The sequence below is a fragment of the Flagellimonas okinawensis genome (assembly GCF_029194005.1).
GTDB lineage: Bacteria > Bacteroidota > Bacteroidia > Flavobacteriales > Flavobacteriaceae > Flagellimonas > Flagellimonas okinawensis.
Genome location: NZ_JARFVA010000005.1, coordinates 115,343 through 173,013, shown reverse-complemented (window position 1 = coordinate 173,013; position 57,671 = coordinate 115,343). Strand labels below are relative to the sequence as shown.

Annotated in this window: 59 protein-coding genes and 1 tRNA gene (2 of these 60 running past the window's edge); 33 read left to right on the top strand and 27 right to left on the bottom strand. The window is 40.2% G+C overall.

Translation table 11 applies throughout. From position 1 onward, the window contains the following. Positions 1–598, top strand: the 3' portion of a protein-coding gene (locus PY091_RS14350) for a pirin family protein (protein WP_275650346.1). Its footprint begins 404 nt before the window's first position; the window shows 598 of its 1,002 coding nt (coding positions 405–1,002); the start codon falls outside the window, past its left edge; its stop codon occupies positions 596–598. 3 nt (positions 599–601) lie between these two features. On the opposite strand, the gene murA is transcribed toward PY091_RS14350, so the two are convergent. From murA to PY091_RS14335, 3 genes are all read right to left on the bottom strand, one after another. Beyond that, positions 602–1,909, bottom strand: coding sequence for a UDP-N-acetylglucosamine 1-carboxyvinyltransferase (murA, locus tag PY091_RS14345; RefSeq protein WP_275650345.1), 1,308 nt, complete (start codon positions 1,907–1,909; stop codon positions 602–604). A 15-nt stretch (positions 1,910–1,924) separates the two neighbouring features. Beyond that, entirely contained in the window at positions 1,925–2,569 is a 645-nt protein-coding gene (locus PY091_RS14340) for a DUF4290 domain-containing protein (RefSeq protein ID WP_275650344.1), read from the bottom strand. Between the two features lie 82 nt (positions 2,570–2,651). After that, a complete protein-coding gene (locus tag PY091_RS14335) occupies positions 2,652–2,939 on the bottom strand; it encodes a DUF493 family protein (protein ID WP_275650343.1) in 288 nt (95 codons plus the stop codon). An 88-nt stretch (positions 2,940–3,027) separates the two neighbouring features. On the opposite strand from PY091_RS14335, the gene PY091_RS14330 reads away from it, so the two are divergent. The 5 genes from PY091_RS14330 to PY091_RS14310 all read left to right on the top strand — a co-directional run bounded on the left by PY091_RS14330 (position 3,028) and on the right by PY091_RS14310 (position 7,557). Beyond that, positions 3,028–3,591 (top strand): AAA family ATPase, encoded by a 564-nt coding sequence (locus tag PY091_RS14330; RefSeq protein WP_275650342.1) that lies wholly within the window; start codon positions 3,028–3,030, stop codon positions 3,589–3,591. After that, positions 3,591–5,483, top strand: coding sequence for a RecQ family ATP-dependent DNA helicase (locus tag PY091_RS14325; protein WP_275650341.1), 1,893 nt, complete (start codon positions 3,591–3,593; stop codon positions 5,481–5,483). Before PY091_RS14330 ends, PY091_RS14325 begins: the two co-directional genes overlap by 1 nt. Continuing rightward, positions 5,464–6,426: a methionyl-tRNA formyltransferase gene (gene fmt / locus PY091_RS14320; protein WP_275650340.1), complete on the top strand. Its 963-nt coding sequence runs from the start codon at positions 5,464–5,466 to the stop codon at positions 6,424–6,426. The genes PY091_RS14325 and fmt overlap by 20 nt, the downstream gene beginning before the upstream one ends. Before the next feature lie 176 nt (positions 6,427–6,602). Next, positions 6,603–6,875 carry an HU family DNA-binding protein gene (locus PY091_RS14315; protein WP_014034238.1) on the top strand — a complete coding sequence of 91 codons (273 nt, stop codon included), beginning with the start codon at positions 6,603–6,605 and terminating at the stop codon, positions 6,873–6,875. A 121-nt stretch (positions 6,876–6,996) separates the two neighbouring features. Beyond that, positions 6,997–7,557, top strand: a complete 561-nt coding sequence (locus PY091_RS14310; protein ID WP_275650339.1) for a YqgE/AlgH family protein — start codon at positions 6,997–6,999, stop codon at positions 7,555–7,557. On the opposite strand, the gene PY091_RS14305 is transcribed toward PY091_RS14310, so the two are convergent. Further along, positions 7,554–8,399 carry an aminotransferase class IV gene (locus PY091_RS14305; RefSeq protein WP_275650338.1) on the bottom strand — a complete coding sequence of 282 codons (846 nt, stop codon included), beginning with the start codon at positions 8,397–8,399 and terminating at the stop codon, positions 7,554–7,556. The two genes, PY091_RS14310 and PY091_RS14305, sit on opposite strands and share 4 nt — an antisense overlap. Positions 8,400–8,453: 54 nt before the next feature. Beyond that, a complete protein-coding gene (locus tag PY091_RS14300) occupies positions 8,454–8,837 on the bottom strand; it encodes an START-like domain-containing protein (protein WP_275650337.1) in 384 nt (127 codons plus the stop codon). Positions 8,838–8,977: 140 nt separating this feature from the next. Here PY091_RS14300 and PY091_RS14295 point away from each other — a divergent pair. The 6 genes from PY091_RS14295 to PY091_RS14270 all read left to right on the top strand — a co-directional run bounded on the left by PY091_RS14295 (position 8,978) and on the right by PY091_RS14270 (position 14,406). Beyond that, a tRNA-Met gene (locus tag PY091_RS14295) sits at positions 8,978–9,051 on the top strand. 198 nt (positions 9,052–9,249) lie between these two features. Continuing rightward, positions 9,250–9,636: a hypothetical protein gene (locus tag PY091_RS14290; protein WP_275650336.1), complete on the top strand. Its 387-nt coding sequence runs from the start codon at positions 9,250–9,252 to the stop codon at positions 9,634–9,636. A gap of 131 nt (positions 9,637–9,767) precedes the next feature. Beyond that, a complete protein-coding gene (locus PY091_RS14285) occupies positions 9,768–9,956 on the top strand; it encodes a hypothetical protein (protein ID WP_275650335.1) in 189 nt (62 codons plus the stop codon). Between the two features lie 347 nt (positions 9,957–10,303). Continuing rightward, positions 10,304–11,731 (top strand): amidohydrolase, encoded by a 1,428-nt coding sequence (locus PY091_RS14280; RefSeq protein WP_275650334.1) that lies wholly within the window; start codon positions 10,304–10,306, stop codon positions 11,729–11,731. Positions 11,732–11,836: 105 nt separating this feature from the next. Further along, positions 11,837–13,756 (top strand): DUF294 nucleotidyltransferase-like domain-containing protein, encoded by a 1,920-nt coding sequence (locus PY091_RS14275; protein WP_275650333.1) that lies wholly within the window; start codon positions 11,837–11,839, stop codon positions 13,754–13,756. Between the two features lie 26 nt (positions 13,757–13,782). Beyond that, on the top strand, positions 13,783–14,406 hold the full coding sequence (locus tag PY091_RS14270; RefSeq protein ID WP_313790390.1) for a 3'-5' exonuclease: 624 nt from the start codon (positions 13,783–13,785) through the stop codon (positions 14,404–14,406). Positions 14,407–14,441: 35 nt separating this feature from the next. On the opposite strand, the gene acs is transcribed toward PY091_RS14270, so the two are convergent. The 7 genes from acs to PY091_RS14235 form a co-directional block, all read right to left on the bottom strand. After that, entirely contained in the window at positions 14,442–16,349 is a 1,908-nt protein-coding gene (gene acs, locus PY091_RS14265) for an acetate--CoA ligase (protein ID WP_275650331.1), read from the bottom strand. Positions 16,350–16,409: 60 nt separating this feature from the next. Beyond that, entirely contained in the window at positions 16,410–16,772 is a 363-nt protein-coding gene (locus PY091_RS14260) for a response regulator transcription factor (RefSeq protein ID WP_275650330.1), read from the bottom strand. 2 nt (positions 16,773–16,774) lie between these two features. Beyond that, positions 16,775–19,462: an ATP-binding protein gene (locus tag PY091_RS14255; protein ID WP_275650329.1), complete on the bottom strand. Its 2,688-nt coding sequence runs from the start codon at positions 19,460–19,462 to the stop codon at positions 16,775–16,777. Positions 19,463–19,733: 271 nt separating this feature from the next. Continuing rightward, positions 19,734–21,449 carry a sodium:solute symporter family protein gene (locus PY091_RS14250; RefSeq protein WP_275650328.1) on the bottom strand — a complete coding sequence of 572 codons (1,716 nt, stop codon included), beginning with the start codon at positions 21,447–21,449 and terminating at the stop codon, positions 19,734–19,736. Positions 21,450–21,471: 22 nt separating this feature from the next. After that, the gene (locus tag PY091_RS14245) at positions 21,472–21,735 is read right to left on the bottom strand and encodes a DUF4212 domain-containing protein (RefSeq protein ID WP_275650327.1); all 264 of its coding nucleotides are present in this window, start codon (positions 21,733–21,735) and stop codon (positions 21,472–21,474) included. Positions 21,736–21,754: 19 nt separating this feature from the next. Beyond that, complete coding sequence (locus tag PY091_RS14240; RefSeq protein ID WP_275650326.1) at positions 21,755–22,981, bottom strand: hypothetical protein; 1,227 nt, start codon at positions 22,979–22,981, stop codon at positions 21,755–21,757. A 96-nt stretch (positions 22,982–23,077) separates the two neighbouring features. Beyond that, positions 23,078–23,491 (bottom strand): IS1/IS1595 family N-terminal zinc-binding domain-containing protein, encoded by a 414-nt coding sequence (locus tag PY091_RS14235; RefSeq protein WP_275650325.1) that lies wholly within the window; start codon positions 23,489–23,491, stop codon positions 23,078–23,080. Between the two features lie 213 nt (positions 23,492–23,704). On the opposite strand from PY091_RS14235, the gene PY091_RS14230 reads away from it, so the two are divergent. Both PY091_RS14230 and PY091_RS14225 read left to right on the top strand, forming a co-directional pair. Beyond that, positions 23,705–24,106 carry a hypothetical protein gene (locus tag PY091_RS14230; protein WP_275650324.1) on the top strand — a complete coding sequence of 134 codons (402 nt, stop codon included), beginning with the start codon at positions 23,705–23,707 and terminating at the stop codon, positions 24,104–24,106. Positions 24,107–24,152: 46 nt separating this feature from the next. After that, positions 24,153–24,752, top strand: coding sequence for a sensor histidine kinase (locus tag PY091_RS14225; RefSeq protein WP_313790391.1), 600 nt, complete (start codon positions 24,153–24,155; stop codon positions 24,750–24,752). 3 nt (positions 24,753–24,755) lie between these two features. On the opposite strand, the gene PY091_RS14220 is transcribed toward PY091_RS14225, so the two are convergent. Together PY091_RS14220 and PY091_RS14215 are read right to left on the bottom strand one after the other, a co-directional pair. Continuing rightward, positions 24,756–25,703, bottom strand: coding sequence for a phosphoribosylaminoimidazolesuccinocarboxamide synthase (locus PY091_RS14220; protein ID WP_275650323.1), 948 nt, complete (start codon positions 25,701–25,703; stop codon positions 24,756–24,758). Between the two features lie 12 nt (positions 25,704–25,715). Continuing rightward, positions 25,716–26,675, bottom strand: a complete 960-nt coding sequence (locus PY091_RS14215) for a PhoH family protein (protein ID WP_275650322.1) — start codon at positions 26,673–26,675, stop codon at positions 25,716–25,718. Positions 26,676–26,795: 120 nt separating this feature from the next. On the opposite strand from PY091_RS14215, the gene PY091_RS14210 reads away from it, so the two are divergent. The 5 genes from PY091_RS14210 (at position 26,796) to dnaN (ending at position 31,563) form a co-directional block, all read left to right on the top strand. Then, positions 26,796–27,626 carry an SAM hydrolase/SAM-dependent halogenase family protein gene (locus PY091_RS14210; protein ID WP_275650321.1) on the top strand — a complete coding sequence of 277 codons (831 nt, stop codon included), beginning with the start codon at positions 26,796–26,798 and terminating at the stop codon, positions 27,624–27,626. Beyond that, entirely contained in the window at positions 27,627–27,929 is a 303-nt protein-coding gene (locus PY091_RS14205) for a putative quinol monooxygenase (RefSeq protein WP_275650320.1), read from the top strand. After that, positions 27,929–28,660, top strand: coding sequence for a gliding motility-associated ABC transporter permease subunit GldF (gene gldF, locus PY091_RS14200; protein ID WP_275650319.1), 732 nt, complete (start codon positions 27,929–27,931; stop codon positions 28,658–28,660). The genes PY091_RS14205 and gldF overlap by 1 nt, the downstream gene beginning before the upstream one ends. After that, entirely contained in the window at positions 28,660–30,324 is a 1,665-nt protein-coding gene (gene gldG, locus PY091_RS14195) for a gliding motility-associated ABC transporter substrate-binding protein GldG (protein WP_275650318.1), read from the top strand. Before gldF ends, gldG begins: the two co-directional genes overlap by 1 nt. 120 nt (positions 30,325–30,444) lie before the next feature. Then, the gene (dnaN, locus tag PY091_RS14190) at positions 30,445–31,563 is read left to right on the top strand and encodes a DNA polymerase III subunit beta (protein ID WP_275650317.1); all 1,119 of its coding nucleotides are present in this window, start codon (positions 30,445–30,447) and stop codon (positions 31,561–31,563) included. A gap of 56 nt (positions 31,564–31,619) precedes the next feature. On the opposite strand, the gene PY091_RS14185 is transcribed toward dnaN, so the two are convergent. Beyond that, a complete protein-coding gene (locus PY091_RS14185) occupies positions 31,620–31,982 on the bottom strand; it encodes a DUF4870 domain-containing protein (RefSeq protein ID WP_275650316.1) in 363 nt (120 codons plus the stop codon). An 85-nt stretch (positions 31,983–32,067) separates the two neighbouring features. Between PY091_RS14185 and mnmE the strand changes: the two genes are divergently transcribed. From mnmE to PY091_RS14150, 7 genes are all read left to right on the top strand, one after another. Next, positions 32,068–33,438 (top strand): tRNA uridine-5-carboxymethylaminomethyl(34) synthesis GTPase MnmE, encoded by a 1,371-nt coding sequence (gene mnmE, locus PY091_RS14180; protein WP_275650315.1) that lies wholly within the window; start codon positions 32,068–32,070, stop codon positions 33,436–33,438. Between the two features lie 173 nt (positions 33,439–33,611). Further along, on the top strand, positions 33,612–34,769 hold the full coding sequence (locus PY091_RS14175; RefSeq protein WP_275650439.1) for a tyrosine-type recombinase/integrase: 1,158 nt from the start codon (positions 33,612–33,614) through the stop codon (positions 34,767–34,769). Positions 34,770–35,088: 319 nt separating this feature from the next. Further along, a complete protein-coding gene (locus PY091_RS14170; protein WP_127138909.1) occupies positions 35,089–35,370 on the top strand; it encodes a helix-turn-helix transcriptional regulator in 282 nt (93 codons plus the stop codon). Positions 35,371–35,432: 62 nt separating this feature from the next. Continuing rightward, positions 35,433–36,638, top strand: a complete 1,206-nt coding sequence (locus tag PY091_RS14165) for a primase-helicase family protein (RefSeq protein WP_275650314.1) — start codon at positions 35,433–35,435, stop codon at positions 36,636–36,638. A gap of 205 nt (positions 36,639–36,843) precedes the next feature. Beyond that, on the top strand, positions 36,844–37,701 hold the full coding sequence (locus PY091_RS14160) for a toprim domain-containing protein (protein ID WP_275650313.1): 858 nt from the start codon (positions 36,844–36,846) through the stop codon (positions 37,699–37,701). A 222-nt stretch (positions 37,702–37,923) separates the two neighbouring features. Continuing rightward, positions 37,924–38,439 carry a type II RES/Xre toxin-antitoxin system antitoxin gene (gene parS / locus PY091_RS14155; RefSeq protein WP_275650312.1) on the top strand — a complete coding sequence of 172 codons (516 nt, stop codon included), beginning with the start codon at positions 37,924–37,926 and terminating at the stop codon, positions 38,437–38,439. After that, positions 38,439–38,897: an RES family NAD+ phosphorylase gene (locus PY091_RS14150; RefSeq protein ID WP_275650311.1), complete on the top strand. Its 459-nt coding sequence runs from the start codon at positions 38,439–38,441 to the stop codon at positions 38,895–38,897. The genes parS and PY091_RS14150 overlap by 1 nt, the downstream gene beginning before the upstream one ends. A gap of 180 nt (positions 38,898–39,077) precedes the next feature. Here the strand turns inward: PY091_RS14150 and PY091_RS14145 are convergent, their stop codons facing one another. From PY091_RS14145 to PY091_RS14130, 4 genes are all read right to left on the bottom strand, one after another. Continuing rightward, entirely contained in the window at positions 39,078–39,656 is a 579-nt protein-coding gene (locus PY091_RS14145) for a BfmA/BtgA family mobilization protein (protein ID WP_275650310.1), read from the bottom strand. 396 nt (positions 39,657–40,052) lie between these two features. Continuing rightward, the gene (locus PY091_RS14140) at positions 40,053–40,502 is read right to left on the bottom strand and encodes a JAB domain-containing protein (RefSeq protein WP_275650309.1); all 450 of its coding nucleotides are present in this window, start codon (positions 40,500–40,502) and stop codon (positions 40,053–40,055) included. A gap of 60 nt (positions 40,503–40,562) precedes the next feature. Beyond that, on the bottom strand, positions 40,563–40,907 hold the full coding sequence (locus PY091_RS14135) for a single-stranded DNA-binding protein (RefSeq protein WP_275650308.1): 345 nt from the start codon (positions 40,905–40,907) through the stop codon (positions 40,563–40,565). Between the two features lie 427 nt (positions 40,908–41,334). Continuing rightward, complete coding sequence (locus PY091_RS14130; protein ID WP_275650307.1) at positions 41,335–42,882, bottom strand: Fic family protein; 1,548 nt, start codon at positions 42,880–42,882, stop codon at positions 41,335–41,337. A gap of 708 nt (positions 42,883–43,590) precedes the next feature. Here PY091_RS14130 and PY091_RS14125 point away from each other — a divergent pair. From PY091_RS14125 to PY091_RS14100, 6 genes are all read left to right on the top strand, one after another. After that, positions 43,591–43,785, top strand: coding sequence for a small ribosomal subunit protein bS21 (locus tag PY091_RS14125; protein ID WP_275650306.1), 195 nt, complete (start codon positions 43,591–43,593; stop codon positions 43,783–43,785). Between the two features lie 4 nt (positions 43,786–43,789). Next, on the top strand, positions 43,790–44,524 hold the full coding sequence (locus PY091_RS14120; protein ID WP_275650305.1) for an NYN domain-containing protein: 735 nt from the start codon (positions 43,790–43,792) through the stop codon (positions 44,522–44,524). A 15-nt stretch (positions 44,525–44,539) separates the two neighbouring features. Next, positions 44,540–45,406 (top strand): sigma-70 family RNA polymerase sigma factor, encoded by an 867-nt coding sequence (locus PY091_RS14115; protein ID WP_275650304.1) that lies wholly within the window; start codon positions 44,540–44,542, stop codon positions 45,404–45,406. Between the two features lie 224 nt (positions 45,407–45,630). Continuing rightward, positions 45,631–45,867 (top strand): thioredoxin family protein, encoded by a 237-nt coding sequence (locus tag PY091_RS14110; protein ID WP_275650303.1) that lies wholly within the window; start codon positions 45,631–45,633, stop codon positions 45,865–45,867. A 15-nt stretch (positions 45,868–45,882) separates the two neighbouring features. Further along, a complete protein-coding gene (locus tag PY091_RS14105) occupies positions 45,883–46,860 on the top strand; it encodes a permease (protein ID WP_275650302.1) in 978 nt (325 codons plus the stop codon). A gap of 8 nt (positions 46,861–46,868) precedes the next feature. After that, positions 46,869–47,576, top strand: coding sequence for an acetolactate decarboxylase (locus tag PY091_RS14100; protein ID WP_275650301.1), 708 nt, complete (start codon positions 46,869–46,871; stop codon positions 47,574–47,576). Between the two features lie 6 nt (positions 47,577–47,582). Here the strand turns inward: PY091_RS14100 and PY091_RS14095 are convergent, their stop codons facing one another. The 7 genes from PY091_RS14095 to PY091_RS14065 all read right to left on the bottom strand — a co-directional run bounded on the left by PY091_RS14095 (position 47,583) and on the right by PY091_RS14065 (position 55,161). Then, on the bottom strand, positions 47,583–48,491 hold the full coding sequence (locus PY091_RS14095; RefSeq protein WP_275650300.1) for a hypothetical protein: 909 nt from the start codon (positions 48,489–48,491) through the stop codon (positions 47,583–47,585). Positions 48,492–48,561: 70 nt separating this feature from the next. After that, positions 48,562–49,245, bottom strand: a complete 684-nt coding sequence (locus PY091_RS14090) for a DUF6799 domain-containing protein (protein WP_275650299.1) — start codon at positions 49,243–49,245, stop codon at positions 48,562–48,564. A gap of 146 nt (positions 49,246–49,391) precedes the next feature. Next, positions 49,392–51,947, bottom strand: coding sequence for a M1 family metallopeptidase (locus tag PY091_RS14085; RefSeq protein WP_275650298.1), 2,556 nt, complete (start codon positions 51,945–51,947; stop codon positions 49,392–49,394). A gap of 91 nt (positions 51,948–52,038) precedes the next feature. Next, positions 52,039–52,803 carry a hypothetical protein gene (locus PY091_RS14080; protein WP_275650297.1) on the bottom strand — a complete coding sequence of 255 codons (765 nt, stop codon included), beginning with the start codon at positions 52,801–52,803 and terminating at the stop codon, positions 52,039–52,041. A gap of 85 nt (positions 52,804–52,888) precedes the next feature. Further along, positions 52,889–53,041: a hypothetical protein gene (locus PY091_RS14075; protein WP_275650296.1), complete on the bottom strand. Its 153-nt coding sequence runs from the start codon at positions 53,039–53,041 to the stop codon at positions 52,889–52,891. A gap of 151 nt (positions 53,042–53,192) precedes the next feature. Next, a complete protein-coding gene (locus PY091_RS14070) occupies positions 53,193–53,882 on the bottom strand; it encodes a response regulator transcription factor (RefSeq protein WP_313790389.1) in 690 nt (229 codons plus the stop codon). A 1-nt stretch (position 53,883) separates the two neighbouring features. Continuing rightward, positions 53,884–55,161 carry a sensor histidine kinase gene (locus tag PY091_RS14065; protein ID WP_275650294.1) on the bottom strand — a complete coding sequence of 426 codons (1,278 nt, stop codon included), beginning with the start codon at positions 55,159–55,161 and terminating at the stop codon, positions 53,884–53,886. 274 nt (positions 55,162–55,435) lie between these two features. Between PY091_RS14065 and PY091_RS14060 the strand changes: the two genes are divergently transcribed. Next, positions 55,436–56,179, top strand: a complete 744-nt coding sequence (locus PY091_RS14060) for a tyrosine-protein phosphatase (RefSeq protein WP_275650293.1) — start codon at positions 55,436–55,438, stop codon at positions 56,177–56,179. Here the strand turns inward: PY091_RS14060 and PY091_RS14055 are convergent, their stop codons facing one another. Continuing rightward, a protein-coding gene (locus PY091_RS14055; RefSeq protein WP_275650292.1) for a GumC family protein crosses the window boundary here: on the bottom strand, positions 56,180–57,671 show its 3' portion. Its footprint extends 878 nt past the window's final position; the window shows 1,492 of its 2,370 coding nt (coding positions 879–2,370); the start codon falls outside the window, past its right edge; the stop codon is at positions 56,180–56,182.

Genomic DNA, 57,671 nt, shown 5'->3' with positions numbered 1-57,671 from the left:
ATTTCAAATTTGGTTGAACCTCCCCAAAGTAGGGAAATTTGTAGATCCTCATTTTAAAATGCTCTGGAACGAAGACATTCCCGTTCTTAAAGAAGAAAACGCTACGGTCAAAGTTGTAGCGGGCGCCTATAAAAATACAACACCTATTGCCCCTGCACCGGATTCTTGGGCAGCCAATCCAGAGAACGAAGTAGCCATTTGGAACATCCATGTAGATGCAAACTCGGAATATGTGCTACCGAAAGCCAACAGCTCGGTAAACCGCGTGCTTTACTTTTATGACGGTGACGAAATACATATTGCTGACAAAAAAATCAATCCCAATTTTGGTATTGTACTAGACCCTTCTGAAGAGGTACATATAAAATCAGGAGGTCAAAAAGCACATTTTATGTTGTTACAGGGAAAACCAATCGGAGAACCCGTTGCCAAATACGGACCTTTTGTAATGAATACCCAAGAGGAAATCCAAAAGGCAATGGAAGAATACCGACTTACTCAATTTGGAGGGTGGCCTTGGCCACATCCGGACAATGTGCATGAAAAGGATAGAGGTCGATTTGCACTTTATCCTGATGGTAAATTAATCGAAAAATAAGGCTTAAACCCTTACGATTTTTGCCCCAATAGCCCTCAAGCGCTCATCAATATTTTCGTAACCACGATCTATCTGTTCAATATTGTGGATGGTAGAAGTACCCTTGGCAGAAAGTGCTGCAATTAAAAGAGATACCCCTGCCCTAATATCTGGGGACACCATGGTGGTAGCCTTTAAAGTGGATTTAAAATCGTGACCGATTACTGTGGCACGGTGTGGGTCACAAAGAATAATTTTCGCCCCCATATCAATAAGCTTGTCCACAAAGAACAGTCGGCTTTCAAACATTTTTTGATGGATCAGCACTTCTCCTTTGGCTTGGGTTGCCACAACCAAAATAATGCTCAATAAATCCGGGGTCAATCCTGGCCACGGTGCATCAGCTATGGTTAGGATGGAGCCATCTATAAAATTCTGGATTTCGTAACCCCCTTCGTGTTTTGGAATAAAAATATCATCGTCCTTACGTTTCAGCGAAATTCCGAGTTTTCTGAATACCGTAGGAATCTGGCCCAAATCGTCCCAACTTACATTTTTGATGGTAAGTTCGCTCTGGGTCATAGCGGCAAGACCAATCCAGCTACCTATTTCGATCATATCGGGCAACATGGTATGCTCTGTTCCTCCCAAAGAATTAACTCCTTCAATAGTCAACAAATTGGAACCAATTCCGGATATATTGGCCCCCATACGGTTCAACATCTTGCACAATTGCTGTAAATAAGGCTCGCAAGCGGCATTATAAATGGTTGTGGTACCTTCTGCCAAGACGGCTGCCATAACTATATTGGCAGTTCCAGTAACCGATGCTTCATCCAAAAGCATATAGGTTCCCTTTAGTTTTTCGGCCTCAACACCATAAAAATGCTCTTCCTTGTTATAACGGAATTGTGCTCCTAGCTTAATAAAGCCTTCAAAATGGGTGTCCAGTCTTCTTCTTCCGATTTTGTCTCCCCCAGGTTTTGGGATATACCCTTTTCCAAATCTGGCCAATAATGGTCCAACCAGCATTATAGATCCTCGAAGGCCTCTTCCATCTTCTTTGAACTTTGCAGATTGCAAATAATCCAAATTCACATCATCCGCCTTAAAGGTGTAAGAACCCTTTCCTTTCTTTTGGATTTTTACTCCCAAATCCTCCAGAAGGGCTATTAATTTATTGACATCTACAATGTCGGGAATGTTATTTATGGTAATTTTTTCTTCTGATAGTAAAACGGCACAAAGAATCTGTAGTGCTTCGTTCTTTGCTCCTTGGGGGGTAATTTCACCATGCAACTGGTGTCCACCCTCTATTCGAAATGTACCCATGTATTCCTTTGGAATTTAATATCTTTTCTTCCTGCTTCTCTGACCCTTTTTACCTCTATTATTGTTGTTAGACCTGCTTGGTCTGTTCTTGAGGAATTGTCCACTTTCTGTCAAACTTTCGTCGCTTTTGGCCAAATCTATTTGTCCATCGCTAAGTTCCTTCAAATGGTTAAAAATTACAGAGTCTTCAACAGTATCCTTGTTCCAGGTCAAATAACACTTTTTCATGTGGTTGGCAATGGCATACTCCAAACCAGACCTCATATCTCCCTTTTCCCATTCTACGGCCACATCTATCATTCTTTTGATGTTATTTCCGTAAAAACGGTATTTTGGGTGGTTTTGCGGATAATCCAATGGTTCGGGCCTCTGCTGTAACATCTCTTTGGATGTAATGGGGAAAGGCGAATCCACATCCAATTTAAAATCGGACATGATAAACAATTGATCCCAAAGTTTATGTTGAAAATCGGGAACATCCCTTAAATGAGGCTGCAAGTTGCCCATAACACTTATAATGGACTTTGCCACTCGGTTGCGCTCATCGCGGTCTTCAATGGTGACCGCATGGTCCACCATCTTTTGAAAATGACGACCATACTCTGGGATAAAAAGCTTAGGGCGCTCTGTATTATATTCTAGGTTAAATACTTCGTTCAAACTAATGTGTTTAGAAATTTGATATTTGGAAAGACTATCCGATAACGCCTGCAAATTACTAAAATTATGGCAAACATTGCTATTATAAGGAAATAACGCCCTCTACAACGGAAACTTCCTTGTATTTGAGAATTACTTCATCGGGGTCTTTTAAATGCACCGTAATGGAAAGACTGGTATATGTTCCCTTTTTAGATTTTTTGGATTCGATCACAGCTCCTGTATTATCAAAAATATCGTGTATCTGTGAAATGCGCTCCTCGTCTGTGGGCACTATGAATTTATAGAGATAATTGGAAGGCCAATCGGTGGTATCCAATAGTTTTTCCCTAAGCTTAGCATAGAACTCATCTGTATCTTTCTTATCCATACCTCATTTTTATACAAATATATGGCTTACCCATCAATTTTTTTTCCTTAGGGCGTTTTCATTAATTTGCATAATCAATTCAAGGTCTTTGGGAAAGAATAAAGTAGTTATTACGGGCGCGCCCGGTACAGGTAAAACATCCATAGTAAATGGACTGGAACGCAAAGGATTTCATTGCTTTCATGAAATTATTCGCGATATGACCTCTAAAGCAAAAGAAGAGGGACAATCTGAAGAATATATTTCCAATCCATTGGTGTTTGTGGATGATGCACTGCAGTTTAATAAAGACTTGCTGGAGGGTAGAACATCCCATTACAGGGAATCCTTGAATCTTGATACTTCCATAAGTTTTTTTGACAGAGGTATTCCGGATGTATTGGCCTACATGGACTTTTTTGGTCAGGAGTACGACAATTTTTTTATTTCTCACTGCGAAAACCACAGATACGATTCGGTTTTTATTGTTCCTCCTTGGCAAGAAATTTATGTTTCGGATAATGAGCGAATGGAAACCTTTGAAGAAGCAGAGAGCATTCATCATTCCTTGATGAAAATATATACCCAATTTGGCTATAACCCCATCGAAGTGCCAAAAGATGAAGTCCCTATGCGGATAGATTTTATTTTGGAAACACTTAAAAAAACATAGTGCACAAGGACACCACAAGTATTTTACAACAATATTGGGGGTATGATGATTTCAGGGGATCCCAAAAACAAATCATCAACACAATTCTTTCAGGGCAAGATGTGCTGGCCTTAATGCCCACTGGTGGAGGCAAATCTGTTTGCTATCAAGTACCATCGCTGGCCGTGGAGGGCATATGTATTGTGGTTTCACCTTTGGTGGCGCTTATCCAAGACCAAGTGGCCCAATTAAAAAAACGAGGCGTTAAAGCCATTGCATTGACCGGGGGCATACCACCTTCAGAATTGAACGACCTATTGGATAATTGCCTTTTTGGCAACTATAAATTCTTGTACCTATCCCCGGAACGTTTGCAACAACCCATTGTTAGGGAGCGCATTCAACAAATGAACGTGAACCTGATTGCTATTGATGAGGCACATTGCATATCTCAATGGGGAAACGATTTTAGACCGGCCTATCTCGAGTGTTCCATTCTAAAGGAACTTGCTCCAGACACCCCAATGATGGCCTTAACAGCAACGGCAACTCCAAGGGTTGTTGAAGATATTATTGAAAATTTGGAGCTTGATGACGTTCAGGTGTTCAAGGATTCTTTCTCCCGTTCCAATATAAATTTTAAGGTAAAACGTTCAGAGGACAAACTGTACCAGCTCAAAAAATATATGGAGCGAATCCCAGGCAGCGCCATTGTTTATGTACGTTCAAGGAAAATGTCCATTTCGCTGGCCAACTTTTTAATCAAGAATGGGATTTCAGCCACTTTTTTTCACGGAGGTATTCCAAAATCCGATAAGGAGGAAAAACTCAACCTTTGGTTAAACGGAAAAGTAAGGGTTATGGTGGCTACCAATGCTTTTGGGATGGGTGTGGACAAACCCGATGTTCGATTGGTGATACATTACCAGATACCCGATAGTTTGGAAAGTTATTTTCAAGAAGCGGGAAGAGCTGGCCGTGATGGAAAACCATCTACAGCTATAATTATAACTTCCAAAGAAGACGAGGATAAGGCCAAGCAACAGTTTTTATCCACATTGCCCGATGTAGGGTTTGTAAAACAGGTTTATTCCAAATTAAACAACTACTTCCAGATATCGTACGGTGAACTTATTTCCGACCCCTTGGCTTTTAAGTTCAATGAATTCTGCAAGCGTTATGAGTTCAACCCGAACATGACGTTCAATGCCATTCGTATTCTCGATCAGAACTCTGTGCTGTCCCTTGCAGAGAATTTTAAGGAAAAAACCACACTTCAATTTGTGGCGACCAAAACGGAAATATTCAATTATCTAGACAAAAACAGGGTGACAGCACCTGTAATCCAGACTATTTTAAGAACCTACGGAGGTATAACAGAGTACGATACAAAAATAAACCTGTACATGCTCTCCCAAAAAACAGGGACTAGTGAGCAACGGTTAAAACAAATACTGCAACAACTAGCGGATGATAACATTGCGGAATACCATAACAATACATCTGACCTGGAAATTACTTTTTTGGTGCCCCGGGAAGATGACCACACGATAAATCTGTTCGTAAAAAAAATCAAGGACTTTAATTTGGTCAAACAAAACAATATGGCAGCTATGCTGGGCTATATTTCCAACAAAAAGGTTTGTCGTAGTGTTTACCTTTTAAAATATTTCGGGGAAAAAACTGCGGAAAAGTGCGGGACATGCGATATTTGCACAAAGAAAACTGTAGTGGCCTCTCCACATGATCTGGAGCAAAGGGTCTTGGAACTTTTGGATATTCGTCCACATACCTCAAGGCAGTTGGAAAAGGCTATTGGAGCCAATGAAAAAGAACTATTAAAAATCTTGGAAAGACTACTGGAGGATGAGTTGGTCTCCCTAAACTTTAAGAATGAATACACCAAAAAATAATTCGTTACGTATTGTATTTATGGGCACCCCAGATTTTGCGGTGGGCAGCCTAAAACAACTTTTAGAGGCCGGTTTTAAAGTGGTCGGCGTAATAACCGCACCGGACAGGCCTGCAGGACGCGGACGAAAAGTGCAGGAATCGGCCGTGAAACAATTTGCGGTAAAGCATGACTTAAAGGTATTGCAACCCACCAATTTAAAGGATGAAGCATTTTTGGATGAACTCAAAAGTCTCAATGCCAATTTACAAGTGGTTGTCGCCTTTAGAATGTTGCCCAAAGCTGTTTGGCAAATGCCCGAATATGGCACCTTTAATCTTCACGCCTCTCTCCTCCCTCAATATCGTGGAGCGGCACCCATCAATTGGGCCATTATCAATGGTGAAACGGAAACGGGAGTTACCACGTTTTTTATTGATGAAAAAATTGATACGGGGAGTATCATCCTTCAAAGAACAGAAAAAATACATTCCGACGATAGTGCAGGTACTTTACACGATAGATTAATGGAACTTGGTTCGCATTTAGTCGTTGAGACTTGCAAACAGATTGAGGCCGGAACAGTTGAGCGTAAATCGCAAGATGAAAGTATGGAGCTTAAGCCCGCACCAAAAATTCACAAGGAAACCTGTAGAATTGATTGGAACGCTACAATGCCCAACATTTATAACCACATTAGGGGTTTAAGTCCCTACCCTGGTGCTTGGTCCGAATTGGTGAATGATGGCAATGCAGCCTCCATGAAGATTTTCAAGACCGAAATGGAAATTGCCGAGCACAACTATAACGTTGGAAAGCTAGTGGTAGAGAAAAAATCGTTGAAGGTAGCGGTTAAAGATGGGTACATTTCACTATTGGAATTACAGCTGCCCGGCAAGCGAAGAATGCAGGTAAACGAGGTTTTAAACGGACTAAATCTAGAAAATGACGCCCATCTTCTGTAAAGCCTTGCTATGATTGGGCTGCGAAAACTTGTCGTTTTTTTCCCACTTTATCAACAAACGTTTCAAGTTATCAACAAAAACCCCGATTTCCCTTGGTTTTACTTGCGTGAGTTGCAAATCCATATAAATTTGTTCAGCATTAAAATTATATTAACAACAATTAATTTAATTCCATTATGAACAAAACAGAATTAATCGATGCTATGGCAGCTGATGCTGGCATCACTAAAGCAGCAGCAAAAAAAGCATTGGAATCTTTCTTGGGAAATGTAGAAGGAACGCTTAAAAAAGGAGACAGAGTTTCCTTGGTAGGTTTTGGTTCTTGGTCAGTTTCTAAAAGAAGCGCTAGAGAAGGTAGAAATCCACAAACTGGAGCTACTATTAAGATTGCCGCTAAGAACGTTGTAAAGTTCAAAGCAGGTGCTGAATTGAGCGGTGCAGTAAACTAATCAATTATTTATTTTATATACGAAAGCACTCCTTTTAGGGGTGCTTTTTTAGTTTATATGGTGTTTGTTTTTTTGTATATGTTAAATAATATGTTAAATTTAAATACAAGAAAACATGTAAATGGTAAGTCAAAAGCCTAAAAAGGGAAATTTACTTGTAGCGGAACCTTCACTTACCGGTGACGTTTCTTTTAATAGGTCCGTTGTGCTCATTGCCGAACACAATCAAGAAGGTTCGGTGGGATTTATTTTGAACAAACCCCTGGATTACACCATTTGCGATCTTGTCTCCGATATCACTATTCCTTTTCAAGTTTTTAACGGTGGGCCTGTGGAGCAGGACAATCTTTACTTTATCCATAAAGTGCCGGAACTCATTGAAAACAGTATTGAAATTTCCGATGGAATATTTTGGGGCGGTAATTTTGAGATGACAGTAGAACTAATTAACAACGGAACCATTTCTGAACAGGATATCCGATTTTTCTTGGGCTATTCCGGTTGGGGCACCAGTCAGCTCGACCAGGAGCTTTCTTCCAGATCTTGGGTAGTTGTCCCTAACGAATATGAAAGTGGTATCTTGGAAAAATCTTCGATTGCTTTCTGGAAAGAAAAAATGGTGGAACTTGGTGGTGATTACCTTTTATGGTCCAATGCACCTGAGAATCCATCGCTCAACTAACCAATACGAGCTTTTGCGTTTAATTTGCCCACTAAACTTTTTGCTACTTTGGCAACATAGTCCTTTTTCCTATATTTTGTTATTGGTTGTATGCCTACTATGGAATTGGTAATAAATAGCTCGTCCACCTTTTGAAGCTCAAACGGAGATATGGAATCCTCCACTAAATCGTACTCTTCCGAACCTGCGATGATTTTCATAAGATTTTTTCGGACTATACCATCCAAACAACCATCACTCAAGGGAGGTGTTTTAATTATGTTGCCCTTCACCAAAAATAAATTCCCGTTAATGGCCTCGACCACTTTTTTATCGGTATTCACCAATAAACAATTGGCATAACCATTTTCTTCTGCATATACCCCTGCTACCACATTTAAAATCTTATTGGTGGACTTTAAATTGGAAAGCATATCCTTGTTTACGTAGAAATCCTTGAAAAGTTCCACTTCATAATCTTTATCATCGATTACAAAAAATGGGGAATCCATGGCACTGGTCTCAATGAGGTAGGAAACATCGTTGCTTTTGGGAGTATACAAGCCTCCCTCATTTCTAAAAACGGTCAAACGAACTCTTACTGCTCCGTTCTCCAAATTATTGGATGCAATTGTTTTTTTGATGGTCTCCTCTAAGAATTCCAAAGTAAACTCCATTGGTATTTCCATACGAAGAATTCGCATGGATGCCATTAATCTAAAATAATGGTCCTCCCAAAAAAATAAGGTGCCGTTAACATAGCGAACCGTTTCAAAAAGGGCATCCCCATATTTGAAACCCCTGTTGTTATGGGTAAAAATCGCTTTATCCTGTGCTAAAAGTTCTCCGTTACAATTGACCATAAAAAAGTCCCGATTTTAATCGGGACCAAATATACGGTTTACTTGAGAATCCGACTAGGTAGATCCTAAAACCTGTTTAAGATCGGAAACCTGGTTTTCCCATAACATTTTTGCCTCTTCCACCTCATCGTCCTCGGCAAAATCCGTTATAAAAAGAGAAACATCTTTTGTAATTTCATCTACTATAATTCGCATTTCAAAAAAGGAACCATCCTCATTTTCTTCCCATGCGAGTTTCACAAATTCCTCACTTTTCCGCTTGAGCAATTTGGCCCTTTCTTCGGAACCATCCCAAATAAAAGTAAAAATTTCCCCACGGGAATTAACATTGTCGGCATACCATTCAGATAGTCCCGAAGGAGTAGAAATATATTGGTAAAGCAACTGAGGCGAAGCATGGATGACAAACTCCAGTTCAAATTTAACCTTATCACTCATTATCGTGTTCTTTAAATCGTTTTTTCAACTTTAGTATAGTTTGGGAAGATATAAAAATAAATATCAAATAATAAATTAATCATGAATTTTGATTCAGCGAAAATTTAAACATATATTTGCACCCGCTTAGCCAAAAACATGGCGAGGTAGCTCAGCTGGTTAGAGCGTCGGATTCATAACCCGGAGGCCGGGGGTTCAAGTCCCCCTCTCGCTACAAAAATCAAAAGTCATTTAGCTGTTTATCAGTTGAATGACTTTCTTTTTTTACCGTTATTCAGAAAGCACCTTCCCACCTGTCGAAAATCCCAACCTACAACCCCTTAATTCATACGTTTTTAAGTTTAAAAAAAGTAAGCACAGGGATTAGGGTTTTCATAGTTTTGATTGTTTCTCTATTAGAATCTCAACTGACATGAAAAAATTCTTGCTATTACTACTTGCCCCTCTGTTAATGTCAACTCAATGTGAATCTGACGATGAACCTATATTCAATACGGAATTCCTGATCCAGAATAACTCTGATCAAGACATTATCTATCTTACCTTCGAGGACAATGAAGTTTTGATTAAAAGTCAATCCCATCAATTTATAGCCGTTTCCTCCAATACCGTTTCCTTTGTAAAACCAACGGAAAACATAGCTTTTGATGAAGTTCAACTATATAGCAAAAATGGTTCAGGCAGTTTGACCCTAATCTATGAACAAAACCCAATTGTAGATAGCTTGTGGACTTTTAGTAAGCTCTCAACTTATGAAGCAAACTTTAAATTGATCATAAACAATCAATTATTGGATTAAATGATCTTATGGCCAAACTCTCAAACCAAGATGTGCCAAGAATCGAAATATTAATTCGACAGCGTTCCTGATTTAGTTATCGCGTATTCTCTAAGATTTTTCCTAACTTCAAGTTTTAAACCAACCTTCGAATGAATTATTTCAAAAAATTAGGCGCCGCTAATTTAATGATGCTAATACTTTGTGCATTGATCATATTGGTGGCAGAATACCTCTTTCTTAATGGCAGCCCGGAACATGGCCTTTTTGTTGGCCTATGGGCACCAACTCTTTTGGGTGTAATGATATACTTAAAACTCGTGGACAATGACAGCAAATGATATTGTTCTAGGGTTCTCCATTGTTGTTATCGTGCTTGTTGCCATTTGGGCCATCCTCATGATTCGTGCCTATAACAAGGCAAGCAATAGAAAATAAATTCTTTAAAGGATATTACCACTTAGTTTTCCAAAGATTTGTATACCTATTTCTTGAAATCATTCTTATGCGTATTTGCGTCATTGGCATCAAAAACAAAAAAACAGTTTGAGCCATCTGTTTTCAATGACTTTTTATAATTCCTATACTTTTTTACGAATCCGATAAAAGGTGTATAAATCACAGTTCAAAACTTTTCGTTTTAAGGTACATCCAATATTTTAGCTGCCTAACTAACTCAAAACCTTATATGATCAAATCAACCCCCACCCTACTCTTTTTATTCATTTGCCTGTTTGGTCTCAATGCACAAAAAAGCAAAAAGGATGTATTAAAAAAAATGGATGAACAAAGTGAGGTCTACGGCGAAATTTCACAAGAAATCTGGGAACTGGCCGAAGTAGGCTACCAAGAAGAAAAAAGTTCGGCCTTGTTGCAGAAAACTCTAAAGGATGCCGGATTTACCATCAATGCCGGAATTGCTGGAATACCCACGGCCTTTGTAGCCGAGTATGGAACAGACGGACCCATATTGGCCGTTCTTGGAGAATTTGATGCTCTTCCGGGACTCTCCCAACAAGCTGTCCCTGAAAAGAAAAGTGCTGGAGGAATTGCTGGCCATGCATGTGGCCATAACTTATTTGGTACTGCCTCCGTTGCCGCTGCCATTGCTATAAAAGATTGGCTCAATGCCACCAATACCAAAGGAAGAATCCGTTTTTATGGTACACCGGCCGAAGAAGGCGGGTCTGGAAAAGTATATATGGTGCGCGAAGGTGTTTTTGATGATGTGGACGTGGCTTTGCACTGGCACCCAGGTGATGAAAACAATGCCAATCCTTTTACCTCAATGGCCAATAAATCTGCCAAATTTAGATTCTCCGGAGTATCAGCCCATGCTGCTGGTGCTCCCGAGCGAGGACGCTCTGCATTGGATGGAGTGGAATCCATGAACCTTATGGTAAACATGATGCGCGAACACATCCCTCAAGATGCAAGAATACACTATGTGATAACTAATGGAGGAAAAGCCCCCAACGTTGTTCCTGATTATGCCGAAGTTTATTACTACGCCAGACACTTTAACCGAAATGTGGTGATTGATGTTTTTGACAGAATCGTGAAAGCAGCAGAAGGTGCGGCCATGGGTACTGGAACCACTATGGAATATGAAATGATCGGAGGCACCTACGAATTGCTTCCAAACCTTACACTTCAAAAAGTGATGTATGATAACCTTGTTGAAGTGGGTGGAATCGAATATACCAATGAGGAGAACATATTTGGTGAGCAAATTGTAAAAAGTCTAGGTATGGATGCCATTGATGATTCAAAGGCCGAGACCATTCAACCGTATAAAACAGGCACCAAGATCAATGGTTCTACGGATATTGGTGATGTAAGCTTTGTAGTTCCTACCATAGGTATGATAGCCTCCACTTTTGTACCAGGAACTCCCGGACATAGTTGGCAAGCTGTTGCAGCCGGTGGTACATCAATTGGTAAAAAAGGTATGATGGTAGCAGCAAAAACAATCGCACTTACTGCCATTGATATTTATAAAGATCAAAAACTCATAGAAAAAGCCAAAGCAGAGTTTATAGAAAAACGCGGGAAAGATTTCACATATATTCCGCTTTTAGGCAACAGACCACCTGCATTGGACTATAGAAAGTAACTAAATTTAAGCGCTACTGTGTTTAAAGATCAGGCCACTATATTAGTGGCCTTTTTTTATGTAAAGCATCCAGATTTTTAGATTTTACCCGTACTTTTAAGTACCATGAAAAACACTATTTCCGAACGCATTGCAGATTTCTTAAAAAACTACCCTCCATTCAATGCAATGGAGACCAAGCAATTGGAACAATTGTCCCTTGAGGTAGTGATTATTCATAAAGAAACCAATAGCATTGTATTTTCACAGAATGAAAATCCTCACGATAACTTTTATGTTGTCAACAAAGGCGCCATTGCATTGTCCAAAGCGGGTTCAAGTCAAATACTGGATATTTGCGATGAGGGTGATGTTTTTGGACTCCGTCCACTATTGGCACATGAAAAATATAAGTTGGAGGCCAAGGCATATGAGGAAACCATACTTTATGCCATTCCTATTAAGGAGTTTAAACCGTTGGCACTTGAAAACAAGCGTATCGGAAACTTTTTGATTGAAAGCTTTGCTTCCAATACGGGTAATCCTTATTCCATAAAACACCGGGGCAAACTATATGGTGTTAACGAGGAAGCGGAAAGATATTCCACCAATAAAATTCTAGATCTACAGCCCATAAAATATTCAACGGACCTTATTACCTGTAAAGAAGGAACTAAAATAAAGACCATCGCCGATAAAATGACCAAATACAACGTAAGCTGTATTCTGGTTGAAAAAGATGACCTTCCGGCAGGTATCATTACCGATAAAGACCTTCGTAAAAAAGTGGCCACTGGCCTGTTCCCGATATCTGCAACGGCCAAAACCATTATGTCCTCGCCAATTATAACCTATCCCAAGGAACTTACTTTGGCACAATCACAAATGGCGATGATGAAAAGCAACATCAGCCATTTGGTTTTGACAGAAGATGGCACTACCGAAACAAAAGCGGTAGGAATCCTATCCAAACACGATATTATGGTAGCGGTAGGCAATAATCCGGCCGTATTGCTACGAGCAATCAAACGTGCAACAGATGCCAAGAGGTTACGTGGTATTCGGCATGGTATCATGAATTTATTACAGGGTTACCTTGATCAAAATATTCCCTTGGGATTGGTATCCAAGATTATTTCCGAATTAAATGATGCTTCTACCAAACAGGTGATTCAAATCGCTTTGTCCAAAATGGAAGAAGAACCTCCGGTTAAGTTCACTTGGTTGAGTATGGGCAGTCAAGGGCGCGCAGAACAATTATTGAACACCGATCAGGATAATGCCATTATTTTTGAAGATGTTTCGGAAGACCGTTTGGAAACGACCAGGAACTACTTTATAAAACTGGGAGAAAGCATTTCCAAAATGCTGAATACCATCGGGTTTGAATATTGTCCTGCAGAAATGATGGCTTCAAATCGTTCTTGGTGCCATAGCCTCACAGAATGGAAAAATGTCACCGCTCATTGGATCCACAATCCTGGACCAGAAGAGATTCTTTTATCCTCCATATTTTTTGATTACAACGTTGCTTTTGGCGAGAAAGCCCTCGCCGACGAACTTTCGAAAAGCATTTTCGATCATGCCCATCAATATCCACAATTTTTCACCCATTTGGCCAGTGGAGCACTACAGAATCCTTCCCCATCTGGATTTTTCAGGGACTTTTTAGTAGAACAAGATGGTGAACATAAGGACTTTTTTGATCTTAAGCTTCGTGTGCTCATGCCCATTATCGATGCCGCAAGGGTACTCATACTCTCGCACTCCATAAAGTCCATTAACAATACTGCGGAACGCTATGAAAAATTGGCCGAATTGGAACCCAACAACAAGGAGCTGTATTTAGCCTGCTCCTACGCCAGCAAAGCCTTGTTAAAATTTAGGACGAGGCAAGGGTTATTGCACAATGACTCGGGACGATATATTGCCCTTGACCAATTGAACAAAGAGGAAAAAATCAAATTAAAAAGAACCTTTAAAACCGTTAAGGAAATACAATCTTTAATCGAGGTAAGGTTTCAAGTAAAGAATCTGTTGAGATAATGTGGCCGTTCTCGAAAAAAAAACAATTGGAACTTCCCGATTTCTGGTGGGAATACGATGAGCATTTTAAGGAAAAACTTCCCGATGATGTCAAAGAGAACACCTTTGTAGTATTGGATACGGAAACTACTGGGTTTAGCCTAACCAAAGACCGAATGCTGTGTATTGGCGCCCTTAAATTGAAGGGCGACAGTATTGTGGTTAAGGAAACTTTTGAAGTATATATTCAACAGGAGCATTATAATAAGGAAAGTGCAGAAATTCACGGGATTCTGAAGAAGAGCAGAAAGAACAGTATTTCCGAACTGGATGCTTTGAAACTTTTTCTTGATTACGCCAAAAACCATGTCTTGGTAGGACATCATGTAATGTTCGACATCAATATGATCAATGCAGCGCTAAAAAGAAACGGCCTGCCAAAACTGAAAAACAAAACATTGGATACGGAGAAGCTCTATATCCGAACACTGTTGATTTCATCGGTGGTTGAACAAAAAGAAAGATACACGCTGGACGACCTTGCTAAAAAGTTCAGTATATCCCGTAAAGACCGGCATACTGCTCTTGGGGATGCTTTTATTACCGCAATTGCCTTTCTGCGCACCATTGAAAAACTAAAGCCCCAAAAAATAAAAGACCTCCTCAGATGAGAAGGTCCTTTGTTAAGCTACAATCAGAATGCCTACTACAGACTTTCTTTCATGATTTTCTCTACTATTTCTGGATTCAACAAAGTTGAAGTATCTCCCAGATTACTGGTGTCCTTTGAGGCAATCTTTCTTAAAATTCTCCTCATAATCTTACCACTTCTCGTTTTGGGCAAGCCTTCAGTAAACTGAATTTTATCCAGCTTGGCAATTGGACCAATATGCTCTGTGATCAATTGGTTGATTTCCTTTTTCAGGTTATCGCGATTACGATCTTCACCTGTTTCTTTCAAGATAATATAGCCATAAAGAGCATTCCCTTTAATATCGTGAGGGAATCCTACAATAGCTGATTCTGCTACCGCTGGATGCTCGTTGATGGCATCTTCTATCGGTGCTGTACCCAAATTATGGCCGGAAACAATAATTACATCATCTACCCTACCGGTTATACGATAGTAGCCAACCTCATCCCTAAGTGCTCCATCACCCGTAAAATATTTTCCTTCAAATGCTGAGAAATAGGTATCCTTATATCGCTGATGATTGCCCCAAATAGTTCTGGCAATAGAAGGCCATGGGTATTTAATGCACAACCTACCATCAACTTGGTTCCCTTTGATCTCTTCGCCATTTTCATCCATTAGAGCAGGTTGGATACCTGGCATGGGCAATGTTGCGTATGTTGGTTTTGTTGGTGTAGAGAACGGAATTGGAGAGATAAGGATTCCACCTGTCTCTGTTTGCCACCAAGTATCCACAATAGGACATTTCTTTTCCCCAACATGATCGTTATACCAGTGCCAAGCCTCTTCGTTAATAGGCTCTCCTACCGTTCCCAGTACCTTTAAACTAGAAAGGTCGTATTCGGTCACAAAATCCAAATTTTCTTTGGCAAGTGCCCTAATAGCCGTAGGTGCAGTATAAAACTGAGTTACTTTGTGTTTTTGTACCACTTCCCAGAACCTTCCGAAATCTGGATAAGAGGGTACACCCTCGAACATTACTGTTGTTGCCCCGTTGGCCAAAGGACCATACACAATATAAGAGTGTCCTGTAATCCAACCAATATCTGCGGTACACCAATAAACATCCTCTTCCCTATATTGAAAAACATTTTTAAAAGTGTAGGCAGTGTAGACCATGTAGCCTCCTGTGGTATGCACCATTCCTTTGGGACGACCGGTGGAACCAGATGTGTATAAAATGAACAACGGATCTTCCGCATCCATAATTTCGGGTACACAATCTGAATATGCTTTATCTAAAAGAGGCTGAATCCAAACATCCCTGCCTTCTTTCATGGTAACTTCGCCTCCTGTACGTTTGGTCACCAAAACAGTTTCCACATCCGGACAGCTCTCGAGCGCTTCATCCACAATGCATTTAAGGTCTATTACTTTTTTGCCACGGTAGGAGCCATCGGAGGTCAATACCATTTTTGCCCCACAATCGTTAATTCTTGTGGCCAGAGCAGTAGAGGAAAATCCTGCAAAAACTACAGAATGAATCGCTCCAATACGGGCACATGCCAATAACGCAACGGCCAAATCGGGAATCATGGGCAAATAAATCACTACTCTATCGCCTTTCTGAACACCTTTATCCTTAAGTACATTGGCATACTTACAAACGCGTTCGTGAAGTTGGGTATACGTTATATGTTCTGCTTCTTCCTTTGGGTCGTTGGGCTCAAAAAGAATGGCAGTTTTATCACCGCGAATTCTTAAGTGGCGATCTATACAGTTTTCTGTAATATTAAGTTTAGCTCCCTTGAACCAACTGATTTCTGGTTTGCTAAAATCCCATTCCAAAACGGAATCCCATTTTTTACGCCAGTGAAAGTGCTCTTCTGCTACTTCTTCCCAAAATCCCTCGGGGTTTCTAACGGATTTTCGATACACCTGAAAATACTCTTCCAAATGCTTGATATGATAATTACTCATCTAACGTTAAGTTTAGTTAATATGTAAATTACTTGTTCAGTTTATTATTTTGGTTTTGTTCTATGCCAACAGTTCCTCTATATCGGAAATCACTTTTTTTATCGAAAATGGCTTGGTCATATAACTGTCCGCTCCCATTTTCAATCCTTTTTCTACGTCCTTTTCTTTACTCTTGGCCGATAGAAAAACTACTTTGGCATGCTTAAGATCCTTGTTTTCCCTAATTCTTTTTAAGGTCTCATATCCATCCATTTCTGGCATCATGATATCCAAAAGAACGAGATCTGGTTTTTCCTTTTCGGCAATCTCCAAGGCTTCTGTACCATCTCTGGCAATAAAAACCTCAAAATCCTTTTTTTTAAATGCATACTCCAACGACATTACAATGTTGGGCTCATCGTCCACAATTAATATTTTTTTCAACTTCATTGTTTTTTCGGTATTGTAAATATCATCCGGGTCCCATTGGTAAAATCCTTGTGTACTACAATGGTTCCCTTATGGCTTTCAACTATTTTTTTACATATAGCAAGCCCCAGTCCACTTCCCTGTGGTTTTTTTACATTTTGATTTTTTGATTGATAGAATTTTTCAAAGATGTACTCTTTGTCCTCATCGGGTATACCCCTACCATTATCTTCAACGGCTATCAGCACCTCTTTTTTGAGGTCTTCCAAAAGAATTTTAATTCTTCCTTTATGAGGTTCTGTAAATTTAAGGGAATTCGATAGCAAATTGGTCAATACTTGTAAAATTCGGTCCTCATCATAAGCTGCCAACACCTTATCCTTAGTGGAAAACTTGATTTTCACCTGTTTCTTCGAAGCAATTTGTTCTACTCCTTTGATGGCCTTTTGAATTGTCTTGGACATGTTGTGTTCTTCAATGTCCAGATCAGTTCTATTGCTCGATAGTTTTTCAAGGTCTAAAATATTATGAATCAGTGTATCTAGTCTGTCGGTATCCCTACTTATATTTTCCAAGAATTTATTCCTCAGTTCAGGTGGCATACCTTCATCCTCCAGCACTTCTGAAGCAGCTTTAATGGAGGTTATGGGCGTTTTGAGCTCATGGGCCACCGTATCGAGGAATTCGTCCTTTAATTTATCCTGAATACGTAACTCATCATTCGCCTGTTTTAATTGCTGTGCCATGGCCGAAAGTTCATTGGATTTTTCAATAAGCAGTTTATTATTGGCCTTGGTCTCTTTACTTTCTTCCAATATATTTAGGACTTCCACCAAACTAATGGGTGTTTCTTTAGAAACGGAAGCCAATAATATTTTGGCCGAAGCACTTCCGATACTTCCCGTTAAGAGTTTTTCCGAAAAGTTGATGAGTCTGGCATCCGCCTTTTCTTCGGTTTCTGAGATATTATATTTCCGGTTAAAGATACGAAGCGCCCTATTGGTTCGCTGCTCACCCAAAAATCTGCTCAATAAGCGTTTTATGTCAGCTACATAGGCTTCTCCTTTCCAAATAAAACCGCCTTCCTGAAGGTTACCGTAATTTTCATGGTTCACGAACATTTCAGCATAATTCCGCTCGCGATAATTACCTTTTGTACGTAAGGAGAAAGCAACAAATGACAGGGTGTTAAGCGATATACTCCATAAAAATGCATTGCTTTCCGGCGTTAAATAATCCACACCGAACAATTGTGCCGGCTTTAACCAAGAGTACCCGAACAAACCTTCCTCAACAAAAGTAACATTGGGCATGATCGCATGGCTAATAATTGGCAACAGCAAAGTGTAAAAAACAACTGCCAAACCTACAAAAATGCCTATTTCGGCACCTCTGGCCGTACCGCGACGCCAAGTGAGCCCCAAAAAGAACGATGGTGCCAATTGCGCTATGATCACAAAAGATATCAAGCCTATGGAGTATAATGACAGTTGAGCGGAAAACTTCACATAAAAGAAGTAGGCAATAATGATCAAAAAGAATATGGCCACTCGCCTAATGTTCTTTATCCGTTTGGTGTTTTCTTCAGGATTACCTTCCACCAGTGTTTTAATAAAACCATACGGAATCACCACATTATTACTTACCATGGTGGATAGTGCCAAGGTAGATACCACAATCATGGAAATTACCGTAGTAAAGCCTCCTATAAAAACCATAAGTGCCAGGCCGTAATTATTTTGCTGCAAAGGCAGGAGAAGTGAATAATAATCATGGTTTACGATATCTGACAGGCTAATATTCCCGGCCCATGCAATAAAAATCACAAATACATTGAAAAGCAAAAGGTACAATGGAAATATCCAAATGGCCTTTCGGAGGTAGCTCTCGTTATCGTTCTCAACCACGGCTACATGGAATTGCCTTGGTAGAAGAAAAATAGCAAAAAAGGATAGACAAATGGTAAAAAGCCAATTAAAGCCATTCTCCACACCACCAAAAGATGTGAGCTGTTCAAAGTTTTCCTGTAAGCGGGCTTGATTGAAGATATCCGTAGTTCCATCAAACAGAAAGAAAGTGACATAAATACCAATGGCAAGGAAAAATGATAGCTTTAAAATGGATTCCAAAGCCACGGTTGCTATAATTCCCTTTTTATGTTTGGAAGTATCTGTAGATAGCGTTCCATAAAAAGCAACAAACACAGCCAACAACAGTGCTATATAAAAAGTGGAATCATCAAAAAAACCGGTAGAAACATAACTATCCTTTGCCGAAATCAAAGAAAAGGTTTCGGAAACCGCTTTCAACTGAAGCGAAATATATGGGATTATGGCAAACAAACAGGTGAATGTAACCAAAGCTCCCAACAATCTATTGTTTCCATATCTCATCGAAATAAAATCAGCAATACTGGATATTTTGTGTTGTTTGGAAATACGTATCACCTTACGCATGATCACAATCCAAAGCGGAAGGGCAATTACGGGCCCAAGATAGATGGCCAAAAAACTTATTCCAGAACTTGATGCTATCCCAACACTCCCGTAATAGGTCCATGCCGTGCAGTACACAGCCAAGGAAAGCGCATATACATAAGGGTTGCTGATCCATTTTCCCTTTGGATTTTTTTCAGCAAAATAGGCCAGTACAAAAAGCATGGCCAAATACAGAACAATAACAAGTCCTACAGCATAATTACTCATAGAACCGTTTTAGAATAATGAAGGCCAGAATAATTGCCACCAACCAGCTTAAAAAAATGAAGACGTAAAATACAGGAAAGCCAAAAAGATGTGTATCACCATCGAAAATGGTAACAAAAGGGACATTCCATAAAAAAAACAGAACTATGGAAATAAGTATCAATTTCTGCTGATGCCTTTTCTTCATTTTTATTTGCACGGTACCCAATTTAAAATTACAAAAAACGGTGCAGTAAAACTATACCACACCGCTTTTTCACAACCAACTAAATTAATGTGATGCTGCTTCTCCCGCACCACTAGGTATTCTTATGTGCTCCACAATTTCTTGCACATGTTCTGGAGGCTCAGGAGTAAATTGGTTTACTACTATGGCCACTATAAAGTTCACGATCATCGCAATGGTTCCAAATCCTTCTGGCGATACGCCAAACCACCAACTTTCTTGAAGACCTGCGACTGCTTCTTTTCCTCCGTCAAATATTCCAAATTTGAATTTTAACATATAGAAAAGCATCAAACATAGACCGACGATCATACCGGAAACGGCCCCTTTGCTGTTCATCTTTTTATAGAAAATTCCTAAGATGATAGCCGGGAAGAACGATGCTGCTGCGAGACCAAAGGCCAAAGCAACTACCGCTGCCACAAATCCAGGCGGATTAATTCCGAAATAACCTGCAATAACTACTGCCACAGCAGCAGAAAGTCTAGCTGCCCAAAGCTCACCTTTTTCAGAAAGGTCTGGCTTAAGAACATTTTTGATCAAGTCATGGGAAACAGAGGAAGAAATCACTAAAAGTAGACCTGCTGCAGTTGACAAAGCTGCTGCTAGACCACCCGCGGCTATTAAACCGATTACCCAAGCAGGAAGATCTGCAATTTCTGGGTTGGCCAATACCATAATATCACGATCTACGGTCAACTCGTTAATTTCAGGAGCCGCTACGTATTGGATGATACCATCGCCGTTTTTATCCTCGTGCCCTATCAAACCTGTTTTTTCCCATCTATTGAACCATTCCGGCATGCTATCGTACTCTTTTCCACTAACTGTTTCGATAAGGTTTGTTCTGGCAAATACAGCAACCGCAGGAGCAGTTGTATAAAGTATTGCGATGAACAATAATGCCAAACCTGCAGATTTTCGAGCATCTCTAACACGCTTTACAGTAAAGAAACGAACGATTACGTGTGGTAACCCTGCAGTACCTACCATTAAGGCTAGCGTAATGGCAAAAACATCTATCATACTTTTAGAGCCATCTGTGTACTCCGCAAACCCTAGTTCTGTAGAAAGACCATCCAGTTTATCCAAAAGATAAGTGCCTGAACCATCGGACAAGGTACTTCCAAAACCAAGTTGTGGAACTGGGTTACCTGTCATTTGTATGGAGATGAAAATCGCGGGTACCATAAAGGCAAAAATCAATACACAATATTGTGCAACCTGGGTATAGGTAATCCCCTTCATTCCACCAAGAACCGCATAGAACAGTACTATTACCATTCCTATAACCACTCCTGTATTAATGTCCACCTCAAGGTATCTGGAGAACACAATCCCCACTCCCCTCATTTGTCCTGCCACGTATGTAAAAGAAACAATAAGGGCACAGATTACAGCAACCACACGCGCCGTTTTGGAATAATAGCGCTCTCCGATAAAATCGGGCACGGTAAACTTTCCGAATTTTCTTAGGTAAGGTGCCAAAAGTAAGGCCAATAGTACATAGCCTCCTGTCCAACCCATTAGGTAAACTGCTCCATCATATCCTGCGAAAGAGATGATACCTGCCATGGAGATAAAAGAAGCTGCCGACATCCAGTCTGCCGCCGTAGCCATTCCATTGGCCAATGGGGAAACCCCTCCACCAGCTACATAAAACTCTTTGGTGGAACCTGCACGCGACCAAATCGCTATTCCGATGTATAGTCCAAATGACAATGCGACCAAGACGTAGGTCCATATTTGTTCATTACTCATAATTGTAAATTTTGTTGGTTAGTTAATCTTCGTTGTATCCGTATTTTTTGTCCAATTTGTTCATTAGGCGTACGTACACAAAAATGAGAATGACAAATACATAAATAGAACCTTGCTGTGCGAACCAAAATCCAAGTTTAAATCCGCCCATTCTAATATTGTTCAAAGCATCTTTGAAGAGAATGCCTGCTCCATAGGAGACCAAGAACCATATAGCCAATAATATGACCAAATATCTCAAGTTCTCTTTCCAGTAGGCCGTGGCCTTTTTCTGTTTTTCTGACATAATTTGTTGGTTTGTTTAGTTATAAGTAAATCTGTGCTTGCAATGTAACAACCCCATTACTGTCACCAGCTCCTACCTTTGAGTTGGCATATTCCAATGTTAATTTGGAATGATGACCAGTCATAAATAGGTTGATTCCTAGTCCCAGCCTATTGGCATTATCATCTATTGCATCTATTGTTCTAGTTTGGTAAGATAAATAAGGTTGTACCCTTGACTTATCTGCAGGACCCGGGATTAAGTAGCCCACATGTCCGTATACCATATTTCCGGTACCATAAGGTCCCAGGTTGAAGTTACGACCATAATCGTTATTTTGAAATACTGCATAAGCTGTTATTGCAGAACCGTCTTCCCCTAGTGGAGCATCGTAAAAGGCATCAACGGCAAGAATATTCACATTCTCCCCCTCAATATTTCCCGCGCCATCCATAACAACAACACCATTACTATGGGTTAAGAAGCCTGCGCCAATATTAAAGACCTTTTTACTGCCTAAATAAGTCCCTACCTTATACGGAAGAAAGTTGGATTCTTCATCCAAAAATTGATAATCGAAATATCCCTGGATTACCTTTCCCGCATCGGCGGAGCCTAACAACTCTCTACCACGATACACCGCTCTACCATTGGGTGTTGGGTCGTTGCTTGAGTCCAAAGTACTTGTAATGGCCTCATTAAAAGAAACTCGATATTGTAATCGGCCTACCCTACCTTTTATGTAAACTCCCAAGTGACGCGCAAATTGATCGCTCAAACCAAGTACCGCCCAAGATTGACGGTTGTTATCCAAGGTCATAAAATTTAAAGTACTGCTATTGTTCAAACGGGAAATACCATTCCAATAATGAAGTCCGGTACCTGCATAAAAATTCTCTGCAACCTTCCATTCGCCCCAAAAAGCGTGATAAAACAACTGGGATGACTCTCCTTTGCCCACTGGACTAAGGTTGCTACCGTTTAAACTGTTCAATCCAAAGTGTGAAAGCAGCAAGAACTTTTTGTTCAACTGGGTAAAGCTCAACAACCTGGCTCGTCTAACACTAAAGTTGGTGGTGCTTACATCTTCTGGAACATTATCATTGTATTGGGCCCAAAATTGACCCCAAGCGATCATACGAAGATACTTAGAGCCATCTTCGTTAAAATTGATTTTGAAACCTCCGGTATATTCGGTGTTTCCCTGTGAAAATGATTTTGGAACGAACAGCAGACAAAACGCCATTCCAATTAGGATTTTTTTCATTTCAGTTTGGATGTTAGATTGTTATGTGCCCTACGAACATCTAAAAAAAAAGGTCTGAAATAAAAAACAGTATATATTTTCGCTAAATAATTATATTTAATCTTTGAAACGGTCCCATTTTATAAGCATAAACTTATCCCCTAACTCTGTTACTAGTTGACCTGCACCTTTCAGGTTTTCAGGGTTTTGGAAATACTTTTGAAGCTCTGTATGGTTTAAAATCTTATAGGTAGGATGGTATTTGGAATTATAGGGCCTCTTAATATTGTATTTCCTTACCCAATTCATTACAGAGACATGTGAAACACCCAAAATACGTTCTATCTCCCTATACGTAAGCCCTTCTAAATACAACTGTAGCGCTTTGTTTACAAAGTAATCATCAATTTGTTTACCTAGTTTGGGAACGGTAAAATAATAACCACAGGATTTACATTTGTAGCGTTGTCTATTCTTAATTATTCCTGCTTTGGTAAACTCTGTAGATGAGCAATTTGGACAGCTCTCCATGCTTTATATATTTAATTAGCATAAATATATCAATTTAGCTTTAAATATTTTATTATTTATCCATCAAAAATACAACGATTTGATAAAATACCTGTATCATTTTTATAAATGACTCAATATCCAAGCGGGTTTCATTGCTGTTATAAGAATGATTTGGTGGCGAAAAGCTTTACTTATGCTGATGGATAATTAATTTGTCTATCTTTAGAAATAATGAAGATTGCCAGAGTCTTACATTTAATTTTACTTGTTTCTTATTTAGGTTTTGCTCAGAATACAGAGGAAAGGGACTATTACGATGTGCCTTTTTTATTGTTCAAGACAGACTTGGATACAGTATCGTACGAACAATTGGATAGCGTCGATTTCAAATCCAAACGTTATTTTACAAAGACCTCCCCTACCGATGTTTATTGGGCCAAGCTGGATTATTCTAAATATAACTCCCTAATTTCCGCAAATAAATGGGCTCTGCAAATAGGGTGTCTCAACAAGGCGGAAATATATTTTCAAGGCCCTAATGGTGTTGACTCCAAAACAATGGGATCATTTGAACTCAATAAAGTTTTTACTGGTGAATTCTATTTTAATAAGGATCAACTGATAGATGGATAGTATCCATTTCTAAAGTTTTCAATACTCGGTAATCGTATAAGCCTAGATTAGAAGGACTTTTATTTTTAATCCCTTGAATTCCATACAATATCCAATCAACTCGAACAATCGGTTATCCGCAATAAAGTATTTAGGGAAATTCATTAAGTTGTCAAGACAGACTTTGGAAAGCTCCTATGAGAATGGTTTTGCACTTTCCGAAGAAATACAGTTCCAGAACACCTATTTGGAACTGGAATCTTTAAGGTTCAATAAATCTTTTGATTATAACATCTCCGTTGACGAAAGCTTGGATACCCAAGACATACAAGTACCACAATTATTGATACAGCCCTTCGTGGAAAATGCAATCATACACGGTTTGTTGAATAAGGATGGTGACAACAAATTAGTACAAATTCACTTTAAGAAAGAGGCTGTATTTTTACCTTGCACCATAGAAGACAATGGTATTGGACGCCAAGCATCACATCAATTTAAAGGAATGGACATCCAAAAGAAATCAAGAGTTATGGAAGTGACCCAAAAGCGTATCAATACCCTCTTTTCTCATGCCGTTCAGCAGCAGCTCTTGGTTATTTTTGACAAAACCGATAAAAATGGTGCTCCCAATGGGACCAAAGTAGTTCTTAAAATACCTTTATAATTTCTATTTGTCCAAATATTGAAGAATCTTTTCCTCTATACGTTTATTGATGTTGGAAATATCACTTTTAACGAATTGTTCACCCGTAATGTTTTCATAAAGCTCAATGTACCTGTTGGAAACAGATTCGATGTATTCATCGGACATTTCCGGAACTGACTGTCCTTCCAACCCTTGGAAACCATTGGAAATTAGCCATTGTCTCACAAATTCCTTTGATAATTGCTTTTGAGCCTCGCCCTTTTCTTGACGCTCTTGGTAGCCATCAGCATAAAAATAGCGAGATGAATCCGGAGTGTGAATTTCATCTATCAACACGATCTCGCCATCTTTGGTCTTACCAAATTCATATTTGGTGTCAACCAAAATAAGGCCTCTTTTGGCAGCAATTTCGGTTCCTCTTTGAAATAGAGCCTTAGTATATTTTTCTAATACTTCGTAATCTTCTTTGGAAACAATACCACGTTTTAAAATATCTTCTTTGGAAATATCCTCGTCATGATCTCCTTTTTCCGCCTTTGTTGCTGGAGTGATGATGGGTTCCGGGAATTTATCGTTCTCCTGCATTCCTTCGGGCATGGGCACCCCACACAGCAATCTTTTGCCAGCTTTGTACTCGCGTGCCGCATGGCCAGACATATAACCCCTGATTACCATTTCCACTTTAAATGGTTCACAGGCCTTACCAACAGCCACGTTTGGGTCCGGGGTAGCCATCAACCAATTGGGAACAATATCCTCGGTGTCCTTCATCATTTTAGTAGCAATCTGGTTTAGGATTTGCCCTTTGTATGGAATCCCCTTGGGCATAACCACATCAAAAGCAGAAAGACGATCTGTGGCCACCATCACCAAAACATCGTTCCCCAAGGTGTAGACCTCTCTTACTTTTCCTTTATAAACAGATTTTTGCCCAGGAAAATTAAAATCCGTGGACATAAGCGTATTCATTCCCATAATTTTCTAGAATTGATTCTGATGCTCTATGTTCTGATAGGCATCAATCACTTTTTTCACCAATTTGTGGCGGATCACATCCTTATCATCCAAATAAATAATGCTGATACCGTCCACATTCTTTAAAATAAGCAAAGCCTCCTTGAGTCCCGAAATTACCCTGCGTGGCAAATCAATCTGGCCAGGGTCGCCCGTCAACAAAAACTTGGCATTCTTACCCATACGGGTCAGAAACATTTTCATTTGGGCATGGGTAGTGTTCTGGGCCTCATCTAAAATTACAAAGGCGTTGTCCAAAGTACGTCCGCGCATAAAAGCCATTGGTGCTATCTGAATGGTCCCATCCTCAATATATTTCTCCAACTTTTCAGAAGGTATCATATCCCGAAGCGCATCGTACAGGGGTTGCATATAGGGATCCAGTTTCTCTTTTAGGTCACCTGGTAAAAAGCCAAGGTTCTCCCCTGCCTCAACAGCAGGACGTGTTAGAATAATTCGTCTTACCTGTTTTTCTTTAAGTGCTTTTACGGCCAATGCAACACCGGTATAGGTTTTACCTGTTCCAGCCGGACCAATAGCAAAGACCATATCGTCCTTTTTACAGGCATCTACCAGACGCCTTTGATTAGCGGTCTGGGCCTTTATAAGTCTGCCACTTACACCGTGCACGAGCACATCTCCACTGCTGGAAGATGAAGTGTAATCCTCTTTGCTTGTACTGGTAAGTACGCGCTCGATCATATTCTCATCCAGCTTATTGTATTTGGCAAATTGGCCTGTAAGTTCATCAAAACGCTTGTCGAACTCTTCCAAAAGCTCTTCGTCACCAAATACCTTTATCTTGTTGCCCCGCGCCACAATTTTTAGTTTTGGGAAATACTTCTTGAGCAACTCAATATTAGAGTTTTGCTGCCCAAAAAATTCCTGGGGACTTATTTCCGTAAGTTCAATTATTAGTTCGTTCAAAAAAAGTGAGGTGTTACAGTTGTTTTAAAAGAATTTTATTCTTTCTTTTTTGACTAATTTTACCAAACAAACTTAACTAAAAATCAATTTGAACGCGGAAAAACATATCAACAGTATTGCATGTCAATCATAACCTTAACTACCGATTTTGGATACAAAGACCACTTTGTTGGTGCTGTAAAAGGGGCAATACTGAGCAACCTTCCCGATATACCGGTTGTTGATATTTCGCATGCCATTAGTCCATTCAACATTCAAGAATGTGCCTATATCCTTAGAAATGCCTATCGTTCGTTCCCAAAGGGAACGGTTCATATTGTAGGTGTGGATTCGGAAATCTCGCCCGAAAACGAACATATTGTTGTGCAGGTAGATGGACACTATTTTGTGAGCGCCAACAACGGGGTGATTTCTTTAATAACTTCTGAGGTACATCCAGAAAAAGTGGTAGAAATTAATCTGCCCAATACAGAAACCACGGCCTTTCCTGTACTCCATATTTTTGTTCAAGTTGCGTGCCATATTGCCCGTGGAGGTAAACTGGAAGTTATAGGCAGACCATTGCAGGGTTTAAAGGAATTACGTGATTTTGAACCAAGGATAACCAACGAGGGTAAAACCATTACGGGCAATGTAATTTACATAGACAATTACGGCAATGTGGTCACCAATATCCAAAAAAGCTTATTCGAAGCCTATCGTAGTGGTCGAGATTTTGAAATCCTTGCGCGGACAACCAAAATAAGACATGTACATCAAAGTTATAATGGCATCATCAATTATAACTTGGAACGGAATCAGCGCAAAGGACCCGGTGACGCCTTGGCCTTGTTCAATTCCGCAGGCTACATAGAACTTGCCATTTTTAAAAGTGACCTGAATTCTGTTGGGGGGGCGTCCTCTCTTCTAGGACTGAATTACAGGGACACGGTAACCATAAATTTCTTGTAAATGTTGATACGCATTGTAAAACTGACTTTTAAACCCGAAAATATTGCTAGTTTTGAGCGAATCTTTGAAGAAAGTAAAAATAGTATTTTGGCTTTTGAAGGCTGTAATATGGTAGAATTGTATCAGGACATCAATAATTCCAACATATTTTTCACCTACAGTTTTTGGGATACGGAATCGCACCTGAACATTTATAGGAATTCCGATTTCTTCAAAGGGGTTTGGGGCAACACCAAAAAATTGTTTGCCGACAAACCAGAGGCTTGGAGTGTTCATAAAATACAATCATCAAACCCATCTTAATGTTCGCAATTTTTAAGAGAGAGGTACGGTCCTTTTTTACATCGCCCATAGGTTACTTGATCGTGGGTTCGTTTTTACTGCTCAACGGGCTATTTCTTTGGGTGTTCAAAGGAGAATACAACATTTTTGATTACGGCTTTGCCGATTTGAGCAACTTCTTTTTATTGGCTCCTTGGATTTTCATCTTTTTGGTACCCGCAATCACAATGAAAAGCTTTTCCGAAGAAAGAAAAATGGGAACGCTCGAATTATTATTGATAAAACCCATCTCCATTTGGAAATTGGTCCTCGGTAAATTTTGGGGCGCATTTCTATTGTGTGTCATTGCCGTGATTCCGACAATTATATATGTATTTGCCATATCTGGATTGGGCATGGTTGAGGGCAATTACGATTTAGGAGTTGTTTTAGGGTCTTATTTTGGACTGCTGTTTTTAATGGCGTGTTACACATCCATCGGAATATTTGCTTCTACCCTTTCGGATAATCAAATCATAGCATTTTTAGTGGGTATTTTGGTCTGTTTTCTGATTTTTAATGGGTTTGATGCCGCTTCTTCGCTGTTTACGAATGGAGAAACACAACAAACCATACAATCGCTCGGAGCAAAAGCACATTTTGACAGCATCGCCAGAGGTGTAATTGATACCCAGGATTTGGTCTACTTTATCTCTTTGACCTTATTATTCCTATACCTCACTTTTCAACGTTTAAAACAATTGCCTAGATAATGGGAAAGTTTTTTGTAACCATATTAAAAGTAATTGTAGCCATAGTGGCCATCAACTTATTGGCCAGTTTTGTATACACCCGTTTTGATCTTACAGAGGATAAACGATATACGCTGTCGGAACCTGCCGTAGCGGTAGTACAAAAATTTGAAACTCCGGTGATTGTTGATGTACTCTTAGATGGCAACATTCCAGCAGAATTCTCTAAATTAAAAACAGAGACAATTCAACTGTTGGAATCATTCGAAGCCAAAAACAGTAACATCAAATATAATTTGGTGGACCCTATGGAGGATAGTGAAAATCCACAAGAAACGGTCGCTCAATTACAAAGCTTAGGGTTACAACCAGCTAATGTCACTGTAGAGGAAAATGGAAAGGTATCCAACGAATTGGTATTTCCTTGGGCCATGGTCAATTACAACGACCAAACGGTGAAAGTGCCTCTACTAAAGAATAAATTAGGCTCCACAGCTGAAGAACGCATCAACAATTCGGTACAGCAATTGGAGTATGCCTTTGCCGATGCTTTTACCAAGTTGAGCATTGAAGAAAAAAAGAGTATCGCCGTTATCAAAGGAAATGGCGAACTAGAGGATATTTTTATTGCCGATTACCTTACCACCATTCGGGATTACTATAACATTGGCGCCATAACCTTGGATTCCGTAGCTTCCAATCCACAAAATGTTTTAGATCAATTAAAGAGCTTTGACCTCGCCCTGATTGCAAAACCAACAGAAGCATTTACCGACCAAGAAAAATATGTAATGGACCAATATATGGTTCAGGGTGGCAAATCCATATGGATGATAGATCAGGTCAACATGGAAATGGACAGTATTTATGCCGGTGGCGGAGAGGCCATCGCCATTCCAAAAGACCTTAATTTGAAAGACTTTTTCTTTAAATATGGGGTGCGAATTAATCCAGTTTTAGTGAACGATCTCTATTTTACCCAAATTGTTTTGGCCACAGGAGAAGGGAATGATTCACAATACAATCCCCTACCTTGGTTTTATTACCCAATGGTGTTTTCACAGAACAATCACCCTATAAACACCAATATTGAAGCTGTCCGATTACAGTTTACCAGTCCAATGGATGTATTGGAAAACGACTATAAAAAGACCATCCTATTGCAGAGTTCCCCGCTTTCCAAAACCGATGGAATACCCAGAGTGGTTAGTTTGGATATGATCAACCAACAGCCGGACAGAGAAACTTACACAAATGGCAATCTTCCTTTAGCTGTAATGATTGAAGGGAATTTTACATCCATGTACAAAAACAGGGTAAAGCCATTGAAGTTGCATAATACTTTGGAGGAGGGTCCCGAAAACAAGATGATCGTTATCTCGGACGGAGATGTTATTAAAAACCAACTGCGCAATGGCAGACCATTGGAATTAGGGTACGACAAATGGACCAATAGCTTTTATGGGAACAAGGAATTCTTGGTCAACAGCACAAATTACCTCTTGGACAATACTGGGCTTATTAACATTAGAAACAAGAAAGTATCCATCCCACTTTTGGATGTTAAAAAAATTACTGAACAAAAAACCAAGTGGCAGCTTGTAAACATTGGATTTCCAGTAGTTTTAACGTTGTTGTTCGGATTGTTCTTCGGCTATTATAGAAAACGAAAATTTACAGCTTAGATGTTGATAAATTTGTTTCTTTGCTAAATCCATTTGGGATATATTTGTTTTTATTGATTTTACAGGTCCTTATACAGGCATAAATTGCTGAAAAGGCAACTATACTAAAGTATTTCGTTGATGAAGTTTATTGTATCCAGTACATATTTATTGAAACAATTGCAGGTTTTGGGAGGAGTTATCAACAACAGTAACACCTTGCCCATCCTCGATAATTTTTTGTTCGATCTTAAAGAAAGTAAGTTAACGGTTTCCGCATCCGATTTGGAAACCACCATGAGTACCGTTTTGGAAGTAGATTCCGATTCTGAAGGAACCATAGCCGTTCCTGCTCGCTTACTTTTGGATACCCTAAAAACTTTCCCTGAACAACCCTTGACCTTTGTTGTTGAGGACAATAACACAGTGGAAATCAGTTCCAACCACGGTAAATATGCCTTGGCCTATGCCGATGGTGCGGAATTTCCAAAAGCAGTGGAAGTATCCAACCCAAGTTCCACTACCCTCTTGGGCGATATTTTGGCAACGGCCATTAACAAAACCATCTTTGCTGCCGGAAATGACGACCTTCGCCCGGTAATGAGCGGTGTATTCTTTCAGTTCTCTCCAGAGAATTTGACCTTTGTGGCAACTGACGCGCACAAATTGGTGAAATATCAACGTCAAGATGTAACAGCTTCCGAAGTAGCGGAGTTCATTATGCCCAAGAAACCATTAACCTTGTTAAAAGGTATTTTGGCTGGCTCCGAATCCGAAGTGACCATCGAGTACAATGATAGCAACGCAAAATTCTATTTTGACAATACCGAATTGGTATGCCGATTGATCGATGGGAAATATCCGAACTACGAAGCGGTAATACCAAAAGAAAACCCTAATAAACTTACCATAGCCAGGAATCAATTCCTAAGTTCCGTGAGAAGGGTTTCCATTTTCTCCAACAAAACAACACACCAAATCCGCCTGAAGATTGCAGGTGCAGAACTTAATATCTCTGCGGAAGATGTGGATTACAGTAACAAAGCAGAGGAAAGATTGTCTTGTGCATACCAAGGAGACGATATGCAAATTGGTTTCAATTCCAGGTTCCTATTGGAAATGTTGAATAATTTGTCTTCCGATGAAGTTTCCTTGGAAATGAGCTTACCGAACAGAGCAGGCATCCTTACCCCAATTGATGGTTTGGATGAAGGCGAACACGTTACCATGTTGGTAATGCCCGTTATGCTTAATAATTAAACTAACTATTTCAACCATAAAGAAAAGCTGGAACACATTGTTCCAGCTTTTTGTTTTTATGATATAAACCTAATCGTCATAAAATAAGAAGGTGATTCTCCGTTCGAGGCCTTTACAGCATTAACTATTGGCATAATAAATCCAAGAATACCGGCTCCTATCAAGCCCAATATCCCCAATCCCAGAAGTAGAATGGCAGGGATACTGATGATTATGTATAGTATCAAACTAATTTGAAAATTTATAATGGCCTTACCATGTTCGTCCATTCCCTCAACTTTATCTTTGGAAGACAACCAAATAATCAAGGGAACTATAAGGCTTCCAAAGCCTATAACATAACCTAAAAGTTGGGTAAGGTGCGTAATGGCCAATAACGTATTGTCCGTTCTAACTGCTTTTTGATTAATGACTTCCATTTTTTTTGATTTTGATGATTCAACTTATTAGTATACAAAACACTAAAAATGTTACAAAAAGCTGCTAATTCGTACTTTTGTGCCCATGTCGTATACAGATAACATTGTGGCCTTGGCAACCCCATCAGGAACTGGGGCGATTGCCGTAATTAGGGTCTCGGGACCAGATGCAATTACTTTGGTGGACAAACTTTTTAAATCGATCAAAGGAAAAAAACTGGAAAAACAGAAAAGCCACACCATTCATTTAGGTAATATTATTGATGGCGATAAAATACTGGATGAGGCCTTAGTTTCCATTTTTAAAGGACCACATTCCTATACAGGTGAGAATGTTGTGGAGATTTCCTGTCACGGTTCTCCTTTCATTCAACAACAGATCATACAACTATTGTTACGAAATGGCTGCCGTTCTGCCTCTGCAGGGGAATTCACTTTGAGGGCTTTCCTTAACGGTAAAATGGATTTGAGCCAAGCGGAAGCTGTGGCCGATCTTATTGCAAGTGATAGTGAAGCGGCCCACGACATCGCAATGCAACAAATGCGTGGAGGATTCAGCAACGAAATTCAGGAACTGCGTCAGGAATTATTGAACTTTGCATCTCTGATAGAACTGGAACTAGATTTTTCCCAAGAAGATGTGGAATTTGCCGATAGAACACAGTTTAACGAGCTCCTTAACCGCATCAGCACGGTACTTAAAAAGTTGATCGACTCCTTTGCTCTCGGGAACGTTATTAAAAACGGGATTCCGGTTGCTATAGTGGGGCAGCCCAATGTTGGTAAATCAACCTTGCTCAATGTTTTGCTCAATGAAGAAAGAGCCATTGTAAGTGAAATCGCTGGAACCACACGAGATACGGTGGAAGACCATATCAGCTTAAAGGGGATAAACTTTAGATTTATTGATACAGCTGGCATTCGGGACACGGAAGATATAGTGGAAAAAATAGGCATTGAACGAACTTTTGATAAAATCGAAAAAGCACGACTTATCATTTATCTTTTCGATGGAATGGATTTCGATAAGTCAGAATTGAAACAAATTCAAAGCCGCTATCCTAATAAGCAGTTACTTCCTATCTGTAACAAAATGGACTTGTTGAATGAGGCTCAAATTGATAAAATAAAAGAAGAGATTCCCAATGTGTTGTTTTTGTCGGCCAAATTCAAAACCGGGATTCCTGAACTGGAAGACGCTCTCCTATCTCTTGTGGATTCTGGAGCATTGAGTGGTGACACTACCATCATCACAAATAGTAGACACTATGATGCATTGTTGAAAGCCCTGGAGGAAATACAAAAGGTTAAAGAAGGTTTGGACATGGAATTGTCCAGCGATCTAATGTCCATAGACATCCGACAAGCCCTTTATCATTTGGGAGAAATTACAGGAAGTGTAACAACAGACGACCTACTTGGCAATATATTCTCCAATTTCTGTATCGGCAAGTAGTCAGTAATTTTATTTAATTCGTTTTGTATTCAAATGGTTGATTATCAATAATTTGTTAATAACTTCAAATATCTTATTTTCCATTAATATAGCCATTTTCTTACTTTTATTGTGTCTCATTTGTGTCTCATTGTTTTTTCAAAATCCAGAGACACAAAAATTTGTTTCCCATGATAAAAGCACACCTAAGAAAGAAAAAGTTAGCATCAGGAAAACTGAGCTTGTACATTGAATACTACAAAGGAAACCGAACACTACCTAATGGTAAAACCAAATACATTAGGGAATACGAGTACCTAGAATTATATTTGATTCAGCATCCCGAATCAGCTAACGAAAAGAAAAAGAACAAGGAACAACTCGAGTTAGCAGAGCAAATACTGGCCATTCGAAAAGCTGAAATCTATCAGGGAAAATTCAAGATAGAGAACAACTCAAAAGGCAAGACTTCGTTTCTCTCCTATTATGATCTTAAGAAAGAAGAACGTTATGAGACCAAGGGCAATTATGATAATTGGGATGCTGCTCAAAACCATTTGAAAAAGTACTGTCCGGAGCACATTACATTCAATGACATCGATGTGGATTTCATAAAAGGTTATAAAAAATATCTGGATACGGTTGCGATTACCAAATGTGAGAAAAAACTATCCCAAAACACCAAGCATACCTATTTCAATAAATTCAAGGCATGTCTCAGGGCGGCATTCGACGAAGGGTACTTAAAGGAGAACTTGGTAAAAAAGGTCAAAGGTTTTACCATGGCCGAATCCACCCGTGAATATCTCACATCCCATGAACTTCAGAATCTGGCCAAGACAGAATGTAGATTTCCAAAGCTCAAACGAGCCTTCTTGTTCTCCGCCCTTACAGGAATCAGATGGTCGGATATCAACAAGCTCAAATGGAAAGAGGTACGTGATGAAGGAAACGATCACCATGGAAATTCTTTGTATCGGATCGTCTTTAAACAAAAGAAGACCGCTGGAGCGGAATACCTATATATATCGAAACAAGCAAGAGACTTATTGGGTGAGCGCCAGAAACCTGAAGACAGGGTATTCAACGGACTCAGTTACAGTGCACACATGAACTTACAGTTATTAAAATGGTGTATGCATGCTGGAATCACCAAACATATTACCTTCCACTCAGCCAGGCACACCAATGCTGTTCTATTGTTAGAAAACGGTGTGGACATTTACACGGTATCCAAGCGATTGGGCCATAGGGAGATCAGGACCACTCAAATCTATGCCAAGATCATAGATGAAAAGATGAAGCAAGCTGCAGAAATGTTACCAAATTTGAATCTTGAAAAAATGCAGTAGCCTTCATTTATAAATCCAAGTCCTGTCTTTACCGCTATAGGCGCAACCTCAAATACCCAAAAATTAGAGGTTAATCCAAAAAAGATTGTTGATAACTCCATTTTTCTGGACCATAAGGTAATTTTATTTGTTGACCATTGAAATCATTTGTGTTTAAATGACATCAAAACAACACAAATCGCTGTATATCTGTATTTTGTGAATATTTCACTACGTACCCTCACGGTTTCAACTGTACTTTATTCATACTTTTATCCATAGAATTCTACGATAAGAAACAAAGCGCTTTGTTCATTGATAATCTTTAAATCCGATAAAAATGAACAACATTGAATTAAACGAGAAACTCAACAATATCGAACGTCTTTTGTTGGGGTCAAAAAAGGTGCTCACTTTTGACGAGGCCTGTGATTATACCGGGATATCCAGAAGCTATCTGTACAAACTGACCGCTGCGGGCAAAATACCCCATAGCAAGCCCAACGGAAAGTTGATTTATTTCGATATCGATCGTCTCAACAAATGGTTACTGAGAAATGATCGGAAATCTACCTGCGAGACCAATGACCAGGCCATTGAATATATCCTTAGAAAAGGATGACCATTGACCCTTTGTATTTACTTATCTCGCTAAAACTCCCAATAGCCATAAAATCAATTCATATGGAAAATATTCCCTACATCAGGGTCGGGACCACTTTTTACAAGCTGGTCCAGACACCCACTATATCCGGACACTTCAATAAGCTGTTGGTACCCTGGAACGAGCATATCATCAAACAGGACCATGGCAAGGACTATCTGGGAAAGGTACCCAAATACGATGGGTTTGCCTGCATTCCCAGTCATATTGATTTTAAAAAGGAGCATCACGGCTTTTACAATACCTATTCTCCATTGGAGCATAGCCCTAAGGCGGGGGATGTCCCACATACCATGGCATTTTTGAAACATCTCTTCGGCAATCAATTGGAACTGGGATTGGACTATCTGCAGTTATTATACCAAAAACCGGTGCAGATACTTCCCATATTATGTTTGGTATCCAAAGAAAGAAGCACTGGAAAAAGTACCTTTCTCAAATGGCTCAAGGAAATCTTTGGGAACAACCTGACCTATCTGACAAACGACAGTTTTGGAAGCCAGTTCAATGCGGATTGGGCCAACAAATTATTGATATGCATAGACGAGGTGCTGTTTAACAAGGAGGAGCTTACCGAGCGTATAAAGTATTTAAGTACCACCAATAGAAACAAACTGGAGGCCAAAGGAAAGGACAAGCGTGAAGTGGAGTTCTTCGGGAAGTTCATCCTCTGTAGCAACAACGAGGACAGTTTTATCAAGGTCGATGCCCATGAGACACGGTTCTGGGTCCGCAAAATACCCAAACTCAAAAAAGAGGATACTGCATATCTGGAACGATTGACAAAAGAAATTCCTAACTTTCTGTATTACTTGACCGAGAGAGAGCTGTATTCCCGACAACGATCAAGGATGTGGTTCACTCCAAAGGAGTTGTATACCCCAGCATTGAGAAAACTGGTGTACAACAATAGAAACCGGGTGGAAAAAGAACTGGCCAGCCTATTGATCAGTGCCATGGAAAAGTTTGATGTGGAATCGGTGGACCTTTGCCCCATAGATGCGCTTCACCTTCTCAACCGGACAAGGGTCAAGACCGATTTGACCCAATTGAGGCGGCTGTTGAAAAAAGATTGGAAACTGGAGAACCAGCCCAACTCCAACAAATACCAAAAAATAACCATATGGAACAACGGTGATATCAATACCGAGGACGCCAAGGGCAGGTACTTTACCATAAAAAAGGATTTTTTGTCCCAAAATTTTGATGATTTGATGACAGATTGAGAAATCTCCAGTGTTTATAAGGGTAAAGCCTGTCATCACTTTGTCATCATTCTGTCATCAAAATAGAAAATGATGACAGGGCCCATGAAGAAAAAAACAAAAATGATGAAACGATGACAAAATGATGACCGGGGAACCACTAGTATTTATAGGGCCTCCCAGAGAGTTGTCATCAAATCATCAAAAATCATCTCAAAACAGAGCCATGAAAGAAAAAAGAATGAACTGTGAAACGGCGCGCGAGCTTTGCATCATTTCGGCATTGGCAAGCATGGGAAATTTCCCAACGAGGGAATCGAAAAAGGAGGCATGGTTCCTCAGTCCATTGCGAAAGGAGACCCAAGCATCCTTCAAGGTCTCCAAGGATTTGAACAGATGGTATGACCATGGTGAGGGCATCGGTGGAAACCTGATCGACCTTATGATGAAGATCACCGATTCCTCCGTTTCCGAGGTACTGGAGATATTGGATGGAAATACCTATTCCATAACACGAACAGCTACCCCGGCCAAAGTAACGGCTAAAACCAAGAAAGGAATCATTGTGGGAGAGGTAATGGACATATCCCATCCTGCATTGGAGCAATATCTGGAGGAAAGGTGTATCCCAATGACCATTGCACGCTCCCATACAAAAGAGGTCCATTTTGAAATGGGAAACCGGGACTATTTTGCGATCGGACTCAAGAACACCAAGGGTGGATGGGAACTCCGTAACGGCTTTCAAAAACTGTGCTCCTCGCCCAAGGCCATAACACATATAAGGAATGGTAAGGAAAATTTGGCCATTGTCGAAGGCATGTTCGATTTTCTATCGCTATTGGTCATGGCTCCGACCTGGTTAAAGGATTCGGACATATTGGTTTTGAATTCCCTTGCTTTTGCCAACCAACTGGGGAAAATCATTGGTGGCTATGGGAAAGGTAGATTGCTCTTGGACAATGACTGTGCCGGGGACCGTATGACCAACACCTTATTGGAGGAACATGGGAACCTGGAAGACGGAAGGGAACTGTTCCGTGGGTTCAAGGACCTTAATGAAAAGCTCCAAGATGGCAATTAGATTCAAGTGAATTTTTGAAGTGCCCATGAATATACCCGTTAAAAATCTTGCCATTGGCAATCTATGGCATCGCTTAAAAAATCCATCTATTTTCAATCCTTTTCCAATAAAACCCTAGGAATCCTGATTTATACATAGACCGATAAACATTTGCCCACATTTAATACGAGAAGTTTTGAGGTTATAGACAAATGTCTTATTTTTGAAGACAAATGTCTTATTATGGTTGTGCAAGAACATCAAAAAAAAACTGAGCAATTAACTGCCTTAAATAAAGCAATCAAAGTCTATATCAAAAATTTAGATAAGTCCCTTGGGGTTAATCCCAGAACGGAAAATATAACCTTTTCAGATTTTTTTGACAATAAAATGCTTATTATCAAAACCATAAGAAAAGGGCTGACTTATAAATTATTCAGTAAAATAAAGGATGTAACTCCATTTTCTGAAGATGATTGGGCCGTATACTTGAACTTGTCAAAGAAAACTTTACAAAGACATCAAAATGATGCTGATTATCTATTTAAACCGATTCATACGGAAAAGATTATTGAGTTGGCAGAAGTAACCAATTTTGGCAAAGAAGTCTTTGATACAACTGAACAGTTTTATTTATGGCTTAATACCCCTTCGTTTGCCTTAGGTAACTTGAAACCGGCCGAATTATTAAAAGATTCATATGGCAAGGAATTGGTAATGGCCGAATTGAACAGAATTGATCAAGGAATTTTCACTTAATGAGAGTATATAGACTATCAAAGAAAAAATACTCGAATGAGTTAAATGGTAAAGGCGCGGCCAAATACGGGAATAGATGGAATTCAAAAGGAAGAGAAATCATTTATTCGGCCGAAAGCAGGGCTTTAGCAATGGCAGAGGTTGCGGTACATTTGACTTTGGCCACATTGCCAAGTGACTTTGTAATGATCGAGATCGACATTCCAGATGATATCCAAATAAAAGTATTGGAGCAAAAAGACATTCCTGAAAATTGGAACACTCATCCACCAAGAGTCAGTACTCAGAGAATCGGAGATGATTTTTTAGACACTGCAGATTGCTGTGTTTTAAAAGTTCCTTCAGCTGTTGTTCAATATGACCATAATTATTTAATCAACCCCAACCATAAAGATTTTTTTAAAATATCAATATCCCAAGTTCAAGAATTTTTGTTTGACAAAAGAATATTTGAATAATGGCCATCCCGTAAAGTGTATTGGACAATTTTTAAGGGTTTGGGCTTTATTCAATTGATGTTATATTTCCTCCTGGGTATGGACATTTTTCGGTCGCCTCCTTTATCCCTATATATGGATTTGATCAGAGCATGGTTTTCAAAGAAGGTTAGGGTCGCACAATAAATCAAAAAATTACCACTATCGTAGCTTTCGTTTATATTTATCAATCGCTTCAGGATCCAGGTCCATGATCAAATGTTTCTTGCCAATTCGGTTTCTGCTCTCGACCACATGCTCCAGCACATACCCAAAGTCACTTTTTAATTCTTCCATTTGCTCCTCTAGCTGTTTGTACCTGATCTTCGAAACGGTAACCTCTGTATCCAATAGCTTTGGATTGGAGGGTGTTTTCATCTCGGTCAATTGCTGCTCGAAAAAATCAAAGTCCCCTTCCCATTCCTCCCCATCGGATTCGAGTTCTTGATTGAAGAGTGCCTGCATCATTCCCACAGTGGGCAGGGTCTGTTCCTTTTCGATGCTCCGCATGATGGCCACCATGGCATTGAACCTACGTTTGATCAGATATTTGAGACTGGCGATGGTCTCCCCCATTTCCTGGTCCGGGGAGATGCCGTGCCGCTCAAAAAAATCCAGCATGGCCAACAAGGTCATGGACCTGGACCTACCGAACTTCTTGGAAAACCTTCTGAACTGCATGGCCACTGATTTCTTGATGGCCATGTTATTGAACTTCTCTTTTTCGTATCCCTTATCCATTTTTTTGTTAAAAATTCCTTGGTTTTACTGGGCCCAGGCCTTTTTTTCGTCAAAAACAACGCCCCCTTATTTTCACGGATATCACTGTATTCCTCATATACAGGGCCTTTCCGAAGGAAAACGAATCAATTGCGCTGCGTGAGCACGCTATCCTCTTGCTCCTCCTTTTCGTCCCGCAGGGACAAAAACGCATCGCCATGCCACTGAAAAAAGACGGGCTTATTATATATTTCGTCAGATTGTACGGACTTTTGGAAAGTCAGATCAGGTTGTTTTTACCGTACTATCATTGGTTCTTTATAAAGTTAAGTTTTGTAACACAAAAAACCCAATCATAATGATTGGGCCTGATCGGTTCCATTTATCACAATTCCCCTTCGTACGGATTGTTGGATATCACATCAATCCATTATCGGCAAAACTATAATAGCTGCCATCGGGAGCAAGTATCAAATGGTCCAATACCTGGACATCGAACAATTGCGCCGCCCGTTGGATCTTTTGGGTCAGCTGTCTGTCCATTTCGCTGGCCTTCAACTGTCCCGATGGGTGGTTATGGGCCAGGATGATCCCCACTGAAAGTGTCTTGAGCACGATGGCAAAAAGGATGCGCATGTCCACCAGGGTCCCCGTGATGCCTCCGTGGGACAGCGGATAGATTCCCTTGACCTTGTTGGAGCGGTTCAACAGTACGATCTTGAAGGTCTCGTGCAATCCAATGGTATCGGCATCCCAATTCTTATATAGGAGTTGGGACACTTCCTTGGAATTTGTGATTGAGAGCGATCTGAGGGTCACGAGCTTCTCCCGGTAACTGATCTGTATTTCATTGACTTTGTGTTCCATCTTTTGGGTATTGGAAGTTAAAGGAATATGGCGCCCCGAACCATGGAGCGCCCAAATACCCTAATCCTCATTGTTGCCTCCCAACAATAAGATCTCGCTCACCACTATCTCGCTCACATAGCGTTTGTTCCCTTCCTTGTCCTCGTAGGACCTATGGGTAAGTTTTCCCTCGACGGCAATCTCCTTGCCCTTGGCCACGAATCCCTCGATGATGTCCACGAGCTTTCCCCATGCGATCAAGGTGTGCCATTCGGTATTGGTCACCCGCTCCCCTTGATTGTTCTTGTAGTGTTCGTTGGTAGCCAGGTTCACCCGTGCCATGCGCTTTCCGTTCTCAAAATCGGTGATTACAGGGTCCTGCCCCACGTTACCGATCAACTGTACTTTGTTACGTAAATTTCCCATGCTATAAAGGTTTAAAGGATTAATGATCGCCCCATGGTTCCTTTGGTCGTTGTTGCCCAAATTTTAAGGGGCGTTCGTTTGGTTTCCTTCGTGCACGGCACAATGAAAGAAGGGGGTTCTGTCAAGGCTTTTACTAGGAAATCGGGAGGGTACATGACGTAGTAAAACCCTTGGGTTTTCAAGGAAATGGATACCCTATTTACTGGTAAAACAGGGCCTGGCCTTGAGAGGTTCCACATGGGCCCTTGGGAACTCCATCAGACCCGGTGGCAAGTGAGCGAACGGAAAGTGGAGCGAGTGAAGTCATCGGTGTCCTGATAGGAAGTCCCAGGGCACTGCCCTGTTTTTCGATGTCCCGGAAAACAAACAAGGGCTTCTTTTATTATAACCCCTTAAAATTTTATCAAGTTAAGGATTGAACTTTATTTTAAATCTTTGCCACTGGGGTCCCTTTCATTCCTTCTTTGACCAACCATCCCATAAATTTTGCAAATGGTCCAATGTCGCCTTTAACACTTGCTTCTTCCAAGGCTTTCATATAGGCATCCCTTTGCTCCACAGGTATTACGGTCCACGGATATCCGCCCGAGGCTAGCATAACATTCATCAAGAACCTACCCATTCGACCATTTCCATCCATATACGGGTGAATGTAAACAAAGATAAAATGCCCTAAAACTGCCCTGACAGCTGCATTTTCTTCCTTTTTCAATAGATCGAACAATTCTGGCATCGTATCCCTAATTGCTTCCTTGTTTAAGGGCACATGCATTGATCCACCTATATATACCTGATCATTTCGATAGCCCGCAAGATCAGAAGCATTAAGAATACCCGAGGTCACACTAGGTGCAAAAAGTTCACGGTACCAATCTCCATGGTCATCATCCAGTACATTTCCAGCGTTCTCTTTATTAAGTATCCGTTTGATACTGTCCCTGACCTTTTGGGATGCCAACCAATAACCCCGTGCAGCCATGGCGTCCCTTTGTTTTCTGTCCACTTCGTTTTCTTTCGGGTTCCAATCACCACTTCTCACACGTTCAATAAGTTCTATGGTCACCCTATACCGTTCAATGGACAAAGAATGATATGCATCGGTAACATAAATATCCGCTACTTCCTTCATGTATTTATCCCGATCTTGTGGCAACCCTGGTGCATCAGGAAAATTCTCTATCACAACACTTCGCATTTGATGCCAGAGCAATCGAATCCGGTTTACATAGGGTGATCTATCCCTTAACGATAATTGGACGGGGAACTTTTCATTGAACGGGTCACTTTCTCGAACATCAAACCCTGCTCTTTTCATGGTCTTGAGAATTTCATCCGCTATTTTATCACGTCCAATATTTCTGAAAGCACCTGCCAATCTACCAGCGATTACCGAATGTCCACCTTCGAGCAGCAAACCAAGAATTTCTGAAGCATCCGATACCATTGCCAATGCACTCCTCACCTCCGGGCTGTTGCCATTAAAAACAGTTGGGGAACAATTGACCAAGGCCGACGATAAAGTAAGCATGCGCAGACCTTCCCAATTCATTATTTCAGCCTTTTCCGGCAAAGTGGACTTCATTGTGAACAAAGATGTACCATATAGGAAATTAGTAATGGAATTGGTGCCATTTACAGCCCTTATGATCAATTGAAAGGGAACGGTTTGGTTACCTGCATGAAGAAGCAAAGATTGATCGGCCGAGATACAATAAGTGTCCCCATAACGATCTGACAAATATCGTGAACAAAAATTCCAATAATTGGCGTACCATGACGTACTATCTCCTTGTTGTTCTTCCGGTGGTACCATAATGTACCAACCTTGGATAACTTGTCGAATAAATCCATTCTCTGTCAACCTTTCTCGATTGACCCGAGTCAATTCAGAAGTTTTGATTGCAGTGATGCCCTTATCTTGTAATTCTTTAAGAGCTTCCAGTGCCCGAGCCAATTTTACATGAGGTGCTGCCATATACATTTAATTTATGGTTGTCTTAATATTATACATTTGTGTTGTATAAAAACTATATATTCATGACGTGTTAAAATTATATATTTGTGCCGTGCAAACATTATATTTTTATGTTAAAATTAAACGGCAATAATTAGAACTTATAAATTCATCCATATATCGGAGATTGAAATTTTCCTATTCCTGTCTTCTCAATTATGGAGTACTACAGTAAATGAATTTCATTTTGAATAACTTAAAAGACATCAACAATGTTTGATTATCTTAACTTTTTTACACCTCTATTACACCTCAAAACTCTGGGAAACCCTATAAAATAAGGAAAAGTAACTTCTGTATCGGAAAGTAATCAAACAACGAGCGTCAATAGGTTTATTTTCAACAATAAATAGAGGGTATCCCTTCAAAATAAATGGAATAAACAGGTTTACTCTCAATTTAAATCCTTTCCTTTACATTCCATTATGTATTAAGGACAACGATTGCTCCAATCCTTAAATAAAAAGATAGCTCTTCATTACATATTTCCCATTACCCAGAGCCGCTTCTTAGTATTTTTTGCTTGAAACAATAGCCTCATCAAGGGCCAGTGATGCCTAAGTCTAAAATTGTACTGGTCAAGGAATCCCCATATTTCTTGAAAAGGACCATGCTTGAAAAAAGTATTGTTCTATGGCCGTATTCAAAATAATACTTTAAAAATCAGATATGCTTAAAATTAAATTGGTTCCTGGTGAAAACATAGAAAGAGCTTTAAAAAGATATAGAAATAAAGTTCGAAACACTAAACAATTAAAAAACATTAGGAGCAATCAAGAATTTACCAAAAAATCCAAGGAAAAAAGAGAGCTTCTTGCAAAGGCGGTCTATAAAAATGAGTACTTGAAAAGGAACGAGGAGTAATTTTATGGATAAAGATTTAAACCTTGCCGTATTAATAGATGGCGATAATATTCCATCTAAATATGTCAAAGAAATGTTGGAGGAGATTGCAAAATATGGCAACCCCAGCATTAAGAGGATTTACGGGGACTGGACTAAACCAAGTTTAGTTAAATGGAAAGATGTTCTTCTTAAAAATGCCATTACCCCAGTTCAACAATATGGGTACACTACAGGCAAAAACTCTACAGATAGCGCCATGATCATAGATGCGATGGACATCCTCTATTCTGGAAAGGTAAATGGTTTTGCCTTAGTTTCCAGTGATAGTGACTTTACAAGACTTGCCATACGCCTAAGAGAAGCTGGAATGACCGTATTTGGTATCGGTGAAAGAAAGACGCCGGACCCATTTATAGTTTCCTGTGATAAGTTTATTTATCTGGAAATACTGCATAAACCCCAATTAGGTGAATCCAACACTCTGCAGAAGAACGATAAAAATAAAATTGACAAAATCACCCCAAAGGTAATCGACCTGATTCTTACCACCATTGCAGACGTGGAGGATGAAGAAGGCTGGGCATTCTTGGGCGAGGTTGGTACGCTGCTCCAAAAAAAGCATCCCAATTTTGATTCAAGAAATTACGGATTCCGAAAACTGACACCCATGGTCAAATCCTTGGGTCAAATAGAAATAGGTTCCAGAAAAAATCCCAAGGGTAATGGAAACCTCATTTATGTAAGGACTAAGACCTAATACAAAAGAAATACTATGAGACCTCTATCCATATCAAAACAGATTACCAAAAGGGATACCCCTTCCCTTACCCTATATCTTAGTGATATAAGCCGTATCCCAATGATTACCGAGCAAGAAGAGGTCGAATTAACAATTCGAATCAGAAATGGGGATATTCCTGCATTGGAGAAATTAGTATCCGCCAATTTGAGGTTTGTGGTCTCGGTTGCCAAACAATACCAGTCAAGAGGTATGAATCTTCACGATCTTATCAATGAGGGGAATCTTGGATTGGTAAAAGCCGCCACAAAATTTGATGAAACCCGTGGCTTTAAATTTATTTCCTATGCAGTATGGTGGATACGTCAAGGCATCATACAGGCACTATCCGAAAAATCAAGAATGGTCAGGTTACCCTTGAACAAAATAAATGTCATCAATAAAATTAACCAGGCTTCTTCCCATTTCGAACAAGTCAACCAAAGACCTCCAACAGCAGAAGAAATATCCGAATTAATAGATTCATCACTAGCAGAGATACGACTTTGTTTAAAACATTCTTCTTGGCCCATTTCCATGGATGAATCGTTAAACGTTGGGGAGGAGGGTTTCAACTTACACGATATCATGCATTCTGATGATACCATTGGCCCGGAACAAAACTTGCTCAAAGGTTCATTAAAATTAGAGCTAAATGATATTTTGGAAATACTGACCTATCGTGAAGCATATATCATTAAAATGTACTTTGGAATCGGAATCAATGATACCATGGGTTTGGAACAAATTGCCCTTAATTTAGACTTGACAACCGAAAGGGTAAGACAAATAAAGGTAAAAGCTTTGGCAAGATTGAGAAAATCTTCCAAAATTGAGGTATTGAAAGAGTATTTGGTATAAAGGCTCACGTTAAATATTGGTAAACTCATTTCTTACCTTTGCTTATTGCAACCAAAATAAAATCAACTTTCATTCCGGTTTAAGTTTTCGATTTTAAAGTAGTTGCCAAAAATTTTTTCCTCCTTAAGCTACTATGTGACATATATCACAGTATGCAGTTTTATACCATCGTAAATTAGCGATGAAATCAGAATACTGGTTTCAACATACACAAATTAGTTACGATGAAACGTTCCATTCAAATCTTGGGTACTGGTTGCCCCAAGTGTCAAAACCTGACAAGTGTTGTAAAAGAAGTGATTGACGAAAACAAGATCGATGCCTCTATTGAGAAAGTGGAGGATATCGTCAATATCATGAAATTCAATGTAATGGCCACACCAGCCCTGGTAATCGATGGAAATGTAGTTATAAAAGGTCGAGTACCCTCCAAGGAAGAAGTACTCGCTGCCCTACAATAACCAACTTTAACCACCATGTTCGACTGGCTAGAAAATATGGCCCATTGGTTCACCTACGATGTGTTGGGGATGGACCGTGAGGCCCATTTGGCCCAAGCCTTGGATTTTTTTATTTATGACAGTATCAAAATATTGCTGTTGTTGTTCTCGGTTGTGTTTTTAATGGGTATCGTCAACAGCTATTTTCCTATCGATCGCGTCAAAAATTATCTTTCCAGAAAAAAACTATATGGCGGTGAATTCCTGATGGCGAGTCTGTTCGGGGTGGTGACACCCTTTTGCTCCTGTTCTTCTGTGCCTTTGTTCATCGCGTTTGTCCGGGGCGGTATCCCCTTGGGCGTCACCTTTGCCTTTTTGGTCACGTCACCATTGGTAAACGAGGTAGCTATTGGTCTTTTTATAGGATTGTTTGGAGTTAAAACCACTATACTCTATGTACTTAGCGGGGTGTTACTGGGAACCGTTTCAGGGCTCACACTCCAAAAACTTAAACTGGAAAGCTTACTTACCCCATGGGTCAAAGAAGTATTGGCCAATGCACAGAAAGATCAAGAAAAGTTTGAGGAAGAAAAGCAAAGCTTTCGCCAAAGATTACCGGTAATTTGGGCCGAGGCCATTAAAATTTTAAAAGGAGTACTGCCCTATGTGATCATTGGGATTGCCATCGGCGGGCTTATGCATGGCTACGTGCCCGAGGGGTTCTTTGAAAAATACATGGACAAGGATAACCTCTTTGCGGTCCCTATTGCCACCATTTTATCCGTCCCCATGTATTCCAATGCTTCTGGTATATTGCCCATTGTACAGGTTTTGGTGGACAAGGGCATTCCTTTAGGAACGGCCATTGCGTTTATGATGGGCGTGGTCGGGTTATCACTGCCCGAGGCCATGTTGCTCAAAAAAGTGATGAGCTTGAAGCTTATTGGAATATTCTTTGGGGTCGTCATGCTCTGTATCATTGTTTCGGGCTATCTTTTCAACATAATTCTATAATTCATAAGATGACATTAAAAAATCTTTCCCTTGCATTCCTATCCATTGTGTTTTTTTCCCAATTACACGCCCAATCCTCAAAAGTGCGTCCCATTGGCGCCATGAAGGATATGGGAAACACCTACGACATTCATATTTGGCTGGATACCCTTTCCAACAAAAAACACCTTTATGGAATGGGACCATATGATAAAATGAAAGGTGAGATCACCGTGGTGGATGGCCATCCTTATTATGCATCCGCTTTTACGGAAGGTGCTTATCAAGTAGGTGAAAGTTGGGACATCAAATCCCCTTTTTTTGTGTATGGAAGTGTGGACCAATGGAAGATGTTCAAGATTGAAGGAGTATTCAACAGCGTTGGCGACATTCAACAAAAAGTGGAACAGATTGCACAGGAATATGGACTGGATTCCAATCAAGCTTTCCCGTTCAGGGTAACTGGCAATTTTGATGATCTTACGGCCCATATTGTAACGCCCAGGCTACCGGAAGTTGATGGCTATAGGGAGGGTGTCAAATCCCAGAAATTTTCTTTCAAGGATACCAAAGGGGAATTGATCGGATTCTACTCAAAAAACCATCAGGGCATTTTTACCCATACGGATAGTTTTGTACACATCCATTTTTTAATGAAGGACAAAACATTTATGGGCCATTTGGATCAAATTACAACTGCACAAAAAACCTTTAAACTTTATTTGCCAAAGCGATAAGATCGTTTAATCCTTCTTATTGGTATGGAACCAATAACTTAAGCCCACCGACCAATAGAAAACGTTATCCAGTTCTTCTTGAAAAACATCCGTATCGGTAGTAAGGGTGGCACTGGTCTGTGGAAACGCCCAAGTAGGCGTAAATGATACAATAAACTGATCAAAATGATACTGTAACGGCACACTGAGTTCCACGTTTAGGATATTGAACTCGGAAGCCTCCGATATTTCAACGGTGGTAACCTCCGTAACCGGTTCCGTGCTGCCCCCTTGACCACTCCCCTGTCCGTTGGTCCCGCTTTTACGGTTGCCCAATCGACTCGTGGTATAATATTCCTCATAAAAATACTGTGACCCTGCGAACGCTGAAATCCTTGGGGAGATCAACAAGTGCCGGTCCATGGCGTAAAAGGTCCTGTCCAGTATACCGCCCAAAAAAATATCCGGTGAACTGTTCTTGTTAAAATAAGAGCTCACATATAGCGAAAGCTCCATTAATTTAAAATCGTAACTAAGGAGGCCGGTAATATCCGCAACCACTTCGGATTGTACGTTATAACTGGCATCGTTGTAAAAGTAAGCAGTTCCGGAAATTCCTCCGCTCCAATTATCGGCATCGAAAAGGTACCCTCCGGTAATATAGAAAAGGTCGACTCGCTGTTCCTCCGAGCCTGTAAGGTAAGAAACCGTTACATCCGCAAAGAGACCTGATCTGTCATAATATCCAATGGATGGCAGTATATAAGGTGCCGCAATGGAATCCCGTCGGCCCATAAAAACGGCGTCGTTGATATAACTTAAGTCCATCAATATATAAGAGTCTTCCTTTTCGGATCTATCTTTATCCGTTTTTTGCGAGAACATCAACGGGGCCATCGATATGAACAGCCCCCAAAACAAGAGCAAACGTTTCATGGCTTATATATTTTGATAAGAAAAAAGGGCTTGGCCATTGGCCAACGACCAAGCCCCGAACCCAGTTCCATCACATAATTTGACCTCCTTTTTTCTTAAGGGCGGTCTTATTGATGGATTTTTTTGACTTCATGTTTTTGATGGATTTCATATTCTTGTTGATCATCATTTTACGATGCTTGTACATATTGGTGAATTTCTCACCTGCTAAGTTCAAACATTCACCATCTTGAAGCCTTAGTTGCTGACGATCTCGAGTCATGTAAGTGCCATCTGGATCAACGGCCATTCCATTGGCAAGCTCAAGTCGTTCTTGCAATCTATTTTGTGATTGGGTCTTGATTTGATAAACTTCCCCGTCAATAAGCATCAACTGGAACCTATTTTGGTTACGCTCTTGGACTTGGGCATTGGTTAGCCCCTTATCAGATTGCATCACTTTGTAACGATACTGATATTCGTTTCGGTATTTTACACCGTCATTGTCCAAACACTCTCCATCTTTTAATCTAAGTCTGTCCCTATCTTGTGTAAAGTAGGTTCCATTGGGGTTAACAACCGTTCCATCTGCCAAAGTTATGGGGTCTTGCAAACGAATTTGGTCGCGATCACGAATTTGAAGTACATCGCCATCGACCAACATTAAACGGTCTCGATCTTGTTCGGGATCTTGGACTCTGTCCCTATCCCTGTCCTGTGCCATTAGTGTCACTGTTCCAAGAACAACGAACACCAACATTAAAATTTTTTTCATGGTACTCGTATTTATAGAATTACAGCATCTAAGGTAGAATCAAGGCTCGTACAATCCTATGATTTACATCATTAACATGTTGAAAAACAGTTATTTATAACCTTTCTACGGTAACTTAGGTTACATATCCCTGGAGTGGAATTCGTTTATTGCTGATTTACAAAACGATACAGATTGTCCGTAGCCTGAAGCAATTTTCCTTTTAAGGAAGAATTAACATTGGGGTGATCCTCTAGGTATTTCTCCACGAGCTCCAATGCCTCTTCGGATTGGTATTGCCCCACCGTGGCGGACAGCCATCTCTTAGGAAAGAATATATCTCCGGTTTTTTGAATCTCCTCCAAAAGTTCCAAAGCCATGGGTACATGCTTTATGGCACTTTTTTGGCGAAGGGGGTGGTGAATATAACCCGCTGCAGTGGCTACCCAGGATTCCTTTTCCCGATTGGCCGCTACTTGCAAGGATTCAAAAAACGCATCCCGAACGGCTTCGTCGGGTGAGAGCGCTGGGATCAAAAACTCAAAGCGCTTTACCTTATCCTGGTTTTTTAGCTGGCTTTTGGCCTTCTCCAGTATTTCATTGGAGCTTTCATGTTCAAAAAGTGCCAGGGTCAACGCCATGTTGCTAAAATCATCCTGGTTTAATTTAAGATCGGGAATCTCAATGCTCTTATCCCAAACATGGTATAAACGTTCTGTGGCTTCCTTGGAATATGCGATGGCCTTCCACAGCCCAAACAAGTCCTTTTTAATATTGGGGTCAATCCCTTTTTTAAACAGTTCATCCCATAACAATGCTTCTACGGACAATTGCCTGTCCGCACGTTGGTCTTCGTTCATGAAGTTCCAATAAATGCTGCTTGCTTGTCCACAGAGCATACTGTGTACAAATTCGTTTTCCTCTTGGCGTACCCCTTTCATCAACAGATCGAAAGTTTGCAACGGTGAAATTTTTCCGGACAGCGCATTTTCGTAGGTATTGAGATAGGCATATCCACGTGCCACTTCATCATCCAATCTTGGAATGATGTCCATTTCAGAAGTCGCCATCGGGAACACACCATAGCCAAAGGCGTTGGTATTATAGATGATGGCCTCTGGTTTTGGAAGCCCCGTTGCCAAATCCACTCGTACTTCTTGCTGTGAGATGGTCACCGGAATAATCCTGGTACTATCGGGGTACACCAGGGTAATCTCAAAAGATTGCGGCCATAATTTGGCGCTACCGTCCTCTGCATGTTGTGTGATGGTTAGATTTTTTATGGTATTTCCCTGATAAATGATTTGCTCAGTGAGGATGGGTCTACCCGATTGATTGACCCATACTTCGCTCCAGTCCTTTAAATTGACCGGGGTTCTCTTGTCCAAAATGGTCACCAGATCGTTCCAAGTAGCGTTGTCGTATGCATGTTTGGAAATATATTCCCGTATGCCATCCCTAAAGACCTTCTCCCCTATGGCGGTCTCCAATTGACGCATCATAATGGGTGCCTTGTTGTAAATGATCCCTCCATACAGACTGCCCGCATTCTTTAAATTATCCAAACGCTGTCGGATCGGGTTGGTCCCCCTTGTCCGGTCTTCACCATATGCCCCTTGGTAATGGGACATCATAAACTGTAATGCATGGTTGATATCGGGAAAGGTGGGGTTGATGATCTTATCGGCCATAAAATTGGCGAAAACTTCCTTCATCCATACATCGTTGAACCAATCCATGGTCACCATATCACCGAACCACATGTGCGAAGTTTCATGGGCGATCAGCTTTGCACTGCCCATTCGGCGCCGTTGTGTGGCACTCTCGTCCAGAAAAATTGATGATTGCCTGTATTGGATGGCCCCTACGTGTTCCATGCCTCCGTACTGAAATCCAGGAATAGCGGCAAAATCGAGTTTTTTAAACGGGAAATCGTATTGGGTATAATCCTTTAAAAAGTCAATGGAGCGTTGGTGCAGATCAAAAATGATCGGGACACTGTAATCGATCTTGGTAGAATCGGTCTCTCGAAAAAGCATCGTCATGTCGAACACACCGGGGTTCTCCGTAATGGAATCGAACTTCCCGGCCACCATTGAGAATAGGTAAGTACTCATCAGGTCACTTTTCCCAAACGTATGTTTCAGCTTATTTCCCACTTTTGTCGTTTTTTCCAAAGGGGCACCACATAGCACCTTCCAATCCTCCGGTGCCGTAATCTCCAGCAGGTACCGTGCTTTTATATTGGGTTGGTCAAAACAGGGAAAGAGCGTGCTTGCCCTATCCGGAACCAACAGCGTGTATAAATAATCCTCGTTCCGGTTCAGGGACAGTTCTCCTGCATCGAATCCAATGGTTATGGAGTTCGGGCCCTTGACAAGATCTTCAGTGATAATGATATGTTCCTTTTTGTGATCAATCTTTTGTACTTGGCCGTTTACCACGATACTTTTTAAGAGTGATGCATCTGCATTAAAATCAAGGTAAAGCGGTTGGGAAAGATCATGGATGTTCAAGTCGAGTTGCAAAGTTGACGGAATCGGTTCTTGCCTATCCGATGGGATATCAAATGATAGGGAATAGACAACATCGGATACTTGTTCCTTCCTGTATTCCGCCATTTTCAATGGAATGCCCTCTTCCAACAGATTGACCTTTGGGCGAGGATTACAAGCTAAAAAAAGAGTGAGGACAAATAGGGTAGATAAAACTCGCCTTTGCATAATACACGAATTGGTTTGGCACGGAAAAGGTACCAATTTATCCCCACCAAATCAATCAAAAAACGATGTAATCAATTGTCCTCGTGGCTGTCTAACCCCGCACGACGTAGTTAATGGTCTCCACCCCGGTATTTCCTGTTTTTGCATTATAGGCATACACCGTGATTTGATAATAGCCTGCCTCGGTGATTTCCAATTGGCCCGTAAATGTATTCTGTGAAGGGTTTTTAAGGGCGATTTCCCCTAAAGGTTCACCATCCTTGTATACCAATGCCTTGACCTCCATGAGTTTGGAGTCCCAAATACCATCTTCCTGAATGGGGCAGCCACACATCATTACAATATTTGCCGCTATTTCCAGACCGGTCTCGGGTATGGATTCCAACGCAATGTATTGATGCGTATTGGGTTTAAGGATATCCACTATGAAACCCGGTATCTCCAGCACGATGCCATCGCCCAAAATATCCTTGCCCGGAATGAGCCAAAGTTCGGTACTGGCCTGTACCTGCGCATTTTTCCTGTTCATTGGCGATAGGACCTCTACGCGCACAAAGGTAGGTTGGTCTATATCCACTACGGCCATAAAACCGGCAGTGGACTCTTCCGAAAGCTGTGTATATCGATCATGGGAACTCTTCATTATAAGATCGGTGTTTCCCGTACTGCCAGTGGTAAGGCCTTCTGCAAGGATGTTATTGTTCATGGCGTTGCGCACCATAACATAGGCTCCTCCAATAGAGCTGCCCACAAACTTGGCATCTTTGGCCTTGGCACGAACCATAAGCTTGGTTTCCGTCGCAAAAGAATTGATACAAATTAAGGATATGGCCAGTAGCAGGATCGATTTTTTCATGGTCGCTGATTTTGAAACTTAAACATACTAAATTTTTAAAGCTGTGCCTAGTAAGATTGAGGGCAATGTAAACGAAAAAAGCAAATTAGCCATGTCGCTTTGCCTGCAATAGCTTTAATTCAATGTGTGCTGCTTCCATCAAACGCTGAAAATGATGGGTATCATCACTCTTTGAAGATTGTGACAAATGGAATTCTGAACTTTCAATAAGTCTTTTGCAATAGGATATCTGTTCCATCAAGGGACATTTACAGATTGTTTGTCCATATAGGTTGTCCAATTGATGCAAATTGGGTTTTTTGGGGCTCTTTTTAAATAATTTGAACATAGAACTTAAAGGGGAATCAGGTTCAAAAAAATAGGCTCAAAAACCAGGCCAGAGTATTTTACTATTCTTCTATACGGAGCATAAAACCCCTTCTGCTCACATTAACAATGCTCAGTTTCGGATCCTTTCCCAAGTGTTTTCGCAAATGGGAAACAAATACATTCAAACTCTTTTTGTTGAAGTAATCGTTTTTGTCCCAGACCGTGGTAAGTATTTCCTTGTGGGTGCACAATTGGTTTTTGTTTTTGGCCAATAGCGCCAAGAGGTCAAACTCCTTACCTGTTAATTTGATCGGCTGGCCTTTATAACTGAGATCAAAATTGTCCATGTTCAATACATAATCCCCGATTTCGTAGCGCGAAACATGCTCCTCTTCCTCTTGATCTTGCACCAAACGAGATAGCAGGGCATTGATTCGCACCACCAATTCTTCCTCATCGATAGGCTTTTTGAGATAATCCACGGCGCCCATGGAAAAACCTTTCAATACATCTATTTTGAGGGAACGTGCCGTTAGAAAAATAAAGGGAAGTTCCGGGTTGACGCCCTTAATTTTTTGCGAGAGCTCAAAACCGTCCATATCCGGCAGCATAACATCCAAAATGGCCAGATCGAATACATTGGTCTTTGTTTTTACGATGGCTTCGGCCGCATCCTTTGCCCAGGTAACGGCAAAGTCCTTCATCCCCAAATATTCGGATAGCAGGTATCCCAAAGAATTATCGTCCTCTACCAAAAGTAATTTATACATCTTATCCATTTTTGGTCAGTTTAAGGGATAGGGTAAATGTTGTTCCTTTTCCCAATTCGCTTTCCACCGTGATTTTTCCCCGGTGCATTTTAATAATTTTCTGAACGTAATACAATCCCAGGCCATACCCCTTCACTTTATGGATATCACCATTTTTGACCCGATAATACTTTCTGAAAATTTTATTGAGGTCATCGGCAGCAATGCCTTGGCCGTTATCCGATATGGTGATTACCAGCCACCCCTTGTTCTTTATCGCCTTTAATTTGATAATGGGTCTATCTGAATATTTTCGGGCATTCTCCAACAGGTTGCCTATAACATTTTGCAAATGGAACTTTTCCGCTTTGATGGGGTACGGACCATCTTCCAGTTCACAGGAAAAGTCCACTTGGCCATAATGTTCGGATAGCAAAGAAAAGTCATTGCACATACTTTCCAGTTCCGGTTTGAAATCAATTTCTTTCAATTGCAGGAGATTCTTGCCCGATTCCATACTGGCCAGTTCCAACACCTTATCGATATGTGTTTTCAGCCTATCAGATTCCGTCCTGATAAGCTCCACCACTGCTTTTTTGTTCTCCGGAAGGTCCTCGGACAAAATCTTGGTGGCCAATCCAATGGAAAAAACAGGGGTCTTCAGTTCATGGGTCAGGTTATTGATAAAATCGTTGGTCGTGGTGATGATGCTCCTTTGGGAATAAAAAGATCTCAATACCCATATGACCACAAATATTATCATCAATAGAAATAAGAGCCCAGGAATTATAAGTCCTCTTAATTGCCTTAAAAAGTAGTTGTTCAAGTCCTCAAAACCGATTTCCAGGATCACTTCCTTTTGGAGCAAATCGGGCAGATATCCTTTGACCCTTATGGGGTAGGTCAGGTTTTCCTTTGCATTGAGGTGCGGCCTTTCGGAACTTAAATAGGTAATGGAATCCCGGGAATAGAGCGTATAGGAAAAAGGGGCATCTATACCGGAAACATTCAATTGGTAAGAGATGTAATCATTTAAATAATATCTGGAGGCCTTTTCAAGGCTGTCCAATCCAATGTTCACCTCGGAGGTATCTTTTTGGATGGCATTCCCTAGCGTATAGGTCAGAGAATTGACCTCGAAAAGTTCGCTGTTGATATTCTCCCTGGCCCTATCAATCTTATCGGAGAACTGTGCACGTGCCAGCCCCAGTCCAACCCTCAAATATTGGTACTGTACTACCAAAAGGCCTATTACGGCCACAATAAAAATTAAAAGATAGAGGTTTCTTTTGGTCAGCATACCGCTAAATAAACAAAAATATATCAGCTAATTACCCAATGGTTAACCCTATTAATCTTTCATTAACCTTTTTGATCTTTTGTTAACCGCTATGCATGTTCACAAATGGTAACTTAGCAGAAGTTTAGTTAGAAAAAATACAAAGTAGCGAATCTTTAGGACCGACCTGTAATGGGTCGGTTTTTTTATATATCGGCATGGGAAATCAGCAATTGATCTTCATCATAGCAATTAAGAGCACATAAGCTTTATCTTTGCAGTCCAAATTTTATGCATGATCAGTTTTTTCCAAAAGAAGGTTTATTTGGCCGATTACTTGCACGGTCTTGTGGATATACACAATCATATACTCCCGGGCATCGATGATGGGGCGAAAACGGTTGAGGACTCCCTGGAACTCATTCGTACATTCTCGGAAATGGGTGTTACCAATTTTAGGTGTACGCCCCATATTATGCATAACCATTACGACAATACCCCAAAGACCATTAAAAATTCCTATGACCAGCTTTTGGAGGGAATCAAAAAAAAGGATTTGTCCGATATTAAAATCGATTATGCCGCAGAGCATATGATCGATGATAATTTCGAAAACATACTACAGGAAAAACAGGTGATGCCTTTGGGTTCGGACTATTTGCTTATAGAAATGTCCTATTTGCAACCATCCTTCAATTTTGATATTTCAGTAGAAGAAATTGCTCGACATGGCTATTTCCCCATTTTGGCACATCCAGAACGTTACATGTACTACCATGGTAGTTATGGCAAATATCCCTCCATGAAATCCAAGGGAATCTTGTTTCAGCTCAACTTACTTTCCCTTAGTTCGGAATCCTATGGAGCTGCAGCACAAAAAATGGCTGAAAAGCTGTTAAAGAACGATTTAATTGACTTTGTAGGGTCTGATATTCATAACATAAGACAGCTGGAACTTTTGAAAGAAATAAAGCTTTCTAAAAAGGTATTGACCAAGTTACTTCCGATTATTGAAAGAACTATCCAAACCTTTTATTGATCAACTAAAGTTCCACCACTTTTTAATGGATTTTCCATATCCATAACCATATTTTCCGCCATAGCCCAAATTGGACTGTTTTACATTGTTTACAACAAATGAAAGCCCTTTTAATTTACCTTCCGACTTTAGCTTTACAGGGAAGTTCAACACCTTTTTCTCGGTACCACCAGCTTTAACAACATATAGGATTTGACTTGCATATTCGCTGATCAACAAAGTGTCCGTTACAACCATAAGAGGAGCGGTGTCAACAATTACATAGTCGTAGATTTCAGATACCTGCTTAAATAGTTCACCCATCCTATCCTGCATCAATAATTCGGTAGGGTTTGGTGGTATTTTTCCAGAGAATATGATATCGATCGCGTTTTCATTAACCTGGGCAGGTATCGTGATATCCTGTATCTTCAAATTTGAATTAACAAGATATTCTGTTAAACCATCCTTGGTACTTCTTCGAGGTTTGACTTTATTTCCCGGCTCAACATCACCACTAGAGAAAAAGTCATACAATTTTGGATTTCTAATATCAGCCCCAATAAGTAATACCTTCTTTCCTGTGTTTGCATAAATGGCCGCAAGATTAGAGGAAATAAATGTTTTTCCTTCACCAGGAACGCTAGAGGTAATGAATATGATGTTGTTGGCAGATGATTTATGCGACCTTTGAATATAATTTAGGTTTGTTCTTAAGATACGTAAAGATTCTGCCAAAACTGACCTGTCGTCCTTTTGAACAAGTCTATTATCCTTTTTGCCCAGCTTAGGTACTTCAACTATTACAGGAATATCTTCGGTGATTTTCTCAAGATCTAACTTGTTATGAACCTTATCATCCAATAAATCTCTTACGTAAATAATGGAAAAAGGAATCAATAACCCAAACATAAAGGCCATTAAAAAAATGATTTTACGCTTTGGAGTTACAGGAAATGGAGAGCTGTAGGCATAATTAATAATCTTTGATTTTGGTGCTGCGGATGCAAAGGTTATTTGAGATTCCTCTCTTTTTTGCAGCAGGTAGAGATACAATGATTCTGTGGTCTGTTGCTTCCTAGAAATATCCCGAAGAGCTCTTTCATTACTGGGTGCCGCGTAAATTCTTGAGTTAATTTGAGATAATTGTTTGCTCAAACTATTAACCTGTAAATTCAGGTTGTTTGTAACATTGTTTAAACTGGACTGCATCCCTTTTCTTAAACCATCCAATTGTTGATCCAGTTTAACAATAACCGGGTTTTTCTCATTGGAACTTTTGAGCAATCTGTTTCTTTGTGCAACTAGATTATTGTATTGCTGTGCGGCACTTGCAATACCTTGATCATTAAGTCCAACATTAGTCGGGATAAAGTCATATTCCTCTTGATCACTAACCAAATCTTTCATTGAACTAGCAATGTTCAATTGAATATTTGCATCTTGCAATTGTTTTTCACTTGCTGCACTCTGTGTAAAGTTTACATTGGACTGAGACCCCAAATCCGCAATT

Excerpts from the sequence above, each read along its gene's own strand:
- murA (WP_275650345.1), bottom strand. The coding sequence starts at position 1,909 with ATGGGTACATTTCGAATAGAGGGTGGACACCAGTTGCATGGTGAAATT.
- PY091_RS14335 (WP_275650343.1), bottom strand. The coding sequence starts at position 2,939 with ATGGATAAGAAAGATACAGATGAGTTCTATGCTAAGCTTAGGGAAAAA.
- fmt (WP_275650340.1), top strand. The coding sequence starts at position 5,464 with ATGAATACACCAAAAAATAATTCGTTACGTATTGTATTTATGGGCACC.
- PY091_RS14315 (WP_014034238.1), top strand. The coding sequence starts at position 6,603 with ATGAACAAAACAGAATTAATCGATGCTATGGCAGCTGATGCTGGCATC.
- PY091_RS14310 (WP_275650339.1), top strand. The coding sequence starts at position 6,997 with ATGGTAAGTCAAAAGCCTAAAAAGGGAAATTTACTTGTAGCGGAACCT.
- PY091_RS14305 (WP_275650338.1), bottom strand. The coding sequence starts at position 8,399 with ATGGTCAATTGTAACGGAGAACTTTTAGCACAGGATAAAGCGATTTTT.
- PY091_RS14300 (WP_275650337.1), bottom strand. The coding sequence starts at position 8,837 with ATGAGTGATAAGGTTAAATTTGAACTGGAGTTTGTCATCCATGCTTCG.
- PY091_RS14290 (WP_275650336.1), top strand. The coding sequence starts at position 9,250 with ATGAAAAAATTCTTGCTATTACTACTTGCCCCTCTGTTAATGTCAACT.
- PY091_RS14285 (WP_275650335.1), top strand. The coding sequence starts at position 9,768 with ATGAATTATTTCAAAAAATTAGGCGCCGCTAATTTAATGATGCTAATA.
- PY091_RS14280 (WP_275650334.1), top strand. The coding sequence starts at position 10,304 with ATGATCAAATCAACCCCCACCCTACTCTTTTTATTCATTTGCCTGTTT.
- PY091_RS14275 (WP_275650333.1), top strand. The coding sequence starts at position 11,837 with ATGAAAAACACTATTTCCGAACGCATTGCAGATTTCTTAAAAAACTAC.
- acs (WP_275650331.1), bottom strand. The coding sequence starts at position 16,349 with ATGAGTAATTATCATATCAAGCATTTGGAAGAGTATTTTCAGGTGTAT.
- PY091_RS14255 (WP_275650329.1), bottom strand. The coding sequence starts at position 19,462 with ATGAGTAATTATGCTGTAGGACTTGTTATTGTTCTGTATTTGGCCATG.
- PY091_RS14250 (WP_275650328.1), bottom strand. The coding sequence starts at position 21,449 with ATGAGTAATGAACAAATATGGACCTACGTCTTGGTCGCATTGTCATTT.
- PY091_RS14245 (WP_275650327.1), bottom strand. The coding sequence starts at position 21,735 with ATGTCAGAAAAACAGAAAAAGGCCACGGCCTACTGGAAAGAGAACTTG.
- PY091_RS14240 (WP_275650326.1), bottom strand. The coding sequence starts at position 22,981 with ATGAAAAAAATCCTAATTGGAATGGCGTTTTGTCTGCTGTTCGTTCCA.
- PY091_RS14235 (WP_275650325.1), bottom strand. The coding sequence starts at position 23,491 with ATGGAGAGCTGTCCAAATTGCTCATCTACAGAGTTTACCAAAGCAGGA.
- PY091_RS14230 (WP_275650324.1), top strand. The coding sequence starts at position 23,705 with ATGAAGATTGCCAGAGTCTTACATTTAATTTTACTTGTTTCTTATTTA.
- PY091_RS14220 (WP_275650323.1), bottom strand. The coding sequence starts at position 25,703 with ATGAATACGCTTATGTCCACGGATTTTAATTTTCCTGGGCAAAAATCT.
- PY091_RS14210 (WP_275650321.1), top strand. The coding sequence starts at position 26,796 with ATGTCAATCATAACCTTAACTACCGATTTTGGATACAAAGACCACTTT.
- PY091_RS14205 (WP_275650320.1), top strand. The coding sequence starts at position 27,627 with ATGTTGATACGCATTGTAAAACTGACTTTTAAACCCGAAAATATTGCT.
- gldF (WP_275650319.1), top strand. The coding sequence starts at position 27,929 with ATGTTCGCAATTTTTAAGAGAGAGGTACGGTCCTTTTTTACATCGCCC.
- gldG (WP_275650318.1), top strand. The coding sequence starts at position 28,660 with ATGGGAAAGTTTTTTGTAACCATATTAAAAGTAATTGTAGCCATAGTG.
- dnaN (WP_275650317.1), top strand. The coding sequence starts at position 30,445 with ATGAAGTTTATTGTATCCAGTACATATTTATTGAAACAATTGCAGGTT.
- PY091_RS14185 (WP_275650316.1), bottom strand. The coding sequence starts at position 31,982 with ATGGAAGTCATTAATCAAAAAGCAGTTAGAACGGACAATACGTTATTG.
- mnmE (WP_275650315.1), top strand. The coding sequence starts at position 32,068 with ATGTCGTATACAGATAACATTGTGGCCTTGGCAACCCCATCAGGAACT.
- PY091_RS14170 (WP_127138909.1), top strand. The coding sequence starts at position 35,089 with ATGAACAACATTGAATTAAACGAGAAACTCAACAATATCGAACGTCTT.
- PY091_RS14165 (WP_275650314.1), top strand. The coding sequence starts at position 35,433 with ATGGAAAATATTCCCTACATCAGGGTCGGGACCACTTTTTACAAGCTG.
- PY091_RS14160 (WP_275650313.1), top strand. The coding sequence starts at position 36,844 with ATGAAAGAAAAAAGAATGAACTGTGAAACGGCGCGCGAGCTTTGCATC.
- parS (WP_275650312.1), top strand. The coding sequence starts at position 37,924 with ATGGTTGTGCAAGAACATCAAAAAAAAACTGAGCAATTAACTGCCTTA.
- PY091_RS14150 (WP_275650311.1), top strand. The coding sequence starts at position 38,439 with ATGAGAGTATATAGACTATCAAAGAAAAAATACTCGAATGAGTTAAAT.
- PY091_RS14145 (WP_275650310.1), bottom strand. The coding sequence starts at position 39,656 with ATGGATAAGGGATACGAAAAAGAGAAGTTCAATAACATGGCCATCAAG.
- PY091_RS14140 (WP_275650309.1), bottom strand. The coding sequence starts at position 40,502 with ATGGAACACAAAGTCAATGAAATACAGATCAGTTACCGGGAGAAGCTC.
- PY091_RS14135 (WP_275650308.1), bottom strand. The coding sequence starts at position 40,907 with ATGGGAAATTTACGTAACAAAGTACAGTTGATCGGTAACGTGGGGCAG.
- PY091_RS14130 (WP_275650307.1), bottom strand. The coding sequence starts at position 42,882 with ATGGCAGCACCTCATGTAAAATTGGCTCGGGCACTGGAAGCTCTTAAA.
- PY091_RS14125 (WP_275650306.1), top strand. The coding sequence starts at position 43,591 with ATGCTTAAAATTAAATTGGTTCCTGGTGAAAACATAGAAAGAGCTTTA.
- PY091_RS14120 (WP_275650305.1), top strand. The coding sequence starts at position 43,790 with ATGGATAAAGATTTAAACCTTGCCGTATTAATAGATGGCGATAATATT.
- PY091_RS14115 (WP_275650304.1), top strand. The coding sequence starts at position 44,540 with ATGAGACCTCTATCCATATCAAAACAGATTACCAAAAGGGATACCCCT.
- PY091_RS14110 (WP_275650303.1), top strand. The coding sequence starts at position 45,631 with ATGAAACGTTCCATTCAAATCTTGGGTACTGGTTGCCCCAAGTGTCAA.
- PY091_RS14105 (WP_275650302.1), top strand. The coding sequence starts at position 45,883 with ATGTTCGACTGGCTAGAAAATATGGCCCATTGGTTCACCTACGATGTG.
- PY091_RS14100 (WP_275650301.1), top strand. The coding sequence starts at position 46,869 with ATGACATTAAAAAATCTTTCCCTTGCATTCCTATCCATTGTGTTTTTT.
- PY091_RS14095 (WP_275650300.1), bottom strand. The coding sequence starts at position 48,491 with ATGAAACGTTTGCTCTTGTTTTGGGGGCTGTTCATATCGATGGCCCCG.
- PY091_RS14090 (WP_275650299.1), bottom strand. The coding sequence starts at position 49,245 with ATGAAAAAAATTTTAATGTTGGTGTTCGTTGTTCTTGGAACAGTGACA.
- PY091_RS14085 (WP_275650298.1), bottom strand. The coding sequence starts at position 51,947 with ATGCAAAGGCGAGTTTTATCTACCCTATTTGTCCTCACTCTTTTTTTA.
- PY091_RS14080 (WP_275650297.1), bottom strand. The coding sequence starts at position 52,803 with ATGAAAAAATCGATCCTGCTACTGGCCATATCCTTAATTTGTATCAAT.
- PY091_RS14075 (WP_275650296.1), bottom strand. The coding sequence starts at position 53,041 with ATGGAACAGATATCCTATTGCAAAAGACTTATTGAAAGTTCAGAATTC.
- PY091_RS14070 (WP_313790389.1), bottom strand. The coding sequence starts at position 53,882 with ATGTATAAATTACTTTTGGTAGAGGACGATAATTCTTTGGGATACCTG.
- PY091_RS14065 (WP_275650294.1), bottom strand. The coding sequence starts at position 55,161 with ATGCTGACCAAAAGAAACCTCTATCTTTTAATTTTTATTGTGGCCGTA.
- PY091_RS14060 (WP_275650293.1), top strand. The coding sequence starts at position 55,436 with ATGATCAGTTTTTTCCAAAAGAAGGTTTATTTGGCCGATTACTTGCAC.